The 56447-nt window shown below is 58.7% G+C and carries 53 protein-coding genes (2 of these 53 cut by a window edge); 29 read left to right on the plus strand and 24 right to left on the minus strand.

The features are described 5' to 3' along the window. Positions 1-884, minus strand: the 5' portion of a protein-coding gene (locus tag HLUCCO03_RS09365; RefSeq protein ID WP_027830813.1) for a hydrogen peroxide-inducible genes activator. 76 nt of this gene lie to the left of the window's left edge; only the first 884 of its 960 coding nucleotides appear in the window; the start codon lies at positions 882-884; its stop codon lies off the left edge, out of view. A gap of 89 nt (positions 885-973) precedes the next feature. Between HLUCCO03_RS09365 and HLUCCO03_RS09370 the strand changes: the two genes are divergently transcribed. After that, the gene (locus tag HLUCCO03_RS09370) at positions 974-1843 is read left to right on the plus strand and encodes an NAD-dependent epimerase/dehydratase family protein (RefSeq protein ID WP_027830812.1); all 870 of its coding nucleotides are present in this window, start codon (positions 974-976) and stop codon (positions 1841-1843) included. 49 nt (positions 1844-1892) lie between these two features. On the opposite strand, the gene HLUCCO03_RS09375 is transcribed toward HLUCCO03_RS09370, so the two are convergent. From HLUCCO03_RS09375 to HLUCCO03_RS09395, 5 genes are all read right to left on the minus strand, one after another. Then, a complete protein-coding gene (locus HLUCCO03_RS09375; RefSeq protein WP_027830811.1) occupies positions 1893-2279 on the minus strand; it encodes a RidA family protein in 387 nt (128 codons plus the stop codon). A 104-nt stretch (positions 2280-2383) separates the two neighbouring features. Beyond that, positions 2384-4531 (minus strand): RelA/SpoT family protein, encoded by a 2148-nt coding sequence (locus tag HLUCCO03_RS09380; RefSeq protein WP_027830810.1) that lies wholly within the window; start codon positions 4529-4531, stop codon positions 2384-2386. Positions 4532-4696: 165 nt separating this feature from the next. Further along, positions 4697-4909: a DNA-directed RNA polymerase subunit omega gene (rpoZ, locus tag HLUCCO03_RS09385; RefSeq protein WP_027830809.1), complete on the minus strand. Its 213-nt coding sequence runs from the start codon at positions 4907-4909 to the stop codon at positions 4697-4699. Positions 4910-5000: 91 nt separating this feature from the next. After that, entirely contained in the window at positions 5001-5630 is a 630-nt protein-coding gene (gene gmk / locus HLUCCO03_RS09390) for a guanylate kinase (protein ID WP_027830808.1), read from the minus strand. A gap of 116 nt (positions 5631-5746) precedes the next feature. Then, positions 5747-6613, minus strand: coding sequence for a YicC/YloC family endoribonuclease (locus tag HLUCCO03_RS09395; protein WP_027830807.1), 867 nt, complete (start codon positions 6611-6613; stop codon positions 5747-5749). Between the two features lie 162 nt (positions 6614-6775). Here HLUCCO03_RS09395 and rph point away from each other — a divergent pair, with 162 nt between their 5' ends. Continuing rightward, positions 6776-7492, plus strand: coding sequence for a ribonuclease PH (rph, locus tag HLUCCO03_RS09400; RefSeq protein ID WP_027830806.1), 717 nt, complete (start codon positions 6776-6778; stop codon positions 7490-7492). A 175-nt stretch (positions 7493-7667) separates the two neighbouring features. Here the strand turns inward: rph and HLUCCO03_RS09405 are convergent, their stop codons facing one another. Further along, a complete protein-coding gene (locus HLUCCO03_RS09405) occupies positions 7668-8474 on the minus strand; it encodes an exodeoxyribonuclease III (protein ID WP_027830805.1) in 807 nt (268 codons plus the stop codon). Positions 8475-8555: 81 nt separating this feature from the next. Between HLUCCO03_RS09405 and pyrE the strand changes: the two genes are divergently transcribed. Together pyrE and HLUCCO03_RS09415 are read left to right on the plus strand one after the other, a co-directional pair. After that, complete coding sequence (gene pyrE, locus HLUCCO03_RS09410) at positions 8556-9194, plus strand: orotate phosphoribosyltransferase (protein ID WP_027830804.1); 639 nt, start codon at positions 8556-8558, stop codon at positions 9192-9194. 79 nt (positions 9195-9273) lie between these two features. Further along, positions 9274-9924, plus strand: a complete 651-nt coding sequence (locus HLUCCO03_RS09415) for a DUF4124 domain-containing protein (RefSeq protein ID WP_036197239.1) — start codon at positions 9274-9276, stop codon at positions 9922-9924. Between the two features lie 88 nt (positions 9925-10012). On the opposite strand, the gene HLUCCO03_RS09420 is transcribed toward HLUCCO03_RS09415, so the two are convergent. Next, positions 10013-10435 carry a hypothetical protein gene (locus HLUCCO03_RS09420; RefSeq protein ID WP_027830802.1) on the minus strand — a complete coding sequence of 141 codons (423 nt, stop codon included), beginning with the start codon at positions 10433-10435 and terminating at the stop codon, positions 10013-10015. A gap of 328 nt (positions 10436-10763) precedes the next feature. On the opposite strand from HLUCCO03_RS09420, the gene HLUCCO03_RS09425 reads away from it, so the two are divergent. Next, on the plus strand, positions 10764-11255 hold the full coding sequence (locus HLUCCO03_RS09425; protein WP_051603763.1) for a fibronectin type III domain-containing protein: 492 nt from the start codon (positions 10764-10766) through the stop codon (positions 11253-11255). Between the two features lie 4 nt (positions 11256-11259). Here the strand turns inward: HLUCCO03_RS09425 and HLUCCO03_RS09430 are convergent, their stop codons facing one another. Beyond that, positions 11260-11595 carry a DUF2782 domain-containing protein gene (locus tag HLUCCO03_RS09430; protein ID WP_027830800.1) on the minus strand — a complete coding sequence of 112 codons (336 nt, stop codon included), beginning with the start codon at positions 11593-11595 and terminating at the stop codon, positions 11260-11262. A gap of 129 nt (positions 11596-11724) precedes the next feature. Between HLUCCO03_RS09430 and polA the strand changes: the two genes are divergently transcribed. Together polA and HLUCCO03_RS09440 are read left to right on the plus strand one after the other, a co-directional pair. Next, entirely contained in the window at positions 11725-14460 is a 2736-nt protein-coding gene (gene polA / locus HLUCCO03_RS09435) for a DNA polymerase I (RefSeq protein WP_027830799.1), read from the plus strand. Positions 14461-14647: 187 nt separating this feature from the next. After that, the gene (locus HLUCCO03_RS09440) at positions 14648-15025 is read left to right on the plus strand and encodes a hypothetical protein (RefSeq protein WP_027830798.1); all 378 of its coding nucleotides are present in this window, start codon (positions 14648-14650) and stop codon (positions 15023-15025) included. 33 nt (positions 15026-15058) lie between these two features. Here the strand turns inward: HLUCCO03_RS09440 and HLUCCO03_RS09445 are convergent, their stop codons facing one another. From HLUCCO03_RS09445 to HLUCCO03_RS09455, 3 genes are all read right to left on the minus strand, one after another. Next, positions 15059-16465 carry an OmpP1/FadL family transporter gene (locus HLUCCO03_RS09445; protein ID WP_027830797.1) on the minus strand — a complete coding sequence of 469 codons (1407 nt, stop codon included), beginning with the start codon at positions 16463-16465 and terminating at the stop codon, positions 15059-15061. A 122-nt stretch (positions 16466-16587) separates the two neighbouring features. Then, positions 16588-17709, minus strand: coding sequence for a PilT/PilU family type 4a pilus ATPase (locus HLUCCO03_RS09450; protein ID WP_027830796.1), 1122 nt, complete (start codon positions 17707-17709; stop codon positions 16588-16590). 164 nt (positions 17710-17873) lie between these two features. Next, the gene (locus HLUCCO03_RS09455; protein WP_027830795.1) at positions 17874-18908 is read right to left on the minus strand and encodes a type IV pilus twitching motility protein PilT; all 1035 of its coding nucleotides are present in this window, start codon (positions 18906-18908) and stop codon (positions 17874-17876) included. Between the two features lie 146 nt (positions 18909-19054). Here HLUCCO03_RS09455 and HLUCCO03_RS09460 point away from each other — a divergent pair, with 146 nt between their 5' ends. The 10 genes from HLUCCO03_RS09460 (at position 19055) to HLUCCO03_RS09505 (ending at position 28146) form a co-directional block, all read left to right on the plus strand. Further along, entirely contained in the window at positions 19055-19747 is a 693-nt protein-coding gene (locus tag HLUCCO03_RS09460) for a YggS family pyridoxal phosphate-dependent enzyme (protein ID WP_027830794.1), read from the plus strand. Between the two features lie 83 nt (positions 19748-19830). After that, positions 19831-20664 carry a pyrroline-5-carboxylate reductase gene (proC, locus tag HLUCCO03_RS09465; protein ID WP_027830793.1) on the plus strand — a complete coding sequence of 278 codons (834 nt, stop codon included), beginning with the start codon at positions 19831-19833 and terminating at the stop codon, positions 20662-20664. 23 nt (positions 20665-20687) lie between these two features. Further along, positions 20688-21269, plus strand: a complete 582-nt coding sequence (locus HLUCCO03_RS09470) for a YggT family protein (RefSeq protein ID WP_027830792.1) — start codon at positions 20688-20690, stop codon at positions 21267-21269. A gap of 243 nt (positions 21270-21512) precedes the next feature. Then, positions 21513-23477 carry a dynamin family protein gene (locus HLUCCO03_RS09475; RefSeq protein ID WP_027830791.1) on the plus strand — a complete coding sequence of 655 codons (1965 nt, stop codon included), beginning with the start codon at positions 21513-21515 and terminating at the stop codon, positions 23475-23477. A gap of 168 nt (positions 23478-23645) precedes the next feature. Beyond that, a complete protein-coding gene (locus HLUCCO03_RS09480) occupies positions 23646-24794 on the plus strand; it encodes a homoserine O-acetyltransferase (protein WP_027830790.1) in 1149 nt (382 codons plus the stop codon). Next, positions 24791-25393: a methionine biosynthesis protein MetW gene (metW, locus tag HLUCCO03_RS09485; RefSeq protein WP_027830789.1), complete on the plus strand. Its 603-nt coding sequence runs from the start codon at positions 24791-24793 to the stop codon at positions 25391-25393. Before HLUCCO03_RS09480 ends, metW begins: the two co-directional genes overlap by 4 nt. After that, entirely contained in the window at positions 25390-25845 is a 456-nt protein-coding gene (locus HLUCCO03_RS09490; RefSeq protein WP_027830788.1) for a DUF4426 domain-containing protein, read from the plus strand. Before metW ends, HLUCCO03_RS09490 begins: the two co-directional genes overlap by 4 nt. After that, positions 25845-26456: an RdgB/HAM1 family non-canonical purine NTP pyrophosphatase gene (gene rdgB / locus HLUCCO03_RS09495; protein WP_027830787.1), complete on the plus strand. Its 612-nt coding sequence runs from the start codon at positions 25845-25847 to the stop codon at positions 26454-26456. The genes HLUCCO03_RS09490 and rdgB overlap by 1 nt, the downstream gene beginning before the upstream one ends. Positions 26457-26458: 2 nt before the next feature. Continuing rightward, the gene (gene hemW / locus HLUCCO03_RS09500) at positions 26459-27613 is read left to right on the plus strand and encodes a radical SAM family heme chaperone HemW (RefSeq protein ID WP_051603762.1); all 1155 of its coding nucleotides are present in this window, start codon (positions 26459-26461) and stop codon (positions 27611-27613) included. Beyond that, entirely contained in the window at positions 27613-28146 is a 534-nt protein-coding gene (locus HLUCCO03_RS09505; protein ID WP_027830785.1) for a hypothetical protein, read from the plus strand. The genes hemW and HLUCCO03_RS09505 overlap by 1 nt, the downstream gene beginning before the upstream one ends. A gap of 16 nt (positions 28147-28162) precedes the next feature. On the opposite strand, the gene trmB is transcribed toward HLUCCO03_RS09505, so the two are convergent. The 3 genes from trmB to HLUCCO03_RS09520 all read right to left on the minus strand — a co-directional run bounded on the left by trmB (position 28163) and on the right by HLUCCO03_RS09520 (position 30850). Continuing rightward, positions 28163-28879, minus strand: a complete 717-nt coding sequence (trmB, locus tag HLUCCO03_RS09510) for a tRNA (guanosine(46)-N7)-methyltransferase TrmB (RefSeq protein WP_027830784.1) — start codon at positions 28877-28879, stop codon at positions 28163-28165. A 134-nt stretch (positions 28880-29013) separates the two neighbouring features. After that, positions 29014-30537, minus strand: coding sequence for a YifB family Mg chelatase-like AAA ATPase (locus HLUCCO03_RS09515; protein ID WP_027830783.1), 1524 nt, complete (start codon positions 30535-30537; stop codon positions 29014-29016). Positions 30538-30595: 58 nt separating this feature from the next. Beyond that, on the minus strand, positions 30596-30850 hold the full coding sequence (locus HLUCCO03_RS09520; protein ID WP_027830782.1) for an accessory factor UbiK family protein: 255 nt from the start codon (positions 30848-30850) through the stop codon (positions 30596-30598). Between the two features lie 392 nt (positions 30851-31242). Between HLUCCO03_RS09520 and glnK the strand changes: the two genes are divergently transcribed. Together glnK and HLUCCO03_RS09530 are read left to right on the plus strand one after the other, a co-directional pair. After that, the gene (gene glnK, locus HLUCCO03_RS09525; RefSeq protein WP_004578958.1) at positions 31243-31581 is read left to right on the plus strand and encodes a P-II family nitrogen regulator; all 339 of its coding nucleotides are present in this window, start codon (positions 31243-31245) and stop codon (positions 31579-31581) included. Positions 31582-31655: 74 nt separating this feature from the next. After that, entirely contained in the window at positions 31656-32936 is a 1281-nt protein-coding gene (locus HLUCCO03_RS09530; RefSeq protein WP_027830781.1) for an ammonium transporter, read from the plus strand. Between the two features lie 236 nt (positions 32937-33172). Here HLUCCO03_RS09530 and speE read toward each other — a convergent pair whose 3' ends face one another. Next, a complete protein-coding gene (gene speE / locus HLUCCO03_RS09535) occupies positions 33173-34054 on the minus strand; it encodes a polyamine aminopropyltransferase (protein ID WP_027830780.1) in 882 nt (293 codons plus the stop codon). 198 nt (positions 34055-34252) lie between these two features. Here speE and speA point away from each other — a divergent pair, with 198 nt between their 5' ends. The 3 genes from speA to HLUCCO03_RS09550 all read left to right on the plus strand — a co-directional run bounded on the left by speA (position 34253) and on the right by HLUCCO03_RS09550 (position 37556). Beyond that, positions 34253-36163, plus strand: a complete 1911-nt coding sequence (gene speA, locus HLUCCO03_RS09540) for a biosynthetic arginine decarboxylase (protein ID WP_027830779.1) — start codon at positions 34253-34255, stop codon at positions 36161-36163. A gap of 152 nt (positions 36164-36315) precedes the next feature. Beyond that, the gene (locus HLUCCO03_RS09545; RefSeq protein WP_027830778.1) at positions 36316-36915 is read left to right on the plus strand and encodes a sigma-70 family RNA polymerase sigma factor; all 600 of its coding nucleotides are present in this window, start codon (positions 36316-36318) and stop codon (positions 36913-36915) included. Then, positions 36912-37556, plus strand: a complete 645-nt coding sequence (locus HLUCCO03_RS09550; RefSeq protein WP_027830777.1) for a ChrR family anti-sigma-E factor — start codon at positions 36912-36914, stop codon at positions 37554-37556. The genes HLUCCO03_RS09545 and HLUCCO03_RS09550 overlap by 4 nt, the downstream gene beginning before the upstream one ends. 29 nt (positions 37557-37585) lie before the next feature. Here HLUCCO03_RS09550 and HLUCCO03_RS09555 read toward each other — a convergent pair whose 3' ends face one another. After that, entirely contained in the window at positions 37586-38329 is a 744-nt protein-coding gene (locus tag HLUCCO03_RS09555) for an SDR family NAD(P)-dependent oxidoreductase (protein WP_027830776.1), read from the minus strand. Between the two features lie 160 nt (positions 38330-38489). On the opposite strand from HLUCCO03_RS09555, the gene HLUCCO03_RS09560 reads away from it, so the two are divergent. From HLUCCO03_RS09560 to HLUCCO03_RS09570, 3 genes are all read left to right on the plus strand, one after another. After that, positions 38490-40265, plus strand: coding sequence for an acyl-CoA dehydrogenase C-terminal domain-containing protein (locus tag HLUCCO03_RS09560; RefSeq protein ID WP_027830775.1), 1776 nt, complete (start codon positions 38490-38492; stop codon positions 40263-40265). 286 nt (positions 40266-40551) lie between these two features. Next, positions 40552-41379, plus strand: a complete 828-nt coding sequence (tcdA, locus tag HLUCCO03_RS09565) for a tRNA cyclic N6-threonylcarbamoyladenosine(37) synthase TcdA (protein WP_027830774.1) — start codon at positions 40552-40554, stop codon at positions 41377-41379. Between the two features lie 28 nt (positions 41380-41407). Beyond that, positions 41408-43255, plus strand: a complete 1848-nt coding sequence (locus tag HLUCCO03_RS09570) for a sodium:proton antiporter (protein ID WP_027830773.1) — start codon at positions 41408-41410, stop codon at positions 43253-43255. 6 nt (positions 43256-43261) lie between these two features. Here HLUCCO03_RS09570 and HLUCCO03_RS09575 read toward each other — a convergent pair whose 3' ends face one another. From HLUCCO03_RS09575 to HLUCCO03_RS09590, 4 genes are all read right to left on the minus strand, one after another. Continuing rightward, on the minus strand, positions 43262-44251 hold the full coding sequence (locus tag HLUCCO03_RS09575) for an NADP-dependent oxidoreductase (RefSeq protein WP_027830772.1): 990 nt from the start codon (positions 44249-44251) through the stop codon (positions 43262-43264). 60 nt (positions 44252-44311) lie between these two features. Continuing rightward, a complete protein-coding gene (locus tag HLUCCO03_RS09580; RefSeq protein WP_027830771.1) occupies positions 44312-44800 on the minus strand; it encodes a thioesterase family protein in 489 nt (162 codons plus the stop codon). Further along, positions 44793-45884 carry an SMP-30/gluconolactonase/LRE family protein gene (locus tag HLUCCO03_RS09585; RefSeq protein ID WP_027830770.1) on the minus strand — a complete coding sequence of 364 codons (1092 nt, stop codon included), beginning with the start codon at positions 45882-45884 and terminating at the stop codon, positions 44793-44795. The genes HLUCCO03_RS09580 and HLUCCO03_RS09585 overlap by 8 nt, the downstream gene beginning before the upstream one ends. Positions 45885-45993: 109 nt before the next feature. Next, a complete protein-coding gene (locus HLUCCO03_RS09590; RefSeq protein WP_027830769.1) occupies positions 45994-46785 on the minus strand; it encodes an alpha/beta fold hydrolase in 792 nt (263 codons plus the stop codon). Positions 46786-47184: 399 nt separating this feature from the next. Between HLUCCO03_RS09590 and HLUCCO03_RS09595 the strand changes: the two genes are divergently transcribed. The 3 genes from HLUCCO03_RS09595 (at position 47185) to HLUCCO03_RS09605 (ending at position 50459) form a co-directional block, all read left to right on the plus strand. Further along, on the plus strand, positions 47185-48243 hold the full coding sequence (locus tag HLUCCO03_RS09595) for an AraC family transcriptional regulator (protein ID WP_027830768.1): 1059 nt from the start codon (positions 47185-47187) through the stop codon (positions 48241-48243). Positions 48244-48245: 2 nt separating this feature from the next. Next, positions 48246-49676: a cardiolipin synthase gene (cls, locus tag HLUCCO03_RS09600; RefSeq protein WP_027830767.1), complete on the plus strand. Its 1431-nt coding sequence runs from the start codon at positions 48246-48248 to the stop codon at positions 49674-49676. Between the two features lie 108 nt (positions 49677-49784). After that, the gene (locus HLUCCO03_RS09605) at positions 49785-50459 is read left to right on the plus strand and encodes a GntR family transcriptional regulator (RefSeq protein WP_027830766.1); all 675 of its coding nucleotides are present in this window, start codon (positions 49785-49787) and stop codon (positions 50457-50459) included. Positions 50460-50470: 11 nt separating this feature from the next. Here HLUCCO03_RS09605 and HLUCCO03_RS09610 read toward each other — a convergent pair whose 3' ends face one another. Then, entirely contained in the window at positions 50471-52675 is a 2205-nt protein-coding gene (locus HLUCCO03_RS09610) for a patatin-like phospholipase family protein (protein ID WP_027830765.1), read from the minus strand. A 12-nt stretch (positions 52676-52687) separates the two neighbouring features. Continuing rightward, positions 52688-53305 (minus strand): hypothetical protein, encoded by a 618-nt coding sequence (locus HLUCCO03_RS09615; RefSeq protein WP_027830764.1) that lies wholly within the window; start codon positions 53303-53305, stop codon positions 52688-52690. A gap of 219 nt (positions 53306-53524) precedes the next feature. Here HLUCCO03_RS09615 and HLUCCO03_RS09620 point away from each other — a divergent pair, with 219 nt between their 5' ends. Continuing rightward, positions 53525-53887, plus strand: coding sequence for a hypothetical protein (locus tag HLUCCO03_RS09620; protein WP_027830763.1), 363 nt, complete (start codon positions 53525-53527; stop codon positions 53885-53887). A 7-nt stretch (positions 53888-53894) separates the two neighbouring features. On the opposite strand, the gene HLUCCO03_RS09625 is transcribed toward HLUCCO03_RS09620, so the two are convergent. Then, positions 53895-56447, minus strand: partial view of a transporter substrate-binding domain-containing protein gene (locus tag HLUCCO03_RS09625; RefSeq protein WP_051603957.1) — the 3' portion only. It continues 192 nt past the right edge of the window; only the last 2553 of its 2745 coding nucleotides appear in the window; the start codon falls outside the window, past its right edge; the stop codon is at positions 53895-53897.

Raw genomic sequence — 56447 nt, forward strand, 5'->3', positions numbered from 1 at the left:
AGCACGTCAATCGCCTTGGGCCGCGGGAATGTCACACGCCAGGCCAGGGCAACGGTTCTGAAAGGCACCGGCGCCGCGAACGGGCGGACCGCCAGGATACTCTCGTCGTACTGCATGGCGGTTGCGGCGGAAAGCGGCAAAACGGTAATGCCAAGCCCGGACGCCACCATGTGGCGAATGGTTTCCAGTGAGCTGCCTTCGGTCACCAGTGAGGGAGCCGCGGCACTGGGATTACGGGTGACTGCATCCACCAGTGGCGGGCAGGATTCCAGCACCTGGTCACGGAAACAGTGGCCGGGGCCCAGCAACAGCAACTGTTCCTGGGCCAGCTCCTCCGCGGTCAGGGTATCCCGCTCGGTCAGCGGATGCCCCCCTGGCAGAAGTACCACGAAGGGCTCGTCGTACAGTGGCAGGGTCACCACCTCCGGCTCCTCGAAAGGCAGCGCGATGATGATGGCATCAAGCTCGGACTGGCGCAGTTTCTGGCGCAGGGTGGCGGTGTAGTTTTCCTCGATATAAAGAGGCATGTCCGGCGCAGCACGGCGCAGTTCGGGCAGCAGATGCGGGAACAGGTAGGGCCCGATGGTATAGATAGCCCCGACTTTCAGCGGTGCATTGAGCTGGTTCTTGCCATCCTGCGCCATGTCGCGGATAACACCCACCTGGTCCAGAACCCGCTGCGCCTGCTCGATGATCCGTTTACCGGTCTCGGTCACACGGATACTGTTCTTGCTGCGCTCGAACAGAGGGATTCCCAGCTCGTCTTCCAGTTTCTTGACCGCCACACTGAGCGTGGGCTGACTGACATGGCAGCGCTCGGCGGCGCGGCCAAAATGCCTTTCCCGTGCGAGGGTAACAACGTATCTTAACTCGGTAAGAGTCATGGTGGGCTCCGGTCAGATGTCGTCCAGCCAGGGGCGTGCCATAACGCCCTGTTAATTTATTACCCAAAGCATAAGGATTGATATTGCCTATGGCAATCACTGAACACAAGCAAACCCCACGCATTCTGGTCGCCGGCTGCGGAAAGCTCGGTGGCGCCATCGCTCAGATGCTATCCGGGCAGGCCGAGGTATTCGGTATGCGCCGCAATCCGGACCGGATTCCCCGGGGCGTCCATCCACTGGGCGCCGACCTGCTGGACCGCAAGCAGATTGAATCGGTGCTGCCGGGTGACCTGGATATCGTCATCTATTGCCTCACGCCATCCAGCTATGACAAGGAGGGTTACCGTAACGCCTACGTCCATGGCCTGGAGAATCTTGTGGCTGCCCTTGGCACACAGTCCCTGAAACGCCTGTTCTTTATCAGCAGCAGCAGTGTCTATGCCCAGAATGACGATTCCCTGGTTGATGAAACCAGCCCGACCGAGCCTGCCCGCTTCAGTGGCCAGATGGTCCTGGAAGGCGAGCAGACCGCGCTGAACAGTGGCCACCCGGCAACGGCCATCAGGTTCAGCGGCATTTACGGCCCTTCTCGCCAGCAGTTTCTGGATGCCGTGATTATCGGCCGCATGGCCCCTTCGGCTCCTGCCCCCTTCAGCAACCGGATTCACGAGGAGGATGCCGTGGCGACCGTGTGTCATCTGGTGAATCAGGCACTGGAAGGGAAGCCTCTGGAGTCCTGCTACCTCGCCAGCGACTGCGAGCCGGTACGACTGGACGAAGTGGTTGCCTGGGTGAGAGAGCAGCTGCCGTGTGCAGACCCTGCGCCCGATGCCCGCAGGGGTGGCCGCGCAGGCAGCAAGCGTTGCAGCAATAAACGCCTGCTGGCGTCCGGTTTCCGGTTCCGTTATCCGGATTTCAGGGCGGGCTACCGGGAACTGATCGCCCGTAGAACGTAAAAAGGCGGCCCACAGGAAGCCGCCTCAATGTTTTCAGCTGATGCTCTGGTCAGCTCAGCACCATAACTGCTTCCATCTCCACCGGAACACCCTTGGGCAGGGCAGCGACGCCAACGGCGGCCCGGGCCGGGTACGGCTCCTGGAAATAGGTGGCCATGATCTCGTTGACCGTGGCGAAATTGCTCAGGTCTGTCATGTAGATATTGACCTTGACGATGTCCTTGAGCTCGCCACCGCTGGCCTCACAAACGGCCTTCAGGTTTTCGAACACCTGGCGGGTCTTGGCGGCAAAGTCTCCCGCCACTACCTCCATGGTCTCCGGCACCAGCGGAATCTGCCCGGAGATGTAGACGGTGTCGCCGGCTTTGACGGCCTGGGAGTAGGTACCGATTGCCTGCGGCGCATTCTCGGTCTGGATTACAGATTTATTGGTCATGACCTTGGGGCCCTCTTTTGCAAAACGCCAATCGTCACTCCTGGGCGGCCAGCTTGTCAACACGGCAAACGTCGGAATGAAAGCCGGCCGGACCAGCCTTTTTCTCAGTGCCTTACGCGGTTGATATGGGTCACAGCGCGAATATTCCTGATGCGTCGCATGACCCTTGCCAGATGCCGGCGCCCGTTTACGTGCACCACAAGGCTGACAATACCCAGCTTGGCATTCTGTTCTTCCACATTGATGCGTTCAATGTTGCCATCCGCCATGGCCACGGCATTGGCCAGTTCGGCAATGACCCCGCGCTGGCGTTCCAGCTCGACCCGGAGTTCAACGGAAAACTCGTTGGTAATGTCCTTGGCCCACTTCAGGTGCGTCAGGCGCGCCCGGCCCTCGTCGTCTTCCGGCAAGCGGGAGCAGGTATCCGAGTGGATAACCATGCCTTTTCCGGAGTCCATGGTCCCCACCACCGGGTCCCCGGGGATAGGCTTGCAACAGCTGGCAAAACGAACCAGCAGGCCCTCGGTGCCCCGGATTGTCACCGGGCTGTTATCCGTCTTGTCCATGGCGGAAGCCGAGGCGTCTTCCGGACCATCACCTTCAGCGCTGCCGCTGACCAGTTGCCTGGCCACCAGGTAGGCCATACGATTGCCCAGCCCGATGTCACTGACCAGATCATCAAAACTTTCGACCTGGTTGTGGGTAACAACGGCCTGGATCTGCTGTTCACTGATCTTCGACAGGCTGGTTCCGAAGCCCTTGAGGGATTTCTTGAGCAGGGTTTTGCCCAGATCCAGGGATTCAGCCCGCTTCTGGTTCTTGAGCACGTGGCGAATGCTGCTGCGGGCCTTGCCGGTAACCACGAAGCTGAGCCAGGCGGGATTGGGGCGAGCCCCGGGTGCGGTAATGATTTCAACGGTCTGGCCGCTCTGCAGGGGTTGGCTCAGGGAGCCCAGGTTGCGGTTGATACGGCAGGCAACGCAGGCATTACCGATGTCGGTATGGATGGCATAGGCGAAGTCCACCGGTGTGGCCCCGCTGGGCAATTCCATGATCTTGCCCTTGGGGGTGAACACATAGATCTCGTCCGGGAACAGATCCACCTTCACGTGTTCAATGAATTCCAGGGAATCGTCTGCCCGCTCCCGCATTTCCATCAGGCCCTTCACCCAGCGGTCTACCCGCGACTGATTCACGCTGGTGACACTGGACGGCTCGTTCTTGTACATCCAGTGGGCCGCGATGCCGTTGTTGGCGATGTGCTCCATCTCCTCGGTGCGGATCTGGATTTCAATATTCACATGCATGCCGAAGAGCGTGGTATGCAGGGACTGGTAGCCATTGGCCTTGGGCATGGCAATGTAGTCCTTGAATCGGCCCGGCAATGGCTTGTAAAGGCTGTGCACCGCCCCGAGGATGCGGTAGCAGTCGTCCTCGGTGTCGGTAATGATCCGGAAGGCGTACACATCCATGATTTCATGGAAGGACTTCTGCTTGAACTTCATCTTGTTATAGATGCTGTTCAGGTGCTTTTCCCGGCCCAGAATCCGCCCCGGCAAACCACGCTCTTCCAGTTTCTCCTGCAACTTGCCGCGGATATCATCAATAATTTCCCGGTGGCTGCCCCGCAGCTTTGCCACCGCCTTGGAAATGTATTTCGAGCGCATCGGGTAAAGCGATGCGAACCCCAGGTCTTCCAGCTCGGTACAGATGGAGTGCATACCCAGGCGGTTGGCAATGGGCGCGTAGATATCGAGGGTTTCGTTGGCAATACGCTGGCGCTTTTCGTAGGGCATGGGCCCCAGGGTGCGCATGTTGTGGAGCCGGTCCGCCAGCTTGACCAGTATCACGCGGATATCCCGCGCCATGGCCAGGGTCATTTTCTGGAAGTTTTCAGCCTGGGCCTCGGCACGGGAACGGAATTCGATCTGGGTCAGCTTGCTGACTCCATCCACCAGCTCGGCCACATCTTCACCAAACTGCTCCGCCAGTGCATCCTTGGGAATGCCGGTGTCTTCAATCACATCGTGGAGCATGGCCGCCATCAGGCTCTGGTGATCCAGCTTCAGGCCGGCAAGGATACGGGCAACCGCCAGAGGATGGGTGATGTAGCGGTCACCGCTTTTGCGCATCTGCCCTTCGTGGGCTTGTTCGGCATAATAGTAGGCTCTTCGCACCTGATTGATGCGATTGGTATCGAGATAGGTGCTGAGTTCACTGGCCAGCACATCAACCGTTGCCTCTGCCGACACCGCGCCTCCGTGGGTAGACTGAATTTCAGGGATAAAAAAACCCGAATGCACGCATTCGGGTCCTTCCGAGGGTCTTCCGGTAATGCCTATAGATACACTATAAAACCGAAAGGCCAGATTTCAATGCTTTCGACGGGTTAGCAGAAAATATTCCCGCCTCACACCTTACTCGTCATCGTCCTCGGTGAGGAGATCACGGGTAATCTTGCCTTCGGCGATTTCGCGCAAAGCGATAACGGTTGGCTTATCGTTCTCTTCGGCAACCAGCGGCTCGAAGCCCTTGGTTGCAATCTGGCGGGCGCGCTTGGTGGCCAGCATAACCAGCTGGAACCGGTTATCAACGTTTTCAAGGCAATCTTCAACAGTAACTCGTGCCATAACTTCCCCGACAATAGCAAAATGACTGATTTCAGCAGACCGCGTAGTTTAATCCCACTGGTTCAATTTGTATACAGGCAATACACCCGGATCAAACGGTGGACAGCCTGGCCAGCAAACCCGCATGCCGCACCTGCTGGGTCTGCATTCGCAACCGCTGGCTGCGGACAATCGACAGCAGGTCACCAAGGGCGGTCTCGAAATCGTCGTTGACCACCAGGTAATCGAACTCCACCGCATGGGTGCACTCATCCGTTGCTTCTTTCAGGCGCCGCTCGACCACCTCGGGGGCATCGGTACCGCGCCCGGTAAGCCGTTCTTTCAAGGCTTCCGATGAAGGCGGCACGATGAAAATACTGACGCAGCCAGGCATCAGGCGGCGGATCTGCTCAGCTCCCTGCCAGTCAATTTCCAGTATTACATCCCGGCCCATGGCCAGTGTCTGTTCCACCCACACCTGGGAGGTACCGTAGTAATTGCCGAAAACATCCGCGTGCTCCAGAAACTCGCCCCGGGCAATCATCGCCTCGAACTCATCGCGGCTGACAAAGTGGTAGTTCACACCATTCTTTTCCCCCGCACGCGTGGGCCGCGTTGTGTGGGACACGGAAACACACAGTTTCCCGTCCTGCCTGAGCATTTCCGCCACCAGGCTGGTTTTACCAGCGCCGGAGGGGGCGGAAATCACATACAGCGTGCCTTGTTCTGATTCCTGGCTCATGGGGCAATCAACTCCGGAGTTTACAGATTTCAACTGGCGGAACATCCCGGCCAGCACAACACTGGTGTCCCGTCCGGACCAGACAGGACACTGGCAAGCGCGAGATTATACGGCTTTTACTCGAGGTTCTGTACCTGCTCCCGCATCTGCTCGATGAGCACTTTCAGGTCAACGGCGGCCCGGGTTACCCGGGCATCGATACTTTTGCTGCTGAGGGTGTTGGCCTCACGATTGAGCTCCTGCATCAGGAAATCCAGCCGGCGGCCGATAGCTTCATCGCCCTGAAGGGTCTCAGAAACCTCGGTAATATGGGCATCAAGCCGCTCCAGCTCTTCCGCCACGTCGCTTTTCTGGGCCAGCATCACCATTTCCTGGGCTATACGGTCCGGATCAATCTCTACCTTCGCCTGTTCAAAGCGACTCTTCAGGTGCTCTTCCTGGGCGCGAATCAGCTCCGGCATCCGCTCCCGCACCTCGGCAACCAGTTTACCCATGGTGGCCAAACGGTCTTCAAACAGGGGGCGCAGCCGCTCACCTTCCCGCTCTCTCACGGTGACCAGCTCACTCACGGTGCGCTCGAACAATTCACTCGCCGCCTTGCGGGCAGGCCCGTAATCCTGCTCGGTGGAGGCCAGCACACCCGGCCACCGGAGGATGTCCAGGGCACTGATATGTGCCGGGTTGTCGAGCATCTTGTTGATGTGATTGGCCGCCTCGTTGACCGCATGGGCCACATCTTCATTAATCTCGAACCCCTGGGACGCGGCGTCTGTCGCCTGCAGCCGCATGGCCACATCCACCTTGCCACGACGCAATTGTTTGCGAAGCTGTTCGCGGAAACTGTTCTCCAGTTCACGCAGCGCCTCGGGCAGCCGGAAGGAGGGCTCCAGGTAGCGATGGTTTACCGTGCGTATCTCGCAGGTGAGCGTACCCCAGTCCTCCTGGGTATCCTGGCGTGCAAAGGCCGTCATACTTCTGATCATGGTGACTCCGCGTTTGGAAGATGCCAATCCTCAAGTCTAGCAGGCCCACCGCCTGAACATCGAACAGAGGCCGCTGACTGCGTGTTATACTCCGCAATCTTTCGATATTGCAATCGACCGGGACACTACCCCGGACACTCACTACTGATACCAGGAATGACTATGAGACCGAGCGGAAGAACGCCGGAACAATCCCGGGATATTCGCATCACACGCCACTATACCCGCCACGCCGAAGGATCTGTGCTGGTGGAATTTGGCGACACCAGGGTGATCTGCACTGCCTCGGTTGAAAACAAGGTTCCGCCTTTCCTTCGCGGTGAAGGCAAGGGCTGGATCACCGCAGAATACGGCATGCTGCCCCGCTCCACCGGCAGCCGCATGGGCCGGGAAGCCGCCCGCGGCAAACAGGGTGGCCGCACCGTGGAAATCCAGCGCCTGATCGGCCGCTCCCTGCGTGCAGCGGTCGACCTCAGTGCACTGGGCGAGCACTCGATTACCATCGACTGTGACGTGATCCAGGCAGATGGTGGTACCCGCACGGCAGCCATCACCGGCGGCTGCGTGGCGCTGGTTGATGCGCTGAACCATCTGGTGAAAGAAGGACGCCTGAAGAAATCGCCACTGAAGCAGATGGTGGCGGCGTTTTCCGTGGGTGTTTACAAAGGCACGCCGGTGCTGGACCTGGATTACCCCGAAGACTCCGAAGCCGAGACCGATATGAACGTGATCATGACGGACCAGGGTGGTTTCATCGAGATCCAGGGGACTGCCGAGGGTGCGCCTTTCGAGCAGGAAGAGCTCGATGGCATGCTGAGGCTGGCGAAGCTGGGGATCAATCAGTTGTTTGAGGCCCAGAAGGCGGCTCTGGAAGCATAGTAATCCGAAAGCTGGCTTGTCGGATTACGCCTTTGGCTTTTATGCCCTTCACGGGTAAATCCGACCTACGGTTGGAGGCTAGCTTTGATTTCTGGGCGGGCTTGGGGAGATGGGCCTTCCCGGACCGTCTCCGGCCATGGATGGCCCATCTCCCCGAGACCGCTAACTCCGCAGTTTACTGACCGATTTCTATATCGTAATCCATGATTACCGGCGCGTGATCCGAGAACCGGGTGCTGTCATCAATCCAGCCATCGCGGATGGTCTTGCGAATACCCGGTGTCAGTAACTGGTAATCCACCCGGATACCGGCATTCCTGCGGGAACCCTCGGCCTGTTCCGGCCACCAGGTGTACTGGTTGCTCTGCTTGTTGATATCGCGAAACGCATCAACACAGCCCATTTCGTCAAACAGGCGGTCAAGCCATGCCCTTTCGTGGGGCAGGAAGCCCGAGAAATCCAGCTTGTGGTAAAGCGGGCTGGCGTCGGTTACGTGGTGAGCCGTCTGCAGGTTGGCGCAGAAGATGAACTGGCGGCGTTTGCGCAGGGTTTTCTGCATATGGAGGCCGAAGGCTTCCATGAAGTCGTCCTTGTGGTCGAGCACGGTCAGGTCGTCTTCACCAGTCAGCTCTTCCTCACGGCCCAGGGCGCAGGGCGCCAGAACACAGGCAACGGACACCTTGTCGAAATCCGCCTGGATGAACCGGCCCTCACGGTCGGCCTGCTCGTTGGCGAAACCGTACATGATGGCTTTGGGAAAATGGCGGGTGTAGATACCGACACCGCCATCCTCATTGCGCTCGCCGTCAATGAAATAGGCCTCGTAGCCTTCCGGAATGAGGTTGTAGTCCTCGATCTCGTAGGCCCGCATGCGGTGGTCCTGAACGCAGACCACGTCAGCGTCTTGCCTGGCCAGCCATTCAAAGAAACCTTTTTCAACAGCCTGGGCCAGACCGTTGACGCTGATTGTTACTACCCGCATACGTGTTTCCTGATTCGGTTTGAGTGTATGATACCGGTTTTACGAGTTAATTAAAGATCCACACCCGCCAGAAGCCCTGTCATGCACGACTATCAGCAACAGTTCATTGAATTTGCCATCCGCCGTAATGTTCTTCGATTCGGCGAATTTACGCTCAAATCCGGCCGTACCAGCCCCTACTTCTTCAATGCCGGGCTGTTCAATACCGGGGAGGACCTTGTTGAGTTAAGCAAGGCTTATGCCGCTGCACTTCAACGCAGCGGGCTGAATTATGACATTATTTTCGGGCCTGCCTATAAGGGCATACCGTTGGCAACGGTCACAGCCATGGCACTTGCCTCCGAGGGCTCCAACAAACCCTTTGCTTTCAACCGCAAGGAAAAGAAAGAGCACGGCGAGGGCGGCAATATTGTCGGCGCGCCACTGCAAGGCAAGGTGCTGATCGTCGACGACGTTATCACCGCCGGAACCGCGATACGGGAGTCGATCGGGATCATCCGCGGAGAAGGCGCAGAACCGGCGGGGGTTCTGATTGCACTTGACCGCCAGGAACGTGGCGCGGGCGAACTTTCGGCAATCCAGGAGGTCAAGAAGGAATTCGATATCCCGGTCGTCAGCATTATCACACTGGACCAGGTGCTCGACTACCTCCGGAACAGGCCCGGTTTCGACCAGCACGCCCGGCAAGTCGCTGCATACCGGGATGAGTATGGTGTCTGAAACCGGGCATGGTTTCTCGTCCAGCTTTTGTTATGCTTCCTGACACAACTTGTTATTAGTGGAGCGCCAATTTTTCACCATGAACCGTCTGACCAGGTTTTCAATCGCTGTATCTGCTGTGGCCGCGTTGGCAGTGGCTACAATCGCAGAAGCGAGAACGTACCGTTACACGGATGAAAACGGCCAGGTTGTGATCAGCAACACCATTCCCCAGGAAGCGTCAAAGCGTGGCTACGATATTCTGGGCAAGAACGGCCGTGTTATCGAAACCGTCGACCCGGAACCCACGGAAGAGGAGATCGCCGCCAGGGAAGCGGAGGAGCAGCGCAAGGCCGAAGAAGAACGGCAAATGGAGCTTGACCGCAAGCTTCTGGAGCGCTTCAGCCACCCGGATGAGGCTGTGCGCGCCATGCACCGGAAAATCCGCGAATTGCAGGGGCTGAACCAGCTAAAACGGGGCAATATTTCGGTTATCGACAGTCAGTTGGACAACGAGCAGAGCCGGGCAGCAAACCTGGAACGCTCCGGCCGTGACATCCCGGAAGCGACTCTTGAGAAAATACAGCGGCTGGAGTCCCAGATTCGGGATATCGAGCGGGAAATCAATTCGCAAAATGCCGACATCAAGGTATTAAGGGAACAGTTCGAGAAGGATATTGAACGTCTTGAAGTGATAACGGACAAGGAAAGAACCGTGCCCCTGGATCCCGACGAAGCAGACAGACAATAAACCGAGCTATCCAGCAGCCAGCATCCATATACGAAAAAGGTCACCTCAACGGGTGACCTTTCTCGTTCAGAAAACTTCGGCCTGCAAATCAGGCAGTAGCAGAAGCCTTCTTGGCAGTGCTGGTGCTCTTGCGAGCAGTGGTCTTGCGGGCTGCGGGCTTCTTCGCCTCTACGGTCTTCTTGGCTGACTGGGCAGCGTCGGACACCTCATCGGCAGCTTCGGAAACCGCGTCGGCACCTTCAGCAGCTTCTTTCTCCAGCTTGGCGACCAGATCTGCAGCGAAGTTGCCGAAACGGCTGTTCAGGGTGCGCAGCTGCTCGAACAGGTTTTCGCTGTAGCCGTAATAACGGGTACGCAGATTCTTGACGCTGTATTCGCGCGCTTCTGACTCAAGCTTTTCAGCGTATTCGAAAGGCTTGGAAGACAGCTTCTTCTGCTGCTCTTCAGCAGCATTGATGCCCTTCTCTACGATGTCCTGCAGTTGTTCCTGATAGCTCTTGAGTTTACCCATGATGGATCTCCTTAGGTTATGGATGCATTACATTAAAAGTTGCATCGTGACGGCCAGCGAATCTGTACCGACTTGTGATTACATGGGTAAGACTACGGTGAAAAATTAGAATGATCATACTAAACCCTGAATCCCTTTAATGTTTCTGGCAATCGGGGCCCATGTCCTGTTTTGCGGATGACTCACTTGATGATTTTCTCAGATTGCGCATAATCTGCGCCCTGAAATGTGTAGCCCGTCTCCCTGTTTTATTCAGGCCTCGCTTCTGCCGTATTGCAAACTGTGACAAAACCCGAGGTTGCGCTGACAACCGGATTGCGAGAGAACCATGCTACGTAAAAGACCCAGGCAATGGACTGCGGGCCTGATACGGCTCTGGAAATTATCTGTATTTGCACTGTTCCTTCTTGGACTGGCCGGTTGCCAGGAAGACTCCGGGGCAACACGGGCAGCATCTGGCCAGGCCAATGAAGTGTCTGCACAACGACTGAACAATGCCGTTTCTTCCTTCCGCGACACCCTGGGGCAGTCGGGATCCGCCAGACAGGCCCTTGCCACTGCCCCGACGTTGCGCTGGGAGGCGCCGCTGACCAGGGAGGATGGCTCCCGCCTGCATTCTGACGACATCAGCGGCTACCGCATTTATTACCGACTGCGCCACGAGGACAAATACAAGTTTATTCCGCTGCCCGGCGATGCCGGTACGGAATATCCTCTGGCAGATTTTCCCCCGGGCGCCTATGAGTTCAGCATTACCACGCTGGACGATAGCGGCCTTGAAAGCCGACGATCAGACGCGGTGATGGTTGATCTGATCTGACAGGTTACCAGCGGAAGATAACCCAGCTGGGCACCAGCATGTCGGTTTCGTCCTCGCGGATCCACCCACCACCGTCTGCAGGCACGAGGTAATACTCGGGCCCCACTTCCGGCACCACCTTGATCTCCATAAGCTGGCCATTCACCCGATACTCGTAGAACACTTCGTCGTCACCCGGGCGTATAACAATCTGGGGGCCGTCCGAAGATGGCTGATAATCGGATACCACCAGAGGTTCCCGGGGCGTCTCGACAACATCATTGTCGTCCGTGTTTTCCTGTGCCATCACCGGCATGCACATCACACCCAACACAAGACCCGGGCAGGCGATACGTTTCATTTTCATGTTACTCTTCCATTCTGTTTAAGGACGCTCTAAACCGCCCCGACACGGCCATTCAATGGCTCTGTATAGTCAGGGTTGCACAAGCCATTCAACGCTTCAATCAGAATCCGGATCCGTTTTGATATGACACAACAGCAGACTCCGCCCGTGGTTCTTGTAGACGGCTCGTCTTACCTTTTTCGTGCCTATCACGCCCTGCCACCACTGACGACCAGCAAGGGGCATCCCACCGGCGCCATCAAGGGCGTTATCAGCATGATCCGGAAGCTGGAGCAGGACTTCCCCGGCTCAAAAATGGTGGTGGTGTTTGACGCCAAGGGCAAGACTTTCCGCAACGACCTTTACGAAGACTATAAGGCAACCCGCCCGCCAATGCCCGACGACCTGGCCGTGCAGATCCAGCCGATCCACGACATGGTTCGCGCCATGGGCCTGCCCCTGTTGATTGTCAGCGGCGTGGAAGCCGACGATGTCATCGGCACTCTGGCGGACGAAGCCACCAGCAAGGGCATCGACGTGGTGGTGTCCACCGGTGATAAGGACATGGCGCAACTGGTCAGCGACCACGTCACCCTGATCAACACCATGACCGACACCCGCATGGACCGTGACGGCGTGGTGGAGAAGTTCGGCATTGCACCGGAACAGATCGTCGATTACCTGGCACTGGTGGGCGACAAGGTGGATAACATTCCCGGGGTGAACAAATGCGGCCCCAAAACCGCGGTTAAATGGCTGCAGACCTGGGGCAACCTTGATGAGATTATCGAGCACGCGGACGAGGTCAAGGGCAAGATTGGCGAGTACCTGCGGGAGGCCCGGGAAACTCTGCCCCTGAGCCGGGAACTGGCCACCATCAAAACCGATGTGGACCTGGAATTCGGGCTGGAAGACCTCAAACTCCGAAGCCAGGACGACGACAAACTCCTGGAGCTGTTCCGGGAATATGAGCTCCGGTCGTGGATTGCAGAACTGGAGAATGAGGACAACACATCCTCCGACAACCAGAGCCAGGGCAATAACAACAGCGGCTCGCCCACTCCGAAAGAAAAGAAGTACTCCATCGTCACCGACCAGAAAGAACTGGATAACTGGCTTGAACGGCTCGACAAGGCGCCCCTGTTTGCCTTCGATACCGAAACCACGAGCCTGCGCTATATGGATGCGGAGATCGTCGGAGTCTCGTTTGCCGTCGAGCCGGGTGAGGCCGCCTACGTGCCCCTGGCACACGATTACATGGGCGCGCCGGAACAACTGGACCGGGGCAAGGTACTGGAGCAACTGAAGCCGCTGCTGGAAAACCCGGAAAAGGCCAAGCTCGGGCAGAATCTCAAGTACGACAAGAACGTACTGGCCAACCATGGCATCGAACTGGAAGGGATTGCCGAGGACACCATGCTGGAGTCCTATGTACTCAATTCAGTCGCTTCACGCCATGACATGGATTCCCTGGCCATGCAGTACCTGGGCGAACAGACCACCACGTTCGAGTCCATCGCCGGCAAAGGCGCCAAGCAACTGACCTTCAACCAGATTGACCTTGAACAGGCAGGCCCCTACGCCGCCGAAGACGCCGATGTCACCCTGCGCCTGCATCAGATACTGCGCCCCCAACTGGAAAAGACCGGCCGCCTGCGGGAAGTGTATGAGAATATTGACCTGCCACTGGTGCCGGTACTGTCGCGGATGGAGCAACGGGGCGCGATGATCAGCGCCAGCACCCTCCGCAAGCACAGCCAGGAACTGGCGGAACGCATGGCGGAGCTCGAAAAGGAAGCTCACGAAGAGGCGGGCGAAACCTTCAACCTGGGTTCCCCGAAACAGCTTCAGGCGATTTTCTACGACAAGATGGGGCTGCCGGTGGTGAAGAAAACACCCAAAGGAGCGCCCTCCACAGCGGAACCGGTATTGCAGGAGCTGGCCCACGAACACGCCCTGCCCCGGCTGATCCTGGAGCACCGCAGCCTGAGCAAACTCAAATCCACCTACACCGACACCCTGCCGGAACTGATTCATCACCGCACCGGCCGGATTCACACCTCTTACCATCAGGCGGTAACAGCAACCGGCCGGCTGTCGTCTTCAGAGCCCAACCTGCAGAATATCCCCATCCGCACCGAACAGGGGCGGCGCATCCGCCAGGCATTTGTGGCGCCGGACGGCTACAAACTGGTGGCAGCGGACTACTCCCAGATCGAACTTCGGATCATGGCCCATCTGTCCGGCGACAAGGGCCTGCTGACGGCATTCGAGAAAGGCGAGGACATTCACCGGGCAACCGCTGCGGAAGTCTTTGGTGTTGCCGTTGAGGACGTGTCCGGCGACCAGCGCCGCAGTGCCAAGGCCATCAATTTCGGGCTCATTTATGGCATGTCGGCATTCGGCCTGGCCCGCCAGCTGGATGTAGGCCGCAACCAGGCCCAGGAGTACATCGACCGTTACTTCGAGCGTTACCCCGGTGTACTCAGGTATATGGACAACATCCGCAAGCAGGCCCACGACGACGGTTATGTTGAAACCCTCTACGGTCGCCGCCTTTATCTGCCGGAAATCAACGCCCGCAACAAGCAGATGCAGCAGGCTGCGGAGCGCACGGCCATCAATGCCCCCATGCAGGGAACAGCAGCAGACATCATCAAACGGGCCATGGTCAGCGTGGAAAACTGGCTGCTGGACAAGCACCCGGAAGAGGCCCGAATGATCCTGCAGGTGCATGACGAACTGATCCTGGAGGTGCAGGAGTCAGCCGTCGACAAGATCCGCGAAGGCCTTGAAAAGCGCATGTCCGCAGCGGCCAAGCTTGATGCTCCACTGTTGGTGGAAGCCGGTGTTGGCAATAACTGGGACGAAGCGCACTAGCCCGACCCGGGGCCATAATGGGGCAATTCACATCAAAATGCCCCGTTTCCGAACACTTGCTGCGTCGAAAGACGCACAACCACGACCCTTCACGATACGGCACGAAATTCGCTTGGATAAGGATTGTCGGCACCCGCCCACCCGGGCAGGTGCCAGGTTGTGACACATCTTTTCCGAGGCCGTTACCATGACATTCCTGGCATCTCAAAGAAGCTGGCTACTGGACCCTGGCCTGCTGAAGCTGGTCCACCAATGCCGGCGCCTGATTCACACTGAATTTGGCGTCAAGCTGCATCTCACCGAAGAGCACCTGGAGCAACAACTGGCCGACTACGCCCGCAAGACGCGGTCGAGCCAGCTGACCCGAACCTGGGACACACTGACCGAACAGGTACCACACCTGAAAATCGCCGAACCGGCAGAGGACGAGGAAGGCGTCAAACGGAACAACCGCGGGCAGGTTATCGCGGAGGAAAGGAAAGTTGTCGGGGAAACTGACGCTGAGGGGGACGCATCCCGGCCACAAAGATCCAAGCGGATCTATCGTGGCCAGGTCGTCGGCTGACCGCTGTACCCGGTCAGCCTCCGGCAGGCATCATCAGAACGATTTGCTGACCTGCACACCTGCGCTCCAGGCTTCGAGCTCGTATTCACTGCGATAGTTGCTCGGGTCTTCCCGGCCCGGTTGAAGCTCGGCGACCTGTGAAGGATTCTCGTGCTGGTAGTTGCGCTCATCTACCCGAGCGTCACCATCAAAGATCAGCGTGCCAGCGGCCACATCGACGGCCCAGCCACTGCTTTCATCCTTCCACTGTGCCCCAAGCGTCAGCCAGTGACGATCATTGGAGGGAATGCGGGCGGTGACGTAGTCTTCATTAACCGGAGATTCATCGAAGGCGTAACCGGTCTTGAACGCCCACTCGGGTGTAGCCTGCCAGATAGCACCAAGATTGAACTGCCAGGTGTTTTCCCATTCTTCAGTGACGTGGCTTAGTACCTCACCTTCCTGGGGAGACTGGGTAACCTCGCCACCTGTCTCACGGCTTATGACGTCCAGTTCTTCAAACCGGCTCCATTTGGCATAGGTGGCGCCGGCCAGAAGGGTGACAGTATCGGTTAACTGATGCTGTGCGCCCACGGTGACGCTTTCTGGGATCGCCAATGGCACTTCCACTTTCTCAGAGGCATTAGTCGGAGTATCTATGCCGACACCCGGGTTCACGTAATTCGTCAGATCGGCATCACCTTCGAGATTCAGTTCGGTGCCAGTCTGGGCAGTCAAGCCAAACTGGGTGCGCTCCGACATCTCGTACAGGAAGCCTACACGGAACGTAACGCCGATATCGTCCCCTTCGATATCGGCATATCCGTCACCCAAAGTACTTGAATCACCTGTACCGGAGAGACTGACTGCCGAATTATCCTGAAATTTCGTCAGCTTGCCTTCCGCATGGATGATATTGATTCCGGCCCCCATTGAAAGGCCTTCACCATTGCTGACGGAAATACTCGGCGTAAACGCGATGGCTGTCAGCTCGGTTTCATCGGCGAAGTAGCGGCCGACAAAGTCATCCTCATAGTCTGCTGCAAGACCGTACGGCGCATGAATACCAAACCCCACATCAATGGAGTCGCTGACTTCGTGGGTCATGTACAGGTTGGGAAGGACTGCCGGGTCGGCGATGTCTCCGCCCCGACTGCCGGTTACCGGAGCACCCACCTGGTTGGTGGCTTCCGCGCCTTCCCTGGCCTCCGCATCAATATCCAGTACAGCTGCGCCGAAAGACAGGTTAGTGCCAGACAACTGGCTCATGCCGGCAGGGTTGAACAGAACCGTGGTGGCGTTTTCAGGGTTGGCGGCGGTGCCGGCATTGGCGACGCCCATGGCGCTGGCGCTTTGCTCGTTCAGGGCGAAACCGCCAGCAAGTGCACTGGCCGGTGCTACTGCGGCGGCAAACGTGGCATATCGGATTGCAGAGTTAAGGTTGTACTTTTTGGTGCGCATAGATCCTCCGTATGGTGTCACGGCGGAGTATACGCATGGTCAGTCTATGGCCTCAAATGCCAACCCTACTATTTCGGGACCCTAACTAATTAATACTAAAGTCTAATTTGGCTCACTGCCGATCAATCGTCCTGGATTGACAGTTTATCGACACTCGAGGCCAGCTTGTCAGCTCCCTGGGAGTCTGCCCCCAGCTTGATCATCAGGCGCAGGTCGTTGGCGGAGTCTGCATGGGCGAGAGCGTCCTCGTACGTAATGGAGCCTTCCGCATAGAGCTGGTAAAGCGCCTGGTCAAAGGTGCGCATACCACTCTCGTTGGACTTGGACATCAGTTCCTTGAGCCTGTGCACTTCTCCCTTACGAATCAGGTCCGCCACCAGAGGCGTGTTGATCAACACCTCGATAACCGCCTTGCGGCCCTGGCCGTCCGGTGTCGGAATCAGCTGCTGGGCCACGATGGCCTTGAGGTTCAGGGACAGATCCATCCAGATCTGGTTATGCTGCTCCGGCGGGAAGAACTGGATAATCCGGTCCAGCGCCTGGTTGGCATTGTTGGCGTGCAGGGTGGCCAGGCACAGGTGGCCGGTTTCGGCGAACTGTACCGAATACTCCATGGTCTGGCGGGTACGCACCTCACCAATCAGAATAACGTCCGGGGCCTGCCTCAAGGTGTTCTTCAGCGCCACCTCGAAGCTTTCGGTATCGATGCCCACTTCCCGCTGGGTGACAATACAGCCCTGATGCTGGTGAACAAATTCGATTGGGTCTTCAATGGAAATGATGTGCCCCCGGCTGTTGCGGTTTCGGTGCCCCAACATGGCTGCCAGCGAGGTGGACTTACCGGTACCGGTAGCGCCCACGAACATGATCAGCCCCCGCTTGGTCATGGCCAGATCCTTGATGACTTCGGGCAGGGCCAGTTCGTCAATCTGGGGAATTTTCACCTCAATCCGGCGCAACACCATGCCGCAGAGGTTACGCTGGAAAAAGGCGCTGACCCGGAAACGCCCGATGCCACGGGCGCTGATGGCAAAGTTGCACTCGTGGCTTTCCTCAAACTCGGCCCGCTGCTTCTCGTTCATGGAGCCATACACAAACTCCCGGGTCTGCTCAGGCGTCAAGGCATTCTTGGTGACTGGCAGTACCTTGCCATTTACCTTCATGGACGGGGGCACACCAGCGGTTATAAAGAGATCGGAGCCGCCCTTGTCCACCATCAAACGAAGCAGTTTTTCAAATTCCATATTGTCACCTACGTTTCATGTTCTTGATGCACCCGGAGCTTGCGGGCGTGAGGCGGGCAGGCCTTCCGGGACTGTCAAAAACAGGGATGTTTTTGTCAAGCGTACAGGGACGTATTCACAGCGTGTCCCGGAAGGCCTGCCCGCCTCGCGCCTTCTCCGAGCTTCTAGAAATTATCCGGCATTTTCGCCTTCATTCTCGCAGCTTCGCGGGAAATCAGGCCTTTCTTCAACAGTTTCTCCAGGCACTGGTCCAGGGTCGTCATACCCAGGGAACCACCGGTCTGGATGGCCGAGTACATCTGGGCAATCTTGTCCTCGCGGATCAGGTTCCGGATTGCCGAGGTACCAATCATGATTTCGTGGGCCGCGATCCGGCCGCCGCCCATTTTCTTCATCAGAGTCTGCGAAATAACCGCCTGCAAAGACTCCGAGAGCATGGACCGGACCATGGACTTTTCTTCCGCCGGGAAAACGTCTACCACCCGGTCAATGGTCTTGGCCGCCGAGGTGGTGTGCAGGGTGCCGAAGACCAGGTGACCGGTTTCGGCCGCGGTCAGCGCCAGGCGGATGGTTTCCAGGTCCCGCAGCTCACCCACCAGGATGATGTCCGGGTCTTCCCGCAGCGCCGAGCGCAGGGCCTCGTTGAAGCCCAGGGTGTCACGGTGCACTTCCCGCTGGTTGAGCAGGCATTTCTTGGATTCGTGCACAAATTCGATGGGGTCCTCGATGGTGAGGATGTGCTCGTAGCGGCTGTCGTTGATGTAGTCGATCATTGCCGCCAGGGTGGTGGACTTACCGGAACCGGTCGGGCCGGTGACCAGTACCAGACCACGGGGTACCGAAGCGATGTCCTTGAACACCTGGCCCATGCCCAGGTCTTCCATGGTCAGGACTTTCGACGGGATGGTACGGAACACGGCACCGGAACCGCGGTTCTGGTTGAACGCGTTGACACGGAAGCGGGCGACGCCCGGAACCTCGAATGAAAAGTCCGTCTCCAGGAACTCTTCGTAGTCCTTGCGCTGCTTGTCGTTCATGATGTCGTAGATCAGCCCGTGGACCTCTTTGTGTTCCATGGGCGGAAGGTTGATACGGCGTACGTCGCCATCAACACGGATCATCGGAGGAAGGCCGGCAGAAAGGTGCAAGTCTGATGCGCCCTGTTTGGCCGAAAAGGCAAGCAGTTCAGTAATATCCATAGGGGTCCTCGGAAGGCTTTTTTCTTTTTTCCCGGTATGCGCCGGCTTCCGGCAGCAGGCCCCGAACAGCTTCACTTGGCATTTCAGTGACCTGCGGGTAACGTGTCAACGTATCAGTGACACACCGGAGTCAGCGGATTCTCACTATGAGCAGCATAGCAGACAACATCGGGAGCGTAACCCGACGCATACAAAAAGCAACATTGAAGGCCGGACGCAAGGCGGGGTCCGTGCATTTGCTGGCGGTAAGCAAAAAACAGTCTGTCGATGCCCTTCGTGCGGCCTACGATGCTGGCCAGCGCGCATTTGGCGAAAGCTATGTCCAGGAAGCGATGGACAAGATGGAGGCTCTTGCCGATCTCGATGCCATCGAGTGGCACTTTATTGGCCCGATCCAGTCCAACAAGACCCGCCAGATTGCCGATGCATTTCACTGGGTCCACAGCGTGGACCGCCTCAAGATCGCCCACAGACTGGATGAGCAGCGCAACAGTGCCCTTCCGCCGCTGAATGTCTGCCTGCAGGTGAATATCAACAATGAAGAGACCAAGGCTGGCTGTTCACTTGAGGAACTCACGGAACTGGCCGATGCCATCGAAGAGATGCCCAATCTTTCACTCCGTGGCCTGATGGCGATTCCGGACCCGGACCAGCCGGAGGCAGACCTCCGGGCAAGCTTCCGCAAACTGGCGAACGCCCTGAAAAAGCTCCGCCAGGATGCGCCTGCTTCCGGCCCCCTTGATACCCTGTCCATGGGCATGTCTGACGACCTGGAGATGGCCATTGAGGAAGGTTCCACGTGGGTCCGGGTCGGAACCGCACTGTTCGGCCCCCGGTAAGCGGAGGCCGATGGCCGCAGATCCTGTTATCATCACCAGCAGATCACCAACTGACCACTATTGATCCAAACGTGGAGTGAACCTTGAGCACATCACCAACGATTTCGTTTATCGGTGCAGGCAACATGGCAAGCGCCATTATTGGCGGCATGCTGGACAACGGCTTCAAGGCCGCCAACATCTGGGTCAGCGCCCCTGACGACAACCATCTTCAGTCCATCCGCAAGCAGTTCGGCGTCAGTGTCACCACCGACAACCGCTACTGCGCCCAGCAGGCGGACATGGTGGTACTGGCGGTGAAGCCGCAGGTTATGGCCAGCGTCTGTTCCGATATTGCCCCGGTAGTGCAGAACACCCGCCCGCTGATGGTGTCGATTGCCGCCGGCCTGGAAGCCGCTACTCTGGATGAATGGCTGGGTGGCGGGCTGCCGCTGGTTCGGGTAATGCCCAACACACCCTCTCTGGTGGGCAAGGGGGCAGCCGGGCTCTATGCCAATGACCAGGTAAAAGACAAGCAGAAGGCCATGGTGGAAGCGGTTTTCAACAGCATCGGTTCTGCCCTCTGGGTAGACGATGAATCGCTGCTGCATGCGGTTACTGCACTCTCCGGCAGCGGCCCCGCCTATTTCTTCCTGATGCTCGAAGCCCTTGAAGAAGCGGCCACCGAGGCCGGAATCGCCAGCGAAACGGCAAGGACACTGGCCATCCAGACCATGGCCGGCGCCGCCGAAATGGCTGGCCGCAGCGAGCATGACCCGGGCCAGCTCAAACGCAATGTGATGTCCCCCGGTGGTACAACGGAACAGGCCATCCAGACATTTGAGCAGGGTGGCCTCAGGGATCTGGTCAAAAAAGCCTATTCCGCCGCTTACAAGCGCTCCGGGGAAATGGCCAAAGAACTTGCCAAGAAACAGTAACCGATAACGGGAGACACGGCTTCATGCTGGCTGACATTCTGATCACCATACTGCTTATTGCCTCAACATTTTATCTGACGGTTGTGCTGCTGCGCTTCCTTCTGCAGCTGGCGAGAGCCGATTTTTACAATCCGATCTCGCAGTTCGCAGTCAAGGCAACCAACCCGCTGCTACGCCCCCTGCGACGCTTCATCCCGGGCTGGGGCGGCATTGACGGCGCGGCCCTGGTGCTGGCGGTTATCATCCAGGCCATCACCTTTTTCCTGATTCTGTTTGCTCTGAACAGCAGTGTTCCGTCCATTAACCCGCTTACATTGCTGAGCTGGTCGATACTGAATGTGCTGGACCTGATCGTGAAGATCTATTTCTGGTCCGTCATTGCCGTTGTGGTGGTGAGCTGGATCGCCCCGCAAAGCAACCACCCTGCCATTCAGCTGGTAGCCCAGATCACCGAGCCGGTCATGCGCCCGGTACGCAGCGTGATGCCCTCGCTTGGCGGGCTGGATCTGTCACCCATCATCGTCTTCCTGATCCTCAACGTGATTTCTGTGGTGATTGATCACATGAAAATCGCAGCCGGCATGGGCTCCATCGTCGGAATGTAGACCGCCTCTCAAAAACACAAACTGTTACACATCCGGACAATAAAACAACCTTCCCGGCAGCTGATTTATCTTGTTGAATCAGCTGCCTTTTTTTATTCTCTCACCACGCACTGGCTTTCAGGCCTTTGATGCTCCCCACAGAATTACCGGAACATTGCGGTAACATTAACTATATTTTTGCCACAACTTTACCCGACCAATGCCAAGAGCAGTCGCCCGGAAGTCGCGCAGAAGGATGGTCCGATGAACAAGCAAGGTACCCTGTCGCAGCAGGTTGAAGCCTACCACGGCTGGAAAAAGGAACTGATCAGACAGATTGGCCGCTATCGCCTTTGGCTTCAGGACAACGACCTGTTTTCCGATGATGTCAGCAACCGAATTCGCCATGGCCTGGAACTGCTGATCGAAGATGAGCTCACCATTGCCTTTGTCGGCGAATATTCCCGTGGCAAGACGGAACTGATCAACGCCCTGTTCTTCTCGGAATATGGCCAGCGCATGCTGCCTTCCCAGGCCGGCCGCACCACCATGTGCCCGACCGAGCTGTTTTTTGACCGCACCTCGAACAGTAATTACCTGCTGCTGCTTCCCATTGAAACCCGCACCGGCGAGCTCTCCCTGCAGCAACTGCGCAAGCAGCCGGAGCGCTGGGTCAAACACGACCTGGATGAGCGTGACCCGGAAATCATGCGCGAAGTGCTGGCGGAAGTGGCCCGGGTCAAGAGTGTCACTCCCCAGGAAGCCCGCAGCCTCGGCTTCGATGAAGACATGCTGGAGCATGATCGTAACCGGCCCGGCAACGTGCTGGTTCCGGCCTGGCGCAATGCCCAGATCAGCATTCGCCATCCCCTTTTTGAACGTGGTTTGCGGATTCTGGACACGCCGGGCCTGAACGCCCTCGGCTCCGAGCCGGAACTGACCATCAGCATGCTGCCCCGTGCCCATGCCATCATCTTCCTGCTCAGCGCCGACACCGGCGTTACCGCCAGTGACATGACGATCTGGAAGGAACACATCGATACCGAGCATGCGGATCATCGCGCAGGGCGCTTTGCAGTACTGAACAAGATTGATGTGCTCTGGGACGACCTGCAGGGGGAGAAACACACCCAGGAGGCCATCGACCGGGTGCGCGGCTACACCGCCGATCACCTGGGCATGCGCCAGAATGACGTTATCCCGCTGTCGGCAAAACAGGGCCTGCTGGCACGGGTCAAGGGCAACGAGGAGCTTTTCGGGCGTTCCAACCTGGGCCAGCTGGAGCAGCTGATTATCCAGCGCATCCTGATGCACAAGGAACAGCTGATCACCCAGAGCCTGATCAACGATCTGCTGGGCATGCTGCAGAACAGCCAGGCGGCGATGCAGACCCGGCTTGATGCGCTGGAAGAGGAACTGGAAGCCTGCTCCGGCGTCACCATGGACAAGGAGGCTCTGCGCCGTCTGGCGGACCGCGCCCAGCGTGACTACGACTTCTACTACAAGAAGCTGATCACCTTACGCTCCAGCCGTCGCCTGATGGATTCCCAGGGTGCCATGCTCAGGGAACTGGTAAGCGAAGACAGGTTCGAGGCCCACGCCGAGAAAATCCGCCGCAAGATGTCGAAAAGCTGGACCACCGCCGGCATGAATCATGGCATGGACCACTTTTTCGAGTTACTGGAAAGCGACCTCACCAATCTCCTCAGTGAGGGCCGGCTGGCGGAAAAAATGGTGGGTGCCATCTATCGGCGCTACAACGAGGACACCCGGGCGCGCCATCTGGAGCCGATCCCTCTGCGGGCCGGCCGCCATGTGATTGCAGTGCGGGAGCTGCGCAAGAAAGCCAGGCGGTTCCGAATCAGCCCGAAAAACCTGCTGACGGAACAGTCGCTGCTGGTTCGCCGCTTTTTCAATGTCATTGTGGAAGAAGCACGCACCCTGCACCGTCGGGTAAGGTCTGATGTCGAGCGCTGGCCCTCGGAAGCGCTCCTGCCGATCATGCAGTATTCCATGGAACAGAAACAGTTACTGGAACATCAGATCCGCCGCCTGCGGGACATGGTGCGCAGTGACCGTGACAGCCGCGCCGAACGGGAACGGTTGCAGAACACCATCACCGACCTGAAGCGACAACTGGAACTGGCCGATGCCATGCAACGGCAAATTCGCAAACCGGCACCAACCCTGATCCAGCAGAAGGTAGTCAACATTTCCGGCGCCGTCTGAGACGCGCCGGAATCGGCGGTTGCAGCCACGCAGGCCGGCCTTTAAACTGCTTGGCTGGCAATCCGCCGGCCATTTCATCGAGCCTGCCTTGTTGTGGGCTCCCCGGCGCGGCCATTGCCTCAGTCTTGTAGCAGATACTATGGACCGAACCAGGAACCTGTCGCGCCAATGCCCGATCCCTTGCCAACGGATTCTGTTGGGATAGTCACCCCGCAGACACTGCACTTCGAGACGCCAATCACCCTGGCGTGCAATCGGACACTGGAAAGTTACGATCTGGTGATCGAGACCTATGGCGAGCTCAACGCAGATGCCAGTAACGCGGTACTGATCTGTCATGCCCTCAGTGGCCACCATCATGCAGCCGGCTACCATAGCAAGGACGATCGCAAGCCCGGCTGGTGGGACAGCTGTATCGGCCCCGGCAAGCCCATCGACACCAACCGTTTCTTCGTTGTCAGCCTGAACAACCTGGGCGGCTGCCATGGCAGCACCGGGCCCAGCAGCACCAACCCGGAAACCGGCCAGCCCTATGGCCCCGACTTTCCTGTCATCACCGTTCGCGACTGGGTACACAGCCAGGCGTTGCTGGCCGACCGGCTGGGCATAGAGTGCTGGGCAGCGGTTGTTGGTGGTTCCCTTGGCGGCATGCAGGCCCTGCAGTGGAGCCTGGATTATCCTGACCGGCTGCGGCACGCTGTGGTCATCGCATCCACGCCCCGCCTGAGTGCGCAGAACATCGCTTTCAACGAAGTGGCACGGCAGGCCATCACGTCCGACCGGGAATTTCACCAGGGCCGCTATTACGAATACAACACCCTGCCCCGGCGGGGGCTGATGCTGGCACGGATGGTGGGCCATATTACCTACCTGTCCGATGCCTCGATGGGGGAAAAGTTCGGCCGTGAGCTTCGGGACCAGGCTTACAAGTTCGGTTACGATGCCGAATTCCAGGTGGAAAGCTACCTGCGCTACCAGGGCGAGCGGTTCTCGGAATCGTTTGACGCCAACACCTACCTGCTGATGACCAAGGCGCTGGACTATTTCGACCCTGCCTATGAACATGACAATGACCTGGCAAAAGCCCTGCGCGGGGCTCACTGCGAATTCCTCGTGCTTTCCTTCAGCACCGACTGGCGGTTCACCCCGGCACGCTCGGAAGAGCTGGTGAACGCCATGATCTCGGCCCGCTGCAAGGTCAGCTATGCGGAAATTGACGCACCCTGGGGCCACGATGCCTTCCTGATACCCACCCCCAGATACACCGCCATTTTCGAAGCGTACATGGATCGCGTAGCGCGGGAGGCCGGGGTATGAGAACCGACCTGAAGATCATCGAGCAATGGATCAAACCGGGCAGCCATGTACTGGACCTGGGTTGTGGCGACGGCACCCTGCTGGACTACCTGCAACGGGAAAAACAGGCCACGGGCTTTGGCCTGGAAATCAACCAGGACCACATTACCACCTGCATAGGTCGCGGCGTATCCGTGATCGAACAGAACCTGGATACCCAGGGGCTGGGCAACTTCGAGGACCACACCTTCGACACAGTGCTGATGACCCAGGCCCTGCAGGCCGTGCGCCGCCCCGACATGGTGCTTGATGAAATGCTTCGGGCTGGTCGTGAAGGCATCGTTACCTTCCCGAATTTTGCCTACTGGAAGCTGCGCTGGTACCTGATGCGCAGAGGTCGTATGCCCGAATCCGAAACTCTGCCGTATAAATGGTACAACACCCCCAACATCCACCTTTGTACCTTCAAGGATTTCGAGGCCTTGTGTTACCGCAAAGGCTTCCGCATTCTGAACCGTACAGTGGTGGACGGTGAGCATCAGGATCGCTGGCTCAGTCGCCTGTGGCCCAACATGTTGGGACAGATTGCCATTTACCGGATAACCCGGGAGGATTCATGAACAAAACGATTCAAAACCACTGGTTTGCCCTGCTGTCACTGGCCTGTCTGTTTTTTATTTCCGCCCAGAGCCATGCGGGCTCGAAGAACTTCGGCGAATACCAGGTACACTGGAGCGTGTTCCCCAGCACCTTCCTGGCACCGGAAGTGGCCCGGGACAACAATCTGAACCGTAGCAAGAGCATTGGAGTTGTGAACATCTCCATCATGCAGGAAACCGACGATGGTGGTCTGGAACCGGTGTCAGGGCAAGTGGAAGGCAAGGTCCTTAATGACGTGCAGCAGTCAAAATTCCTGGCTTTTCGCCGCATACAGGAAGGCGATGCCGTGTACTTCATTGCCGAATACCAATACAGCAATGCAGAGCTGATGACATTCCAGGTAACCGCCAGGCCAACGGGCGCAAAGCAGGATCTTCCCATCCGTTTCACACACACGCTTTTTAATGACTGATGACTGAAACCACCGACAGACTGGTTATTGCCAGCAACAACAAGGGCAAGATCGCGGAACTGGCTGATCTGCTCGCCCCCCTGGGGCTTATGCCGGTGGCCCAGGGCGAGCTCGGAGTGGGCGAAGCAGAAGAACCCGCGGTTACCTTCGTGGAAAACGCCATTCTCAAGGCCCGCCACGCTGCCCGCATTACCGGCCTGCCCGCGCTCGCAGATGATTCCGGCCTGGCGGTGGATGCACTTGGCGGCGAACCGGGTGTGCGCTCTGCGCGCTATGCTGGCGAGTCCGCCAGCGACGAGGACAATGTCCGGGCGCTGCTGGCCGCCATGGCAGGGATACCGGAACCCCGGCGTACGGCCCAGTTCCATTGTGTTCTGGTCTACCTGCGCCATGCCGATGATCCCACACCGGTCATCTGTCATGGCCGCTGGCCCGGTCACATACTGGAGCAGCCCAGGGGCGAAGGCGGCTTTGGTTACGATCCGGTTTTCCTGGTGCCGGAAACGGGAACCAGCGCCGCCGAGCTGTCCCGGGAAGACAAGGGCAGAATCAGCCATCGCGGACGGGCCCTTGCCCAGCTCCTTGATCAGCTGGGAGTCGGGGCGGCGTGACCATGCCCCTGCCGGATACCTGGCGGAACAATCCGTTACCTCCGCTGAGCCTGTACCTTCATGTTCCCTGGTGCGTGAGGAAGTGTCCCTATTGCGATTTCAACTCCCACGCGCTGACCGGCGATATTCCGGAAGAGGATTATCTCGGGGCCATCATGGAGGATCTCGCCGGCGACCTGGCGCTGGTGCAGGGCCGCAGTATCCAGACGGTGTTCATCGGCGGTGGCACGCCGTCACTGATGTCCCCGGGCTTCTATAACAATCTGTTCCGCCAGCTGGGGGAGCACCTCGAGTTCACCGACGATGCTGAAATCACCCTGGAAGCCAATCCCGGAACGGTCGAGCAAGGCCGGTTCCAGGGCTTCAGGGCGGCGGGAATCAACCGCCTGTCCATCGGCGTTCAGAGTTTTAATCCGCAGCGCCTGAAAGACCTGGGCCGCATTCACGATGACAAGGCCGCTCACCGGGCTATCGAGGCAGCCCGCAACGCCGGCTTCGACAACTTCAACCTTGACCTGATGCATGGGTTGCCAGGCCAGACACCGGAGCAGGCCATTACTGATCTGGAAGCGGCACTGGCCTGGGAGCCCCCGCACCTGTCCTGGTATCAACTGACCCTCGAACCCAACACCGAGTTCTACAGCCGGCCCCCGCAGTTACCGGACGAGGATCACCTGTGGGAAATCTATCGTCAGGGCTCGGACTTCCTGCATCAGAACGGATTCAAAGACTACGAGGTATCGGCCTGGAGCCGGCCGGGCATGGCATCCCGTCATAACCTGAATTACTGGATGTATGGCGATTACCTGGCACTTGGCGCTGGAGCCCACGGAAAGATAACCCTGCGCAATGGCGAAATCAGGCGGTTCTGGAAAACCCGTCAGCCCGGAGCCTACCTGAATCGCATTGGCAGCCGCACCGCCGGAAGTCAGACTATTGAGCCAGAAGAGCGACCTCTGGAGTTCCTGATGAACGCTCTGCGCCTGACTTCAGGGGTACCGGAAAACCTGTTTACAGAACGTACAGGTTTACCCCTGAGCACAGTTGCGGTAAAACTTGACCAATTACGAACGGAAAATCTGCTGGAACCGGGAAGAATACAGACCACGGAATCTGGTCAGCGATTCCTGAACAGCTTGCTGGAGCGCTTCCTCTGATGCCATTGCTGCGCCTTCTCACTCTGTTTCCCAGGAGGCTCAATCTGAGCCTTCTGGTAACAGCGGCCCTGCTGCTTGTTCTGACGCTGGTCAACCAGCCACTTCAGACCGGCTCGGCACCCCAGGGTATGGTCAGTTTCCAGATGGCAGCTACGGCCGACCAGTCCATGGCCATCATCCGCAGCTGGCGCCAGGATGGCATGCTGTGGGCTCATGTTTCCCTGTGGCTGGACTTTCTCTTTGTCCCCGCCTACCTGGTAACACTGATATTTCTCACCAGTCACCTGACCCGCGACCGCCCGGGCGTGCGGGAACGCACTGTGGCACGCTGGGTCAAGGCCCTGTTCGTGGCGGCAGGCACCGGCGACATCGCAGAAAACATTCTGCTGCTGAACAACATGGACCCGCCCACAGACGTGCTCAGCCTGTCTGCGACCATCTGCGCGCTTATCAAGTTTACCGGGCTGATGCTGGGAGCTGCCGGGCTGGTGATCATTCGCGCAGCCAGGCGCCACCCGCTGGCTCACGGGTAACGCCTGCAACCGCCAGTCAGTTGGTGCGGTAGAACACCAGATCCCAGACACCGTGGCCGAGGGTTTCACCGCGCTTCTCGAATTTGGTGATGGGACGATCCTCGGGGCGGGGAGAATACTGGCCCGGCTCCTGGGTATTGGCAAACCCCTCGGACTCACTCATGATTTCCATCATGTATTCCGCGTAGTTTTCCCAGTCTGTCGCCAGGTGCAGAATACCGCCCACGCGGAGCTTGTGGCGCAGACGCTGGACGAAGTCATGCTGGATCAACCGGCGTTTGTGATGCCGTTTCTTGTGCCACGGGTCCGGGAAAAACACCATTACCCTGTCCAGAACCGCGTCCGGCAGGCACAGATCAATCACGTCGTTGGCATCAATGGCGTAGATCCGGACGTTCTCCAGCCCCCTGTCTTCGATTTCCTTCAACAGGGCGCCGACGCCGGGAAGGTGTACTTCCACACCAATAAAATCCTGCTCGGGCGCCGCTTCCGCCATGTCCGCCAGGGATTTTCCCATGCCGAAGCCGATTTCCAGGTTCAGCATGTTGTCCCTTCCGAACACCTGGCGCGGATCAATCATGCCCTGTTCACGGGTCAGTCCGTATTTGGGCCAGCTGCGCTCGTAGGCCTTTTTCTGGCCTTCTGTCATTCGCCCCTGGCGAAGCACAAAACTGCGCACGCCACGGCGTGTGGTGACAGGTGAATCGCCGGAAACATCATCGTGATCGGTCATCTGACGTCCTCAACCGCCCTTTCGCGGTTCATCTTCAATGGGTTATATCGACAGTTTACCAGAGTGACTTGCTGCAGACGCCACTATACAACCAGCGTTCTGTGCCCGTCAGCCCCTCGACCGGCCGAATCCGCTTACACCGAGACCTGTGCGTTCCTGGTCTGTTGCCGGTCCAGCTTGCGGTAACCCAGGGCTTCCACCAGGTGACCATTGCCGATGCGGTCCTCCCCCTCAAGGTCGGCCAGGGTCCGTGCCACCCTGAGTATACGGTGCAACGCCCGTGCAGACAGTCCCAGCCTTTCCATGGCGGACGACAGCATGGTTTCGCCGGCCCCGTCCACCCGGCAGTGATCGTGAAGCTCACTGCCCACGAGCGACGAGTTCACGGTTCCCCGATGCATTTGCCTCTGCCGGGCCTGGTTTACCCGTTCCCGCACCGTTGCACTGGACTCTCCGTCGCCTTCGCGCTGCATCAGCACTTCGCCACTTTGCACCGGCACTTCCACATGCAGGTCGAAACGATCCAGCAATGGCCCCGATATCTTTGCCCGATACCGGAGCACCTGCTGCGGCGTACACTGGCACTCGATCGAAGGATGCCCCAGGTAACCGCAAGGGCATGGGTTCATGGCCGCCACAACCTGAAACCGCGCCGGGAAGGTTACCTGCCTGGCCGCCCGGCTGATGGCGATCTCCCCGGACTCCATGGGCTCTCTCAGCACCTCCAGCACCCGCCGCTCAAACTCCGGCAGTTCGTCAAGAAACAGCACGCCACGGTGGGCCAGCGAGATTTCCCCCGGCCGCGGACTGCTGCCACCACCCACCATGGCGACGGATGAGGCGGTATGGTGCGGCGCCCGGTAAGGAGGCCGGCACCAGTCTCCGTCCTGAACCGGTATACCGGCCACCGAATGGATACTGGCCACCTCCAGGGCGGATTCGGTGGTCAACGGTGGCAGAATCCCGGGCAGGCGGCTGGCGAGCATACTCTTGCCGGTTCCAGGCGGGCCAAACATCAACAGGTTGTGGCCGCCAGCGGCTGCGATCTCAAGCGCCCGGCGGGGCACACTCTGGCCCCGTACATCCGCCAGATCAGGACCTGGCCGGGCCCCCTGCTCCGGCACGGCAGCCGGCACCGGTGAAATACGGGCCCGTTCACACAGGTGCTCGCACACTGTCAGCACATGGCCTGCCGGCAAAACGTCATCCTGGCTCGCCAGGGCTGCCTCGGCGGCGTTGGCCTGGGGAACCAGCAACTGACGGCCTTCCTTTCGGGCAGCCAGAACAGCAGGGAGCACGCCCTTCAGAGGGCGTAATGCACCATCAAGGGACAGCTCTCCGACAAACTCGTACCGTGCGAGACTTTCAGGGGGGATCTGCCCTGACGCCGCCAGAATACCAAGGGCAATGGGCAGATCAAAGCGGCCTCCCTCTTTGGGCAGGTCAGCCGGGGCCAGGTTGATGGTTATCCTGCGGGCGGGAAATTCAAAGCCGGCGTTCAGCAAGGCACTGCGCACGCGCTCACGGCTTTCGCGGACGCCGGTTTCCGGCAGACCCACGATTGACAGCGCCGGCAGGCCACCGGACAGGTGAACTTCCACAGTAACGGACGGAGCAGATACGCCAATGCTGGCGCGGGTATGAACTACGGCAAACATGACAACCTTCCATGGTCAGGGGTACAGCGGACCAGCCGCCTGAGGGGCTTCCTGCCCTTTAACTGTTCCGGGACTGGTTCTCCAGATCGGTAACACGCTTTTCCAGCGCCTCCACCTTTTCCCGGGTTTTCATCAGTACGGCCTGCTGGGCATCAAACTCTTCACGGGTCACCAGTTCAAGCCGCGACAGCACGGTCATCACGGTGGCCCGGGCCTGGGCTTCGAAGTCCTCCCGGGCCGCTCGGGCCATATCCGGGACAAACTGGCCAAACTGGCCCTGAAGCTGGGTAAAGAAATCCTGCGGACCTTTCACAAATCACCTCACTGGCTTGAACGCTCTTGAACTCTGCCCGGCGCCGGAGCCGGTACCAAGGTCGGAAGTGTAACACATTGCCAGCCCTGCCATACTGTACCCTATCGGCAGTATAATGCGGCCGAAGCGCCTTTTAATGATTGCATCAGACTTGTGCATCATTATGGTTCACTTCGGGCAGGTCAGCCCTGTTTTGGTGCGGCCTGACGGTCCATTTTGGACCAGCATATACTTAACTTGCTGATAATATAGTTATTTTTTGCGTTGGCACACCCGATGCTAAAAGCCTTGTACGCAATCCGCACAATTGGTGTGCGAGGTGGCAGCATCCCGACCTCAACAACGGGCCGAAGAGTTCCAGATGTTGAGACGGCTTTATCAAGGAGAAAGCAATGAAACTTGTGACAGCGATCATCAAGCCTTTCAAGTTGGATGATGTCCGTGAGGCACTATCCGAGATTGGCGTTCAAGGCGTAACGGTCACTGAAGTCAAAGGCTTCGGTCGCCAGAAGGGTCATACCGAGCTCTACCGTGGCGCAGAATACGTGGTGGACTTTCTGCCCAAGGTCAAGGTTGAAGTTGCTATCGGCGACAACCTGCTGGACCAGGTCATCGAATCCATCACCAAGGCAGCCAATACCGGAAAAATCGGCGATGGCAAAATTTTCGTGACCGAACTTGAACAGGCTATCCGGATCCGAACCGGGGAAACCGGCGAAGAAGCGGTCTGATCACAGCCTGATCAACCAGACAGCCAACGCAAAAAATTTATAACTTGAAATAAGCCTCGTGCGGAGGGCTTCTCATGGAAAGCAATCTTGAACACATTTTTGAACTCCAGTATGCGCTGGATACCTTTTACTTCCTTGTGTGCGGTGCCCTGGTCATGTGGATGGCCGCAGGCTTCTCGATGCTCGAAGCAGGCCTGGTGCGTGCCAAGAACACCACTGAAATCCTGACCAAGAACGTCTCGCTGTTTGCCATAGCCTGTACGATGTACCTCATCTGCGGCTACGACATCATGTATGGTGGCGGCCTGTTCCTGAGCGGTGTTACCACGGTTGCCCAGATGGATGACGCTGCCATCGCAGGCATTATTGCGGCTTCCAACGAATCCGGTTTTGGGGACATGGGCGAGTACTCCGGTGCTTCCGATTTCTTCTTCCAGGTCGTCTTCGTGGCAACCGCCATGTCCATCGTTTCCGGTGCCGTGGCCGAGCGCATGAAGCTCTGGGCCTTCCTGGCTTTTGCTGTTGTCATGTGTGGCTTTATCTACCCGATGCAGGGCGCATGGACCTGGAACGGCGATGCGGTTTTCGGCATGTACGAGCTCAACTACTTTGACTACGCCGGCTCCGGCATCGTGCACATGGCAGGCGCGGCTGCTGCCCTGGCCGGTGTTCTTCTGCTGGGTGCCCGTAAAGGCAAGTATGGCGCGGATGGCCAGATCAAGGCGTTCCCGGGTGCAAACCTGCCGCTGGCGACACTGGGCATGTTCATCCTGTGGATGGGCTGGTTCGGCTTCAACGGCGGCTCTACCCTGAAGCTGGGTGGTATCGGTGTTGCCAACGAGGTGGCCAACGTGTTCCTGAACACAAACGCAGCCGCTTCCGGTGGTCTGATTGCTGCCCTGATCGTTGGCCGCATCCTGTTCGGCAAGGCTGACCTGACCATGGCCCTGAACGGCGCCCTGGCCGGCCTGGTAGCCATCACTGCCGAGCCTGCGGATCCGTCGCCCCTGCTGGCCACCATCATTGGTGCCATTGGCGGTATCATCGTGGTGTTCTCCATCGTGACTCTGGACAAGATGCGCATTGACGATCCTGTCGGTGCTATCTCGGTGCACGGTGTGGTTGGTATCTGGGGTATCTTCGCGGTTCTCCTGTCCGACGCAGACGCGACCTTCATGGGTCAGCTGGTTGGCATGCTCACCATCTTCATCTGGGTCTTCGTGACCAGCCTGATTGTCTGGAGCATCCTGAAGGCGGTCATGGGTATCCGGGTTTCGGAAGAGGAAGAGTACGAGGGTGTGGATCTGTCCGAGTGTGGTATGGAAGCCTATCCGGAGTTTGTCAGCACCAAGTAATATGAGCTGACACTGGATCTGAAGAGGGGCGCCTGCGGGTGCCCCTTTTTTTGACTTGAGAGTAGGTCGGATTAGGCGCAGCCGTAATCCGACACCCAGGCTTGAGAGCATGCCGGAGGTGGGAGCCCCCCCATTCCGGGATACGCTGTGAATACATCCCTGTACGCTCGACAAAAACATCCCTGTTTTTGACGATCCCGGAATGGGGGGCTCCCACCTCCTCCGCTGACTCCGGGTTAACCCTCCCCGGGAATGACTTCATCCTCCAACGCATCCACCATAAACTGCGGCATTGCCAATGCACCACGGTGGATGTCGGCATTGTAGTAACGAGTCACAAACGGCCGTTGATCCGCATCTTCTTCACGAAAATAAACCACCGGCTTTTCCTTCCCGGCCATGGTGCAGCTCCACCAGCCGGTGGGATACACCGGTTGCGGGAACGGCAGGGTGCGGACGTGGTCGAAGCCGGCCTTTTTCATGTCGTCGTGGATGGTTTTGATGATGGTGTTGGTGTGCAGCAATGGCGATTCGCTTTGCTGAACGATGATGCCGCCGTCGCGCAGGGCGATCATGCAGTCGCGGTAGAAGTCCAGCGCAAACAGGCCTTCGGCGGGGCCGACCGGGTCGGTACTGTCGATGATGATGACATCAAGGCTTTCGGGTACTGCGTCGCGTATCCACTGGATGCCGTCGCCGAAGAAGAAGTTGGCGCGGGGGTCGGTGTTGGATTCACAAAGCTCCGGGAAGTACTTTTCGGAATTGCGGGTGACCCGTTCGTCGATTTCCACCTGCCAGGCTTCTTCCACTCCGGGGTGCTTGAGGACCTCTTTCAGGGTGCCGCAGTCGCCGCCCCCTACAATGACGACTTTTTTCGGGTCCTTGTGGGTGAACAGGGCCGGATGGGTCATCATTTCGTGATAGAGGAAGTTGTCCCGTGAGGTCAGCATCACGCAACCGTCCAGCACCATCAGGTTGCCGAAGGTTTCGGTCTCCCAGATTTCCAGCTTCTGGAAGTCGGTCTGTTCTTCGTGCAGCTTCTTTTTTACTTGCAGGGAAAATGCGGTGCCCTGGTCCTGAAATATCTCTGTAAACCAGCCTTCGTTCAGTGCAGTCATTTCTTGTCTCCGGATTTACTAGTCGAGCCAGATCGTATTGAAGGTATTGTAGGTGCCGAGCCCGAACACCTAAAGGACTATCCTGCTGCAGGTCATGGTTTTTTCCGGCATGGTTCTTTCAGAGGGCTGGTGGAATCCATACAATGACCGCCATAAGCCGGCAGGTTGCCGGCTCCGGATCCAGTACAGGAAAGCACCATGAATGAGCCTACCGGCAGTACCGCCCACAAGGTGTACAACATCGCCCATTGGAGCGATGGCTATATCGATGTGAATGCCCGCGGTGAAGTGCTGATCCGCCCCGACCGGGGCCACAGTGGTGAGGATATCAACCTGCCAGACCTGACCCGGTCGCTGGTCAGCAACGGCGTGCAGTTGCCGGTGCTGATCCGGTTTACGGACATCCTCCACGATCGGGTTAACAAACTGTGCGGCGCGTTTAATGCAATGGGCCGGGAACAGGGCTACCAGGGCACTTACACAGCGGTATACCCCATCAAGGTCAATCAGCAGCGGCGGGTGGTTGAGGAACTTCTGCGTGCAGAGCCGGCCGCCAGCGACAACCAGATCGGTCTGGAAGCCGGCAGCAAGCCGGAGCTGATGGCGGTTCTGGCCCTGTCCCGGCTGCCCGGCTCGGTGATTGTCTGTAACGGCTACAAGGATCGGGAATACATCCGCCTGGCCCTGATCGGGCAGAAGCTTGGGCACCGCGTCTTTATCGTGGTGGAGAAACAGTCAGAATTGCCACTGATCCTTGAGCAGGCCCGTCGTCTGGGCGTGACACCATTAATTGGTGTACGGGCCAGGCTGGCCACCATCGGCAAGGGCAACTGGCAGAATACCGGTGGCGAAAAATCGAAATTCGGCCTGTCCGCCAGCCAGGTGCTGGACGTGGTTGAAACCCTGCGTGACGCCGGGGCCCTGGAATCCCTGCAACTGCTGCATTTCCACCTGGGCTCGCAGATTGCCAATATCCGCGACATCCAGACCGGGTTGAGAGAGTGTGCCCGCTTCTACAGTGAATTGCGCAAAATGGGCGCACCGGTCGGCACGGTTGATATCGGCGGCGGTCTCGGCGTGGACTATGAAGGCACCCGTTCCCGCAGCAGTTGTTCCATGAACTACAGCATGCATGAATACGCCTACAACGTGGTTCATATACTGCAGTCGGAATGCGACCGGGCCGGGATCCCCCACCCTGACCTCATCAGCGAATCCGGCCGGGCACTGACCGCTCACCACTCGGTACTGGTCACCAATGTGATTGACCGGGAGGTACCCGAATCACGCCCGCCGGAACAGCCCGCCGGTGATGCACCGGCGCCGCTGCAGGACCTGTGGCGGGACCTGGAGAGCCTGCGGGACAAGAAGTCTCCCCGTTCCCTGGCGGAAATCTATCATGACGTGCTTCACGCCATGGCGGATGTGCACACTCAGTTTGCCCATGGCCTGCTGTCACTGGCCGACAGGGCCCGCGCGGAAACACTCTACACCACCTGTTGCCGCGCACTTCGCGACCAGCTGAATTCGGAAAACCGCGCGCACCGGGAGATCATTGATGAACTCAATGAAAAACTGGCCGAAAAGCTGTTTGTGAACTTCTCGCTGTTCCAATCGCTGCCGGATGTGTGGGGCATCGACCAGATTTTTCCGATCATGCCCATTAACGGGCTGAATCGACCGCTTAACCGGCGCGCGGTGATTCAGGACATTACCTGCGATTCCGACGGGCGGATCGACCGCTATGTGGATGGACAGGGCATCGAAACCACTTTCCCGCTGCCGGAGGATACGCCCGAAGAGCCCATGCTCATGGGCTTTTTCATGACCGGCGCCTACCAGGAAATCCTGGGCGACATGCACAACCTGTTCGGCGACACCCATTCGGTGGATGTGCGGCGCAACAGGGATGGGGGCCATACGGTAAGCGAGCCAATCCATGGCGATACAGTAGCCAGGGTGCTGCAGTACGTAAACTTCGAACCGGCGTCTCTGCTGAGGGCCTATGAACAGAAATTTTCAGCCAGCGGACTGACGGCTGAAGAACAGGCCAACCTGCTGGAGGAGCTTGCCGGCGGGCTGGAAGGCTATACCTACCTGGAGGAATGAACCGGCTCCTGAATAAAATTTTTCGATTAACCCATCCGGGCTGATCCGGCTGTCTGCTCACCCCGTACATATCCGAACTGACAAACTCGGGGCGAGTGCATAGAATGATGAACAGAACAATTTCAAATCATGCGACAGTCAAGGAGCGTCCGGTGACCACACTGGATCAGAAACCGGCACGGGCCGAGGGCCGCAAGGATCCCTGGAGCCAGATGCTCGAGAAAGTTGGCAAGAACCAGGACCGTCAGGCTTACCATGCCCTGTTCGAGCATTTTGGCCCGCAGATCAAGTACTACGCCATGGCCAATGGCCTGGCGAGTCACGCCGAAGAACTGGTCCAGGAAGTTTTCGTGTCGATCTGGCGCCGCTCCTGCCTCTACGACTGGCGCAAGGCCGCCGCATCCACCTGGATTTTTACCATTGCCCGGAATCAGCGCATCGACATGCTGCGCAAGATGAAGCGCACCAGCGCCGAAATGCCGGTCGAGACAGAAGACCTGTGGCAGATCCCGGGTGAGAACGACGACGAGCCGGTTACGTCCCTGCACCGCCTGATGTCAGAGCGCCGGGTGAGAGAATCCCTCAGCCATCTCCCGGAAGAGCAGATTACCGTCATTGCCAAGGTTTATATGGAGAGCAAGTCACACCAGATGGTGGCCGACGAGCTTAATATACCGTTGGGTACCGTAAAAAGCCGGGTGCGCCTGGCATTGAACAAACTGAAAGTGATTTTGCAGGACCAGAACGTATGACACGGCATCATCCAGACACACTAACCCTGATGGAATACAGCGCCGGCAATCTCAGTGAGCCCCACGCGTTGTGTATTCGACTTCATCTGGACCAGTGCCCCCACTGTCGCAGCCGCGTTGACACACTCGACAGCCTGGGTGCTGTCATGATGGAGAGCCAGCCCCAGGTGGGTGTTTCATCGGACATGTTCGACTCCATCCTGTCCCGCATCGACAGCGAACCGGATATGACCGAGAAGTATATCGACGCCCAGGCCAAACGCCTGAGCCCGCTACAGAAACTTCTGGGCGACAATCTTGATGATCTGCCCTGGAAGCGCCAGCTGGGCGATGTCAGCGTGCTGGATATCAGTGAACGCTTCCCCGGCCAGAACGAACAGGTGGTGTTGCAGAAACTGGCTGCCGGCGGCAAGGCTCCGGCCCACACGCACCGGGGTGATGAAACCACGATTGTGCTGCAGGGCGCGTTTGCCGACCAGAAAGGTGTATTCAACCAGTGGGACTTCGTGGTTCTCAACCAGGAAGACGAACACAAACCGGTCGCCGTGGGTTGCGAGGATTGCATTACGCTTTCAGTGCTCAGTGCACCGGTAAAGCTTACCGGCACTTTCACCCGGTTGCTGAATCCGTTCATACGCTGAAACGGCCCGCCGTTTCAGCGCCTTTCCCATCACCAGGGTATAACGGAACCGTCCCAGCCCAGGAAGGTTCCGTTATCGTCTTCGTGAAGACCCTCCGCCAACCGCAGAATATTCCCGGCCGTCTCTTCCGGACTATGAACCTGAAGCTGCGCCAGTGAACGGGTGAATGGTTTACTCAACGGCGACAGGGTAGTGCCGGGATGAACGGCCACGCAGGCCACAGGGCGGTACTTCCTCGGTAACTCGATGGACAGGTTGCGAACCAGCATGTTCAGTGCCGCCTTGGAGCTGCGGTAGGCATACCAGCCACCAAACCCATTGTCGGTTATGGACCCGACCCTGGCAGACACGGCCAGGATACGCTTGAAACGCCGGTGGCGGAGCCAGGGAGAAATGGCCTGCACCAGCATCGCAAAACCGGTGGCGTTCACCGCAAAGGCATGGGCAAAAGCCTGTGCATCCAGGTCCTCCAGGCGCTTTTCAGGTGTCATCCCGGGGCCGTGCAGTATGCCAGCCGCATAGATGACCATATCAAGCCCTGATGCTACCGGTAACAACGCCGCCAGGCGCTCGCCGACCGCTTTGGCACTGTCGCTATCAGCGGCATCCCAGGAAATCAGGCTGACCCGGCCTGCCTGTTCCCCGCTCAGACTGACAGTCGACGGATCACGGCAAAGCCCGACGATGGAGAGCTCGGCGTCACTCTGTAACAGTTTCGTGGCCAGCGCGTGGCCAATGGCTCCGGATATTCCGGCAATCAACACCTGTTTCATAAAAACTCCCGGCTTACGGGGCCTGCCCGTTCATTGGATGATCTCTGCCTACTGATACGAAACTTCTGATCAACAGACCGGCCTTTCGGTGAACCGGAAATTAAAACGATCGTATGAATGAAAGCGTTGACACAACTACCTGCATTGAGGAGAGACTTCCATGCAATACCAGGCCCCGGCGAACGACCTTCGCTTCTTGCTGTTTGATGTCCTTGGCGCAGATAAGCTCCATGAACTGGAAAAGTACGCAGACGCCACCCCTGACCTGATTTCCGCAGTGATCGACGAGGCCGGCAAACTTGCGGCAGAAGTGATCCAGCCCACCAACCAGGTGGGTGATCGGCAGGGCTGCCAGTACAACCCGGAAACCCATGACGTCACGACACCGGACGGCTTCCGGGAGGCCTACACCAGATTCGTCGAAGGTGGCTGGACGGCGCTGGATGCACCGCTGCAGTATGGTGGCCAGGGCCTGCCCCATACCCTCAAGTTTGTCGTGGACGAGATGGTCTGTTCCACCAACCTGTCGCTGGGTATGTACCCGGGCCTGACCCATGGCGCCATCAGCGCCCTGTATGCCCACGGTTCAGAGGAACTCAAGGACACCTATCTGGAAAAGCTGATTTCCGGTGAATGGACCGGCACCATGTGCCTGACCGAGCCCCAGTGCGGCACCGACCTGGGCCTGATCCGCACCCGTGCCACCCCCAACGACGACGGCTCCTATGCCATCGAAGGCACCAAGATCTGGATCACCGGCGGAGAGCACGACCTGGTAGACAACATTGTGCACCTGGTTCTGGCCAAGCTGCCCGGGGCACCGGACACCACCAAGGGTATTTCCCTGTTCGTGGTGCCCAAGGTTCTGCCGGATTCCGGCGAGCGCAATCCGGCTTTTTGCGGCGGCCTGGAACACAAGATGGGCATCAAGGGCTCCGCCACCTGCGTGATGAACTTTGAAGGCGCCAAGGGCTGGCTGGTGGGCGAGGCCAACGACGGCATGCGCGCCATGTTCACCATGATGAACGAAGCCCGCCTGATGGTGGGCATGCAGGGGCTGGGACTGGCTGAAATGGCCTACCAGGAGAGCCTCGGCTTTGCCCGTGAACGCCTGCAAAGCCGTTCCCTCAGCGGGCCCAAGAATCCGGACGGCCCGGCCGACCCGATTATCGTACACCCCGATGTTCGCCGCATGCTGATGCGCCAGAAAGTCCTCAATGAAGGCATGCGAGCGCTGGCTCTGTTTACCGGCCACAAGCTGGACCTGTCGGTGGCCCATGGCGATGAAGCTGTTCGCGAATCGGCGGACGACCTTGTTCAATTGTTGACTCCGGTAGTGAAATCCTTCCTCACCGACGAAGGCTTCAACAATGCCAATACCGGCCTGCAGGTGCTGGGCGGTTCCGGCTTCACCACCGACTGGCCGCTGGAGCAACTGGTGCGGGACGGGCGTATCGCCCGCATCTACGAAGGCACCAACGGCATCCAGGCCATGGATCTGGTGGGACGCAAGCTCAGCCTCAAGGGCGGGCAACTGGTGCGCACCCTGTTCACGGAACTGACCGGCTACCTGAAGAACAACCCGGAGGCTCCCTACCGGGAAGAACTGAAGGGGGCCATCAAGTCCCTGGAGTCCGCCACCCTGTGGATCGCCAGCAATGCCCCCAGTGATCCGGAACAGGCCGGTGCAGCGGCAACTCCCTACCTGCGCCTCATGGCCCTGACCGTCATCGCCTATCTCTGGTCCCGCATGGCCGGCGTTGCGCAGGCACAACTGGATGCTGGCGAAGGCAACAAGCCACTGCTGGAAGGGAAACTGATCTCGGCCCGTTTCTACTTCGAGAAACTGCTGCCAGAGATTCAGTGGTTGCAGCAGGACATTGAGAGTGGAAAAGACGCTCTCATGGCCTTCGAGGATGACCACTGGGCGGCGTGACTGACTTCTCCGGTCGCGCCTGCGCACTCTGGCCGGAAATGACTGATATTTGTCAAGCCCTGACCTTCCGGGCGATAGGTTTATGGACGATACTGATGACGTTGATTAGTGTCTCTGAACTAGTCCGGCCCTACCCCCCGTCGGGTTGGGCACTTTCTTACAGGCCACGCATTGCGTGGCCTTTTTTTGTGTCTGCAATCGTGCCCTCCAATAGCCTGACCTACCAACCATTAGAGACAGCCCGCAGGCCTGGGTTACAATCGGGGCTTTTCCGCGGAGATGCAGTATGACGGGTGACGATTTCCACTTCCGCTTCGGCGGTATCGAGCGACTGTATGGCCGCCGGGCCCTGGAGCGTTTCCGTCACGCCCATATTGCCATTGTTGGCCTGGGCGGTGTCGGCTCCTGGGCAGCGGAAGCCCTCGCCCGCTCCGGTATCGGCACACTGACGCTGATCGACATGGACGACATCTGCGTGTCCAACACGAATCGTCAACTCCACGCTCTGGCAGGCCAGTATGGCCGAACCAAGACCGATGCCATGGCGGAACGCCTGCGGGGCATCAACCCGGAAGCCGATATCCGCATTCATTTCGGATTCCTGAACACCAGAAACGTCAGCGATCTGATCACGCCGGACATGTGCGGGGTGGTTGATGCCATAGACAGCGTCAAGGCCAAGGCGGGGCTGATCGCTCACTGCCAGCGGCGGAAAATCCCGTTGGTGTGTGCCGGCGGCGCAGGCGGCCAGATGGACCCGACCCAGATCCGCGTCAGCGACCTCAGCAAGACGACCCAGGACCCGCTGCTGGCAAAGGTTCGCAACCTGCTGCGGCGTGAGTACGGCTTCTCACGCAACCCCAAGCGCCGGTTTGGAATCGAAGCCGTGTACTCCCTTGAACAGCTCACGTATCCTGCGGGGGATGGTGAGGTGTGCCTCCAGAAACCAGCCACCGACGGGCCGGTGAGGCTGGACTGCGCCTCCGGTTTCGGAGCCGCCAGCCCGGTGACCGCCAGCTTTGGTTTGTTTGCCGCCGCCCGGCTTCTTTCCAGGCTTGCATGCAAGGCCGAATCAGACACCGCAGCAACCTTCCCGGCCGGACCACAGAACTAACCCATGACTCAATGGAACTGATGCCATTATGACCGTCAGCACTGTTTTTCTTCTCGCCTGCATTGGTGTGCTTTCCCTGTTCTGCCAGTGGCTGGCCTGGCGGGTTCGTATGCCCGCCATCCTGTTTCTGCTGGCCGGCGGTATTGCCGCCGGCCCGATGTTCGGATTTCTGAACCCGGAGGAAGTGTTCGGAGACCTCCTGTTCCCGGTCATTTCGCTGGCGGTCGCCATCATTCTGTTCGAAGGCAGCCTGACCCTCCGATACGAAGAAATCCGCGGTCACGGCAAGATGGTACGCAACCTGATTCCCGTCGGCTCCATCGTGACCTGCTTTATCGGCACCCTGGCCGCACGCTGGATCCTGGATGTGTCCTGGGAAGTGGCGCTGCTGTTCGGTGCCATATCCATCGTCACCGGCCCTACCGTAATTGCCCCCCTGCTGCGATCCGTCAGGCCGGATGCCAAGCTCGCCAATATCCTGCGCTGGGAGGGCATCATCATCGATCCGGTCGGTGCGCTGCTGGCGGTACTGGTGTTCGAGGGTATCGTGTCCTGGGGCCAGGGCAACGTGTTCGGCCACTCCCTGTACATCTTCGGCAAAACCCTGGCGGTGGGCTTCCTGCTCGGTGCGTTGGCCGGCTGGCTCAATGGCATTGCCCTGCGCAAACACCTGTTACCCCAGTACCTGCATAATGCCGGCACCCTGACCTTCATGCTCGGGGTCTATGCCCTGTCCAACGAGATGGCCCATGAGTCCGGCCTGCTGACGGTGACTGTGATGGGCATCTGGATGGCGAACATGAAGCAGGTACCCATCGACAGCATCCTGGAGTTCAAGGAATCCCTGAGCGTTCTGCTGATCTCCGCCCTGTTCATTATTCTTGCCGCGCGGGTTGAATTCGCGGCCATCGCCCAACTGGGCTGGGGCCTGGTGGCGGTACTGGCTCTGCTGATGCTGGTCGCCCGCCCCCTGAGTATCTTTCTGTCCGCCATCGGTACCAGCCTCAACTGGCGTGACAAACTGTTCCTGAGCTGGATTGCGCCCAGGGGTATCGTGGCCGCCGCGGTGTCTGCGCTGTTTGCCTTCCAGTTGCAGAAACTGGGTTACGAGAGTGCCGGCGCCCTGGTGCCACTGGTATTCATGCTGATCATTGCCACCGTAACCCTGCAGAGCCTCACTGCCAGACCACTGGCCAAGCTGCTGAAGGTAGCCGAGCCGGCGGAGTACGGTTTCCTTATTCTTGGCGCCAACCCGGTAGCCAGGAAGATCGCGCTGGCCCTGAAGAAACTGGAGGTGCCGGTCACCCTGGCGGACACCAGCTGGGAAAACGTCAAACAGGCGAGAATGGAAAACCTGCCGGTCTATTTTGGCAATCCGGTGTCTGAACACGCGTCAACCCATCTCGACCTGACCGGCATTGGCAATCTGCTGGTGATCTCTCCCTACAAGCACATGAACTCACTGGCGACCTATCACTTCCTGGACTGGTTCGGCAAGGGCTCGGTGCTGACACTTGCGGAAGGGGATCAGGACCAGAAAGCCAGGCATCAGACCGCCGAGAAAATCCAGATGACCCGGGGGCTGTTTGGCGGGGTAAGCTATGCCAAGCTTGCCAGCCTGGCGAGCCAGGGGTACTCGGTGAAGACCACCCAGCTCAGTGACGAGTTCACGCTCGACGACTTCCTGGAAAAATACGACCGCCAGGCCATCGTGCTATTCGTTCTGGATACCCGTGAACACATCATGCCGGTCAAGAACCTCAGCGACATCAAGCCGGAAAAAGACTGGACCCTGGTCAGCCTGGTACCACCCCAGGCACGGAAGGAACGCAAGGAGCGGGATACCGGAGAAGCCCCGGCACCCGCTCCGGGCTGAGCGGGATCAGCGGCTGCGGCAGTCAAGCACCAGTTTGCCCCTGACATGCCCGCCTTCCAGGGTGCGGTGCGCATCAGCGACCTGCTCCAGCGGGAAGGCCCCGTCGATGTGAACCCTTACATCGCCGTCTTCGATCAGCTCGGCAATTTCATCAAGATGGAAGACATCGGGGCGTACGGTCATGCCGTGGGCCCTCAGGCCCAGGGCTTCTGCGGCGGTGATGATTTCGTCCGCCGTTACCGTGGGCACGGTAACCAGCACGCCGTGCTCACTCAGGGTATGCAGTGAGCGCTTTCCCGTTTCACCACCCACCAGGTCGAGGACCACATCCAGGCCGTAGCATTCGTCAACCACATCGGTGGTGTGATAATCAATCACTTCATGAACGCCGAAAGCAGCCAGGAAATCCCGGTTGCCTGACGACGCCGTGGCAATGACGTGAGCACCCCGCTCCAGTGCGAACTGAACCGCAAAGTGCCCGACTCCGCCGGCACCAGCATGAATCAGCACTTTCTGGCCTGCTTCCAGTTCCGCCACCTCAAACAGCGCCTGCCAGGCCGTCAGCGCAGCCAGCGGCAGCGCACCGGCGGTTACCAGATCCAGTTCTTCCGGCACTATGGCCAGCTCATCGGCCCGGGCAACAGCATACTCCGAGTAACCCCCACCACTGGCCGGAAAACCCACCATGCCCATTACCCGGTCTCCCGGCACCAGGGTGGTGACATCTCGGCCAACCGCAATAACCTCCCCCGCGGCCTCAAAACCGGGCGTCCAGGGCAGCTGATCCTCGATCTGCCGCGCCACAAATCCCAGACCCTTGCGGGTTTTCCAGTCGATGGGATTCAACCCGGCACCGGCAACCCTGAACAGGACCTCTTCGGCGCCCGGCTCGGGAATCGCAGAGGACTCAATCCGGAGTACGTCGGCATCGCCGAAGCGGTCATAAACCACCTGGCGCATGGCATCGCCAGCATTCGGATCAACGGTGTTTTCCATGATGTTCTCCAGACAGCTTCAGGGACAGGACAGAATCATCTGTTCAGACTAGCAGAAAGTTCAGGGAGTGGAATCAAAGGCAGCATCAAAGCCGCGACCACCGGGCACCATGGCATCACCGAGGATGCGTGCGAACTCCGCAGGCATCCGTGAAGGTCGCTGGCTCTTCATGTTGACACAGGCGTGGGTGGACACTGCCCGCACCAGGGTCTTGCCATCGGATTCCCGTATCAGCTGGAACTGGCGCGCGGAGCGAAAGCGTCCGTCAAATCCTGTCAGCCAGGTACCGAGAATCAGCCGGTCGCCGGCATTGGCGGAAGCCAGGTAATCAATCTCTGTGCGGGTAATGGCCATGGCCTTGCCGGTTTTCTCATGCAACTCCCAGGTCATCCCCAGGCTTTCGATATGCTGCCAGCTGATTTCCTCCAGCCAGCGCACATACACCACATTGTTGGCATGCCCCAGCCTGTCAGTGTCCTCGTCACCCACCTCAATGGGCATGATGAACGGCTCGGGAAGATCCCAGTTCAGCGAATTACCCTCACTCATTGTTGCTGTCTCCCAGGCCCGGAATGGCCGCTAACGCCAACCGGCCAATACGGTCGTTGTGAAGTGAACCAAAGTAGAGGTAGCCATCATGGGGATTCACCGAGGTAATTTCCTGCAGGTGCGTACCCCGGGTATCGTGAAGGCTGGTAATCACCTCTGCCTGCTCGTCCAGCGCCACCACCAGTCCGTATTGCTGGGGCGTTGGCAGAAACCACTCAGGCAGCTTGGCCAGCAGGTCTTTCAGCCAAGGCTGACGGTGCATGGCATCAACCCGGGGGTTCCTGAGAGTGGGGAAAGCCACCCAGTAGCGGCCCTCATCGTCGACCGCCAGGTTATCCGGAAAACCCGGCAGGTTGTCGGCAAACACCTCGGCCTGGCCAGGATTCCGGCCACCGATCCAGTACTTGAGAATACGATACTTCCAGGTTTCGTTGACCAGCACGTACTCACCATCCGGGGACACCGCCACGCCGTTGGCAAAATGCAGGTTGCTCAGCAAGACCTCGGTTCGTTGCGTTTGCGGGTCATAGCGCAGAAGCCGGCCATGGGGGCGCATTTCCAGGAGATCCAGCAGGTAGTCAGGCTGGCGAAAGCGGGAACTGGCATCCGTGAAATAGATCCTGCCGTCCGGGGCGATGTCCACATCGTCGGTAAAGCGAAAGGGCAGGCCTTCCGCTTCCCGGGTCAGCAGGGTCACTGTCTTGTCCGGCGCAATGGACAGCAGGCCTTTCCAGGCATCCGCAACAATGAGATTGCCGTCACGGTCAAACACCATACCCAGGGGCCTGCCCTCCGTCTCCAACCACCTTTCAACCCGGCCATCCGGCCAGACCCGGACAATCCATCCGTCCTGGGTTCCGGTGTAGAGCACGCCGTCGTCGTCCACGGTGGTGTCTTCCGGGCCATAGACTTCTCCCCTGGCCAGCAGGTCTGCCAGCCGCAGGCGCTCATTGGGAGCCAACTCACCGGTCAGCGGCTGTGGCGAAGGCGCTTTCCAGGACTGACTGTTAATAGGCGATGGCGACAACAGAAAACCGCCCAACGCCAGAAAACCGATCAGCAAAGCTCCCAGAAGCCACTTCATAGATGATGCCTGTTCCTGTCAGATACTGTTCCGCCACCTTACCAGACGCCCGTCCCGGGCTGAACTGGCGGGCATTATTGCCAGCGGCTGCCTCCTTCGGCCGCTGCCATCATTCGGTCAGGAAGCGCCGGCACAGCGCCGCGAAACTGTCTGGTTTTTCCGCATGCAACCAGTGCCCGGTGCCGGTCATGATGCGCAGGTCGGCATTGGGAAAGAGACGACGAATCTCGTCGCGATGCTTCTCCTGGATGTAGGCGGAGTCCGCCCCCTTGATAAACAGCACCGGGCCCTCAAACGGTCCATCGCCTTCCGGCGCCAGAGCAAGTTTCGGATAACATTGCGCGATGACCGGCAGGTTAAGCCGCCAGCGATAGAGCCCCGGGTAGTCATTACGCTCGTTATCCGCGACCCGCACCAGATTTTTCAGCAGAAACTGCCTGACACCCGGCTCTTCCACGTATTCAGCCAGCAACCTGTCGGCATCCTGGCGCGAACGGATGGCACCGGTGTCAATGGCAGTCAGACCCTCCAGCACCGCATCATGACGAGGGTGATAGGTTACCGGCGCGATATCGGCAACAATGATGCGGTCGACCCGTTCCGGGGCCTGCAGCGCCAGCTGCATGGCGGTCTTGCCACCCATGGAATGGCCCAGAATGGCTGCCCTGTCCAGGCCACGGGCATCCATGTAGGCCAGTACGTCATCCGCCATGGACGGATAGTCCATGGTATCGGTATGGGGAGAGCTGCCATGATTGCGCTGGTCCAGCGCATGGATCTGCCACTGGTCCTGTAACCGCCGGCTGATCCCCCCCAGGTTCTCCAGCGACCCGAACAGGCCATGCAGCAGTATCAGTGGCGAGCCGTCGCCGGTAATGCGGTAATTGAGTTCAACACTCATGGGCAGGGTCTCCTGTAACACCGGTAAGCCGACTACATTACCATCGGTGGATACAGGCACAAGGGGAAGCAGACGGGAAAGGCCGATCCTGCAGACACAAAAAAGCCGGAGTTTCCTCCGGCATCAGGTCATGAACGTCACTATTGCCTGATCAGCAGTAGTACATGCTGTTCAGGTATTCAGCCAGTGCAGCGATATTGGAGCGCTCCAACTCGTTATGGGGTACAAAAATTTCCAGTTCCATGAAAACACCTCCGGTTACAATCAGTTCGGGTGAGAATCCTCAGTGACTTAATGCTATCGTTGTTACAGTGGCAACCCATTGACAGGCTGTCCCACAGGCTTGACATTTTGTATCAGCCTGAATGAATTCCTGTTAACCAATAAACAAAGGTGACCGTGAACGCTCCCCAGGCAGACGCCACCACATCGCCGCTGGTTGCAGCCTCAAGTACGCTGGCGCTGGTTCACTACCTGGACCGGCAAGGGGTGCTGGACCTTCCCACCGTGGAGAAGATCACCGGTTACCGTCGCAATGAACTGACGGATCCGGATCTTCGCATCGCCGCTGAAAACCACTACCGCCTGTGGGAATACGCCGAACAGGTGACCGGTGACCCGGCTGTCGGTCTGCATGCGGGCCAGGTCATTGACCCTGACCGCATGGGCCTGGTGGGCCATGTATTCTTCAATTGCGACACCCTGGGCGAAGCAGTTACCCAGTATGTCCGCCTGCACCGGCTGATCAATGAGTCGGTCACCCTCAGTTTCGAGCAGGCTGGCGACCAGGCCATTCTGACCTGGCAGGCGGATTCACCCGGCCACTACTGTCGCCAGGACATGGACCGGACACTGGCAGCGGCCCTTTGCCGCACCCGGCACTTCATTCACCCCTCGATCGCCGCCGAGTGGGCCGAAATTGCCCATCCGGAACCGTCCTACGGCAAGGAATACCAGCGCCTGCTGGGCGGGCGGGTCTATTTCGGTTCCGGCACCACCCGGCTTGCCTTCAACAGCCGGCACCTGAGCCATCCGATCCCCCACCGCAATCCCTATGTGTATTCCGCCGTTCTGAAACAGGTTAACTCGCTGCTGGCCCGCCTTCAGGGCAGGCGCACCTTTGGTCGCAAGATCCGGAGGCTGATTTCCCGGCAGATGGCCACCGAGCGGATTGATGCCGACACCCTTGCAAAGCAGTGTCATATGAGCCGGCAAACCCTCTACAGGCGACTGAAGAAAGAGGGGCTCGGATTTCACGAGCTGGTGGAGGAGGTTCGCAAGGACAAGGCCCTTCGCTACGTTGCATCGGACCATTACGCCCTGGGTGAGATTGCTTTTCTGCTGGGATTTTCCGAGCTCAGTGCCTTCAGCCGCGCCTTCAAACGCTGGACCGGCATGGCGCCCGCCCAGTACCGGGCACGCCACCAGTCCGACAACTCAGGGGCAACATCAGGATGAGCCTGCCCGACGCATCCTGGCTTGCGGTTGCCATCGGCCTGGTGTATCTGGCCGCGGCTGTTTGCATTTACCGGATACTGATGACCTACCGCACCGCCCAGGGTGCCCTTGCCTGGGTGCTGGCGCTGATCGGCCTGCCCTACATCGCCGTTCCCATGTTCCTGTTCTTTGGCCGCAACCGCTTCGGTGGCTATATCAGCGCACGCCGCACCGGTGATGCAGCACTGACCGAGCTGCTTAACCGCTTCGAGCACCAGACTGCAACGATCCGCCAACGGGACCACGAGCATTTTCATGACGAACTCAAGGTCCTTTGCAAGCTGGGCCGGCAACCCTTCACCAAAGGCAACCGGTGCGACCTGCTCAAAGACGGTGAAGCCACCTTCGAAGCGTTGTTCGATGCCATGGAAGATGCCCGCCGTTATATCCTGCTGGAATTCTATATCGTCCGCTCCGACAAGGTCGGCCAGCGCATCAAGTCGATTCTCAAACGCAAGCTCGCCCAGGGGGTCGAGGTCTGGTTTCTCTATGACGATATTGGCAGTGTCTGGCTCCCCCGGAAATACCTCAGGGAACTGGCCGCTGCCGGGGCCAGGGTTGCTTCCTTCGGAGATGGCAATGTTCGACGCCTGCGATTACAGGTGAATTTCCGCAATCACCGCAAACTGCTGGTCTGCGACGGAGAAGTCGGCTTTATCGGGGGCATTAACCTCGGGGATGAATACCTGGGCACCGCCATGGACGAGGAACCCTGGCGCGACAGCCACTGCCGCATTACCGGTCCGGCGGTAACCGGACTGCAACTGGCCTGGCTGGAGGACTGGAACTGGGCCAGCGAGGAAGTTCCGACGCTCAGCTGGACTCCTTCCATGCCGGCACGGGGCAATCAGGAGGTGCTCATTCTGCCAACCGGGCCGGCAGACACCTATGAAACCTGCACGCTGTTTTTCCTGAACTGCATCAACAATGCCCGGGAACGGATCTGGATCGCCTCACCCTATTTCGTGCCGGATTTCCAGATCATGAATGCCCTGCAGCTGGCGGCCCTCAGGGGAGTGGATGTGCGCATTATCATTCCGGAGAAATCCGACAGCCGGCTGATACGGCTTGCGGCCTACTCCTACCTGGTTCAGGCCTGCCGCGCGGGGATTGGCATCTACCGGTATCAACCCGGCTTCATGCACCAGAAAATGGTACTGGTGGATCAACGCTACGCGGCGGTGGGCACGGCCAACCTGGATAACCGGTCCATGCGGCTGAATTTCGAGATTACCGCCATCTGTACCGCCAGTGATTTCGTTGACGGGGTCGGGCAGATGCTGGAGCAGGACCTTGCCAGCTGTCGCCTGATGACGGAGCGGGATTATCAGGACCGTTCGATCCTTTTCCGTCTGGCCTGCCGGACCACCCGACTGATGGCACCACTGCTCTGAAACCGGCCACAACAACGGTGTCGGTTTCGGTATGACCATTTTCCGGACGCAAAGAATGTGAGAGTATTCCAGAACCATCGAGCCAGCACGCAGTAACGAAGCAGGACCATGACCACATTCAAGCCCCGTGAAACCCTGACCGAACAGGTTGCGCGCCACATCGAGAATCTGATTGCCTTTGGCCAGCTCCGCTCCGGTGAGCGCATCTATGAGAGTGCCATGGCGAAACAAATGGACGTTAGCCACGGCTCAATCCGCGAGGGGCTGCTGTTGCTGGAGAAACGCCACCTGGTACAGAACGTTCCTCGCAAGGGGGCATTCGTCACACCACTGGATGAGTTTTTTGTCCGCAGTCTTTACGAAGTCCTGCAACTGTACCTGACCCATACCGGCCGCAAGCTGGTACGTCAGTGGCAACCTGCCGACATGGATAAGCTTGAATCCCTCTATCAGCGCATGAAAGCCTGCCATGACAACAACGATCTGCTGGTCTTTCTGGAACTGGGCATCGAATACACCCAGGCATCCCTGGCCTATGCCGACAACTATTTCATTGTTTCCGCGATTGAGGATCTGTGGCCATCTGCCAAGCGCTGCGCCTTTGTAGCTTTCCAGCGCGGGGGAAACCGCGTACTGGAGGACAACCTGGAACACGTGCGCGAGTCTATTGACGCTATCCGGGAACATGATGAGGAGCGCCTGGCAGACATCCTCGAAAAATACGCCCAGCAGCAATGCCGGCAGGTTCTCGATGCCATTGGCAGCACTCCTGCCACCGCCTGAACCACAGCGCCTCAGTCAAACAGACGGGTAAACGAAAACCCGAGGCTCAGGTAGGCACTCCAGTCGTCCTCGTTGTTATAGGCAGTGGCAACCTGTAGCGGCCCCATAAAGGTTTCAACCCCCGCAAACACACTTCCTGACCACAACAGATTGTTCCAGCGGGCATCACCGAGCGACGACCAGGCGTTGCCGGTTTCAAAACCCACCCCGGCAAACCAGGGGACAAACGGCCCGCCGAATTCCTGCCTGGCAAAAACCCCTGCAAGTGCCGCATCTTCACCGGCCACCTCGCCCTGGCTGTAGGCCGACAACCGGCGGAACCCACCCAGCAACACCGAATTTTCAATTCCGGCCACACCCCGGGTCACGGCGCTTCCGTACAACAGGCCGGTGAGGCTGGTCTTGCGCCAGCTTGCGGTGCCCAGGGCCATAACGGTAACCGAATCAAAGTTACGGTCAGACCCCAGCCCGGGACGCTCGATCCGGCCACGGATGCCGGCAAAACCGCCGGATTCGGGAAGAAAGGTGTCATCCAGGGAATCATGAACCAGCCGCAGGTTGAGACTGCCACTCTGGATCGAGCCGGAAGGTGCCACGGGTTGCCCCACCTGCTCGTCAACCGTGGCGTACCCACGCATGTACTCGAGGCGGATTTCCCCGTTGACACCCAGCTCGGTTCCCAGGGCGAAATCGAGCTGGCGACTGGTAATATCCACCTCTGTGATGCGCTCACCCTCACCGTCGAACGCACTCAGGCTCTCCCGGAAATATTCACCCCCGAGTGTCAGAAACCGTTTGAATCCGTAGTCCAGTGGCTGAAACCATTCGGTCCGGACCCACGGCTGTGTACCCAGCTGAAGCCCTGTTGCCCACTCTCCACCCAGGGCGTTGAGGCCCGTCATGCGCAGGGACGTTGCCAGATTGAAGCGGGTCTCGTTCTCGAAGTTGTCCTCGTAACTCAGCCCGAATGAAAGATAATTCGGCCCCCAGCTTTTCTCCCGCACCCGGATCACAAGCTCGGTGCCACCTCCCTCGGCAGGCGCCAGGGCATAGGAAACGGTTTCATAGTAGCCAAGGCCATAGATACGCTTGAGATCTTCTTCCAGCGCCTGCACATCCAGCGGCTCACCGCTTTGCTGGCGGATGCGCTGGCGCAGGAAATTCCCTGCCAGCCGTGAACGGTCATCAAAACGGATACCAGTGATCAGCCCCGGACTGGACGACTTCGACTGCACACGACTGCGGTAATGGAGCCAGTCCTCTTCCCCGACACTGAGATGGCGAAGCTCACCGGCGTGTTTGCGGGCACCACTTGCGCCAAGTTCGAACAGCGCCGGCGCCTGGTAGAAATCCGCCGACGACAGGCCTTCCAGGTCCGGCCGGATCAGTATGTCCCGATCCGTCAGCAGTTCCAGCTGCTGCTCGGTGTTTCGACGCGTCATCATAGTGGTTAGCTGACCCACTACAGAATAGGCTTCGCGGATTTGCTCCCGCTCCAGCAACGGGTCGGTAATGTCCACCGCGATAATGATATCGGCCCCCAGATCCCGGGCGACGCTGACCGGCATATTGTTTGCCACACCGCCGTCTACCAGTAACCGCCCGTCCAGCGTGACCGGGGCATAGACACCGGGAATACTCATGCTGGCACGAATCGCCTCCGACAGATTACCCTTGCCGATGACCACTTCCTCTCCGGTTTCAAGGTCTGTTGCTACGGCCCGAAAGGGAATGGCAAGCTCGTCAAAGTCCTCCACCAGGGAAGCGCTGCGGGTAAGCTCGTTAAGGATGAAGCCCAGGTTCTGGCCGGCGATGATTCCCCCACCCAGGTGGAGACCGTCGGCGCGGACACCGATCCCCGGGGCCACAGGGAAACGCCAGTCCTGGCGTTTACGCCGTACCGGCTTGTAGGCGCGGCCGGGATCATCGCGAAAGCTCGATACCCAGTCCATCTGGATAAACCGCTCTTCGATATCGTGAACTTCCATTCCCGAGGCATAGAGAGCACCCACGGCAGAACCGGCACTGGTGCCCACCACGATATCCACCGGAATGTTCATTTCCTCCAGTACACGCAGCACACCGACATGGGCCATACCCTTGGCGCCGCCCCCACTGAGTACCAGCCCGACCTTCGGCCGCCCTGTTTCGGCCATCACCGGCATTGCCACCAGCACCGCGACCATCACAACCAGCAATCTCAGTGCTGACATCATTCCGCCTGCCTGTTAATGGTCGTCCGTGCGCTCTTCATCCGCCAGTGACAGGTGGGACACATCCGGGACAACCGGTGGCGGCAACTCCCGCTTGACGCCCAGTTCGGTGCCCGGAGGGGCCAGGGTCCAGTCGTCCAGATGCTGGAACATGGGGGCCGGTGCTTCCCGGTGCTCTTCGAGTGTTACCCCAACCGGATCCAGACTGAGCCCGGATCCGGAGAGAATCGCATCGACTTTCTCACCCGCCACCGGCAAACGATCGCCCGGCTCCACGGCAACCGATGAACCCGGCTTGGCGGCCCCGGGGCCCTCCTGTGACGCTCCCTGTTCCGGAGTGGTCTGCCGGGGCGATTCCTGCGCTGGTGCCCCGGCGGCAGGCGCCGGACGGGGCGGAGGCGGTGCTGCACCTTCCATGGGCTGCACATAAGCCACCATGCCATGCTTCTTCAGCACCGCCCGGTATTTTTCCGCCTGAACCTCTTCCAGCTTGTTGCGGATGACCACCGGCTGACCACTGAACATACGGTCAACCTGTTCCAGGGTGGCCTTGAACAGGTTCTTCGCATTGCTGCGGGCTGTCGCCGGGTCAGTCCCGGGCGTGCATTCACCTTTGAAAACGAGCTGGAACATGATTCTGCCTCTGCCTGTATCCGTTTTTATTCATGATAGTTGATCCTGGCGGACGCCGGAAATTCGCTGCCATCCCGCAAGGTACGCCGCAGACTGCAAACAATTGAAAAATGTGTGCATTAATCACGCAAAATAACCGATACTCTGTAATAATGATCAGTAACCAAATGTTACATATATTTACGCACCCCGACGGACTCACATCACAGGAGTGACTCCATGATTACCAGAAGCATCACCGGCACTTTGGCGCTGTTGCTGGCACTGGCTTCTCAGCCGGCTTCTGCCGGCAACCTGGACCTGCTGCTCAGCAGCGTCTTCCCGGACCAGCAAGCCACTTATATTGGCTATGAGAGCGTCGAGCGGGAAGATATACCGGCGTCCTCCCACATTGAGCGGAAATATCTGGTTGTGGACTTCCGCTTCAAGTCCGACCCTGCCAGCGACCAGTTGCAGGCCAGTGTTCACAAGGTCTGCATGGCATTGCTGAAAGACCGGGAGCTGATTCAGTCGCTCTCTGACTCCGGATACGACATGGTCGCCGTTGCCTTTGACCGCAAATCCCAGTACGACTGCCTCTGAGACCGGTTTACTGGTCCCGCCCCAACAACCGGGGGAATGCCTCCAGCGCACTGTTCACGGCGTCCAGGTTAAATGCTTCCACATCCGCCAGCAGTTTCTCCCCGTAGCGGGTCACCGAAGGCGAACGGAACCGCTGCCCCCATTCCAGTAACCGTCTGGCAAAATCCTTCATCTGTTCCGGATCACCGCTCTCCCGCACGGTTTCCCATTCGTTGCCGAAATCTCTGGCCAGTTGTTCCCGCAGCCAGCCACGCTCCTGCATACTCAGGGTCTGGGCCAGCAAACGCTCTGACTCTTCCGGCGTACCGTCCTCCCCGGCCTGCTCTTCGGTCACTTCCACCCGGGGCAGGCTGACGGTAAAGGTTGAGCCAACACCCGGCTCGCTCTCAACCTTGAGTTCACCGCCCATCATACGCACCAGTTTGCGGCTGATAGCCAGGCCCAGCCCGGTGCCACCGTAGCGACGGCTGTTCTGCCCTTCCTGCTGCTCGAACGCGTCGAAGATTTGCTCCTGTTGATCCGCGGGGATGCCAATGCCGGTGTCTGCAACCGTTACTTCCAGGCGGTACCATCGGCGCTTTTCGGTATCACTCTCTGTGGCGGAGTCTTTTATCGTGGGCTTGAGCGGCGTGGCAGTGGCACGAACCGTCACACCACCCTCGTGTGTAAACTTGATGGCATTGCCAACGAGATTGAACAGTACCTGCCTCAGCCGGGTTTCATCCAGCATCATGGCCGCGGGCATTCTGGAGCCAACACTGACCTCAAGGGAGATGCCCTGTTCCGTAGCCCGCAGATCGAATATGTGCCGCACATCGCTGAGCAGACGGCGCACCGACACCGCGGTATATTCAAGCCGCATTTTGCCAGCTTCGATACGGGACAGGTCCAGGATATCGTTGATCAGCATCAACAGGCTGCGGCTGCCCGCACGGATCGCATCCAGGTAGTTCCTCTGCTGGGGATCTTTCACCGTATTACTGAGCAAGTCACTGTAGCCGATCACCGCATTCATCGGGGTGCGGATCTCGTGGGACATGTTGGCCAGGAACTCGCTTTTCGTCAGGCTCGCCGCCTCGGCTTCACGGGCCAGGCGCTCCGCTTCCAGCTTCGCCGCCCGTAATTCGTCCTCACTTCTGCGCAACGCGTTTTCCGAACGGATCCGCTCATCGACCTCCCGGGATAATTTACGGTTCCAGTAAAGGAAGATCAGCACCACCACAATGGCAATAAGCACAATCCGGCGCACGACTGTGTAATCCGTCTCCTGTTCGATATCCAGGTGAATCCAGCGATTGTAGATTGACTCGGTTTCAGATTCGTCCAGGCTGCCCAGTGCCTTGTTGAGTATTCTCTGCAGCTCAGGCCGCTCCTTGCTGACGGCAAATCTCAATTCATACTCGTAGGGGGTAATACTGGTGATCCTGAGATTGGACAGGCCCAGGCGGGCCACGGTATAGCTCACGGCCGGAATATGCGTCACCATCACATCGAGATCCCCGTTGGACAACGCCAGCAACCCCTCTTCGATGGAGGGCACCGGATAGAGGTCAAGATCCGGATGATTGATCAGCAGATAATCGTGCCCGGCCTGACGGTTCACCACACCAACACGTTCGTCTCTGAGCTCCCGCAACTCACCGATAAATCTGCCGTCGTCGCGAATCGCCAGGGCGATGGGAACTGTCAGGTAGACGCGGCTGAACAGGAATTCATCCTGCACTCTGGGTGTGCGTGACAGTGCCGGCAGTATGTCCACATCTCCGGATCGCAACGCTGATTCGGCATCGGCGCTGTCGGACATGACTTCACGGTTGAAGCGAACATTGAGCTGTTCTTCCAGGCGTGTAACCAGGTCCGGCACAAGCCCCGCAGGCTGACCATCCTGAGTGAATTCGAAGGGCGGCCAGTCCGGCCGGAAGGCCACGTCCAGTTCGGTGTTACGCTTGAGGAATTCGTTCTCACTGGCAGACAGGGAAATGGCGCTCGTATCCTGTTCCGGCAACTCGGTTTGCAGCCACGACTGGCGAATGGCCCGGTGTTCGTTGTGGTCTATTGCCAGCACCGCCTGATTGAGAACCCGGTAGGCCTGATCTTCCCCGGACCTGACTTCAAGTACCACATCCACCGACTGATGGTTCAGCAGCGTGGCCATCGCCACTCCGTTTACCATGGCGGACTGGAGGTAATCCGAAACCACGGGAACAGGGCCCAGGAACGCATCGGCCTGACCGGACAGCAGCATACTGACCGCCTCACTGGTGCTGGCAACGGGAACCGGGGTAAAACTGTCAACCGGGTCGAGCAGGGCAAGCTGATTGGGATCATTGGTGACCAGCGCAACTCGCTCGCCTTCGAGATCCGACAGCTTGCGAATGCCTGCATCGTCGGAATTGACAAAAATGCCGTATGTCAGGCTCATCAGTGGCGAAGTAACGGCAACATCAGACGGTGCCGGCTGACGGGCAAGGCGGGTGGTCAGCCTCGCGTCCAGGGTGCCATCCCTGAGCCAATCCTCCAGCTGCGCCTCGCCGGCAGAAACCGGTTCAACTGCCACATC

It is taken from the genome of Marinobacter sp. HL-58 (assembly GCF_001314605.1).
Taxonomy (GTDB): domain Bacteria; phylum Pseudomonadota; class Gammaproteobacteria; order Pseudomonadales; family Oleiphilaceae; genus Marinobacter.

What these genes read in the sequence shown, in the direction of transcription:
- HLUCCO03_RS09445 (WP_027830797.1), bottom strand. Translation starts at nt 16,465, where the DNA reads ATGCGCACCAAAAAGTACAACCTTAACTCTGCAATCCGATATGCCACG.
- HLUCCO03_RS09570 (WP_027830773.1), top strand. Translation starts at nt 41,408, where the DNA reads ATGACCGTCAGCACTGTTTTTCTTCTCGCCTGCATTGGTGTGCTTTCC.
- HLUCCO03_RS09430 (WP_027830800.1), bottom strand. Translation starts at nt 11,595, where the DNA reads ATGAAACGTATCGCCTGCCCGGGTCTTGTGTTGGGTGTGATGTGCATG.
- HLUCCO03_RS09610 (WP_027830765.1), bottom strand. Translation starts at nt 52,675, where the DNA reads ATGATGTCAGCACTGAGATTGCTGGTTGTGATGGTCGCGGTGCTGGTG.
- rph (WP_027830806.1), top strand. Translation starts at nt 6,776, where the DNA reads ATGAGACCGAGCGGAAGAACGCCGGAACAATCCCGGGATATTCGCATC.
- HLUCCO03_RS09615 (WP_027830764.1), bottom strand. Translation starts at nt 53,305, where the DNA reads ATGTTCCAGCTCGTTTTCAAAGGTGAATGCACGCCCGGGACTGACCCG.
- HLUCCO03_RS09415 (WP_036197239.1), top strand. Translation starts at nt 9,274, where the DNA reads ATGAACCGTCTGACCAGGTTTTCAATCGCTGTATCTGCTGTGGCCGCG.
- tcdA (WP_027830774.1), top strand. Translation starts at nt 40,552, where the DNA reads ATGACGGGTGACGATTTCCACTTCCGCTTCGGCGGTATCGAGCGACTG.
- HLUCCO03_RS09590 (WP_027830769.1), bottom strand. Translation starts at nt 46,785, where the DNA reads ATGAGTGTTGAACTCAATTACCGCATTACCGGCGACGGCTCGCCACTG.
- HLUCCO03_RS09425 (WP_051603763.1), top strand. Translation starts at nt 10,764, where the DNA reads ATGCTACGTAAAAGACCCAGGCAATGGACTGCGGGCCTGATACGGCTC.
- HLUCCO03_RS09475 (WP_027830791.1), top strand. Translation starts at nt 21,513, where the DNA reads ATGAACAAGCAAGGTACCCTGTCGCAGCAGGTTGAAGCCTACCACGGC.
- HLUCCO03_RS09370 (WP_027830812.1), top strand. Translation starts at nt 974, where the DNA reads ATGGCAATCACTGAACACAAGCAAACCCCACGCATTCTGGTCGCCGGC.
- gmk (WP_027830808.1), bottom strand. Translation starts at nt 5,630, where the DNA reads ATGAGCCAGGAATCAGAACAAGGCACGCTGTATGTGATTTCCGCCCCC.
- rdgB (WP_027830787.1), top strand. Translation starts at nt 25,845, where the DNA reads ATGACTGAAACCACCGACAGACTGGTTATTGCCAGCAACAACAAGGGC.
- HLUCCO03_RS09395 (WP_027830807.1), bottom strand. Translation starts at nt 6,613, where the DNA reads ATGATCAGAAGTATGACGGCCTTTGCACGCCAGGATACCCAGGAGGAC.
- HLUCCO03_RS09470 (WP_027830792.1), top strand. Translation starts at nt 20,688, where the DNA reads ATGCTGGCTGACATTCTGATCACCATACTGCTTATTGCCTCAACATTT.
- HLUCCO03_RS09620 (WP_027830763.1), top strand. Translation starts at nt 53,525, where the DNA reads ATGATTACCAGAAGCATCACCGGCACTTTGGCGCTGTTGCTGGCACTG.
- HLUCCO03_RS09450 (WP_027830796.1), bottom strand. Translation starts at nt 17,709, where the DNA reads ATGGAATTTGAAAAACTGCTTCGTTTGATGGTGGACAAGGGCGGCTCC.
- polA (WP_027830799.1), top strand. Translation starts at nt 11,725, where the DNA reads ATGACACAACAGCAGACTCCGCCCGTGGTTCTTGTAGACGGCTCGTCT.
- HLUCCO03_RS09420 (WP_027830802.1), bottom strand. Translation starts at nt 10,435, where the DNA reads ATGGGTAAACTCAAGAGCTATCAGGAACAACTGCAGGACATCGTAGAG.
- HLUCCO03_RS09605 (WP_027830766.1), top strand. Translation starts at nt 49,785, where the DNA reads ATGACCACATTCAAGCCCCGTGAAACCCTGACCGAACAGGTTGCGCGC.
- HLUCCO03_RS09490 (WP_027830788.1), top strand. Translation starts at nt 25,390, where the DNA reads ATGAACAAAACGATTCAAAACCACTGGTTTGCCCTGCTGTCACTGGCC.
- HLUCCO03_RS09560 (WP_027830775.1), top strand. Translation starts at nt 38,490, where the DNA reads ATGCAATACCAGGCCCCGGCGAACGACCTTCGCTTCTTGCTGTTTGAT.
- HLUCCO03_RS09460 (WP_027830794.1), top strand. Translation starts at nt 19,055, where the DNA reads ATGAGCAGCATAGCAGACAACATCGGGAGCGTAACCCGACGCATACAA.
- HLUCCO03_RS09515 (WP_027830783.1), bottom strand. Translation starts at nt 30,537, where the DNA reads ATGTTTGCCGTAGTTCATACCCGCGCCAGCATTGGCGTATCTGCTCCG.
- HLUCCO03_RS09530 (WP_027830781.1), top strand. Translation starts at nt 31,656, where the DNA reads ATGGAAAGCAATCTTGAACACATTTTTGAACTCCAGTATGCGCTGGAT.
- HLUCCO03_RS09455 (WP_027830795.1), bottom strand. Translation starts at nt 18,908, where the DNA reads ATGGATATTACTGAACTGCTTGCCTTTTCGGCCAAACAGGGCGCATCA.
- HLUCCO03_RS09550 (WP_027830777.1), top strand. Translation starts at nt 36,912, where the DNA reads ATGACACGGCATCATCCAGACACACTAACCCTGATGGAATACAGCGCC.
- HLUCCO03_RS09585 (WP_027830770.1), bottom strand. Translation starts at nt 45,884, where the DNA reads ATGAAGTGGCTTCTGGGAGCTTTGCTGATCGGTTTTCTGGCGTTGGGC.
- metW (WP_027830789.1), top strand. Translation starts at nt 24,791, where the DNA reads ATGAGAACCGACCTGAAGATCATCGAGCAATGGATCAAACCGGGCAGC.
- HLUCCO03_RS09480 (WP_027830790.1), top strand. Translation starts at nt 23,646, where the DNA reads ATGCCCGATCCCTTGCCAACGGATTCTGTTGGGATAGTCACCCCGCAG.
- pyrE (WP_027830804.1), top strand. Translation starts at nt 8,556, where the DNA reads ATGCACGACTATCAGCAACAGTTCATTGAATTTGCCATCCGCCGTAAT.
- glnK (WP_004578958.1), top strand. Translation starts at nt 31,243, where the DNA reads ATGAAACTTGTGACAGCGATCATCAAGCCTTTCAAGTTGGATGATGTC.
- HLUCCO03_RS09505 (WP_027830785.1), top strand. Translation starts at nt 27,613, where the DNA reads ATGCCATTGCTGCGCCTTCTCACTCTGTTTCCCAGGAGGCTCAATCTG.
- hemW (WP_051603762.1), top strand. Translation starts at nt 26,459, where the DNA reads ATGCCCCTGCCGGATACCTGGCGGAACAATCCGTTACCTCCGCTGAGC.
- HLUCCO03_RS09405 (WP_027830805.1), bottom strand. Translation starts at nt 8,474, where the DNA reads ATGCGGGTAGTAACAATCAGCGTCAACGGTCTGGCCCAGGCTGTTGAA.
- HLUCCO03_RS09575 (WP_027830772.1), bottom strand. Translation starts at nt 44,251, where the DNA reads ATGGAAAACACCGTTGATCCGAATGCTGGCGATGCCATGCGCCAGGTG.
- HLUCCO03_RS09440 (WP_027830798.1), top strand. Translation starts at nt 14,648, where the DNA reads ATGACATTCCTGGCATCTCAAAGAAGCTGGCTACTGGACCCTGGCCTG.
- speA (WP_027830779.1), top strand. Translation starts at nt 34,253, where the DNA reads ATGAATGAGCCTACCGGCAGTACCGCCCACAAGGTGTACAACATCGCC.
- HLUCCO03_RS09375 (WP_027830811.1), bottom strand. Translation starts at nt 2,279, where the DNA reads ATGACCAATAAATCTGTAATCCAGACCGAGAATGCGCCGCAGGCAATC.
- trmB (WP_027830784.1), bottom strand. Translation starts at nt 28,879, where the DNA reads ATGACCGATCACGATGATGTTTCCGGCGATTCACCTGTCACCACACGC.
- HLUCCO03_RS09580 (WP_027830771.1), bottom strand. Translation starts at nt 44,800, where the DNA reads ATGAGTGAGGGTAATTCGCTGAACTGGGATCTTCCCGAGCCGTTCATC.
- HLUCCO03_RS09555 (WP_027830776.1), bottom strand. Translation starts at nt 38,329, where the DNA reads ATGAAACAGGTGTTGATTGCCGGAATATCCGGAGCCATTGGCCACGCG.
- rpoZ (WP_027830809.1), bottom strand. Translation starts at nt 4,909, where the DNA reads ATGGCACGAGTTACTGTTGAAGATTGCCTTGAAAACGTTGATAACCGG.
- speE (WP_027830780.1), bottom strand. Translation starts at nt 34,054, where the DNA reads ATGACTGCACTGAACGAAGGCTGGTTTACAGAGATATTTCAGGACCAG.